52 protein-coding genes (1 of these 52 running past the window's edge) are annotated in these 56,837 nt (G+C 67.2%); 21 read left to right on the top strand and 31 right to left on the bottom strand.

All coding sequences use genetic code 11. The annotated features are described in order from the left end of the window. On the bottom strand, positions 1–48 hold the 5' end (the start) of the coding sequence (locus EPO51_RS16490) for a flavin monoamine oxidase family protein (RefSeq protein ID WP_293352511.1). It extends 1,572 nt beyond the left edge of the window; 48 of the gene's 1,620 nt are visible here — the first part of the coding sequence; it begins with the start codon at positions 46–48; its stop codon lies beyond the left edge, outside the window. Positions 49–460: 412 nt separating this feature from the next. Between EPO51_RS16490 and EPO51_RS16485 the strand changes: the two genes are divergently transcribed. Further along, positions 461–2,986, top strand: coding sequence for a TonB-dependent receptor plug domain-containing protein (locus EPO51_RS16485; protein WP_293352509.1), 2,526 nt, complete (start codon positions 461–463; stop codon positions 2,984–2,986). Between the two features lie 242 nt (positions 2,987–3,228). On the opposite strand, the gene EPO51_RS16480 is transcribed toward EPO51_RS16485, so the two are convergent. The 3 genes from EPO51_RS16480 to EPO51_RS16470 form a co-directional block, all read right to left on the bottom strand. Further along, positions 3,229–4,533: a nucleotide sugar dehydrogenase gene (locus tag EPO51_RS16480; RefSeq protein ID WP_293352508.1), complete on the bottom strand. Its 1,305-nt coding sequence runs from the start codon at positions 4,531–4,533 to the stop codon at positions 3,229–3,231. Beyond that, the gene (locus tag EPO51_RS16475; RefSeq protein WP_293352506.1) at positions 4,527–5,717 is read right to left on the bottom strand and encodes an AGE family epimerase/isomerase; all 1,191 of its coding nucleotides are present in this window, start codon (positions 5,715–5,717) and stop codon (positions 4,527–4,529) included. Before EPO51_RS16475 ends, EPO51_RS16480 begins: the two co-directional genes overlap by 7 nt. A 154-nt stretch (positions 5,718–5,871) precedes the next feature. After that, entirely contained in the window at positions 5,872–6,027 is a 156-nt protein-coding gene (locus tag EPO51_RS16470; RefSeq protein WP_293352504.1) for a hypothetical protein, read from the bottom strand. Positions 6,028–6,180: 153 nt separating this feature from the next. Here EPO51_RS16470 and EPO51_RS16465 point away from each other — a divergent pair, with 153 nt between their 5' ends. From EPO51_RS16465 to EPO51_RS16450, 4 genes are all read left to right on the top strand, one after another. Further along, positions 6,181–6,864 carry a sugar transferase gene (locus EPO51_RS16465; protein ID WP_293352502.1) on the top strand — a complete coding sequence of 228 codons (684 nt, stop codon included), beginning with the start codon at positions 6,181–6,183 and terminating at the stop codon, positions 6,862–6,864. Positions 6,865–7,014: 150 nt separating this feature from the next. Beyond that, positions 7,015–7,254: a hypothetical protein gene (locus EPO51_RS16460; protein WP_293352500.1), complete on the top strand. Its 240-nt coding sequence runs from the start codon at positions 7,015–7,017 to the stop codon at positions 7,252–7,254. A 1-nt stretch (position 7,255) separates the two neighbouring features. Continuing rightward, on the top strand, positions 7,256–7,945 hold the full coding sequence (locus EPO51_RS16455; RefSeq protein WP_293352498.1) for a sugar transferase: 690 nt from the start codon (positions 7,256–7,258) through the stop codon (positions 7,943–7,945). Positions 7,946–8,020: 75 nt separating this feature from the next. Beyond that, positions 8,021–9,496, top strand: a complete 1,476-nt coding sequence (locus EPO51_RS16450) for an exopolysaccharide biosynthesis polyprenyl glycosylphosphotransferase (RefSeq protein WP_293352496.1) — start codon at positions 8,021–8,023, stop codon at positions 9,494–9,496. 41 nt (positions 9,497–9,537) lie between these two features. Here EPO51_RS16450 and EPO51_RS16445 read toward each other — a convergent pair whose 3' ends face one another. Then, positions 9,538–10,740 carry a glycosyltransferase family 4 protein gene (locus EPO51_RS16445; protein WP_293352494.1) on the bottom strand — a complete coding sequence of 401 codons (1,203 nt, stop codon included), beginning with the start codon at positions 10,738–10,740 and terminating at the stop codon, positions 9,538–9,540. 524 nt (positions 10,741–11,264) lie between these two features. Here EPO51_RS16445 and EPO51_RS16440 point away from each other — a divergent pair. Further along, the gene (locus EPO51_RS16440) at positions 11,265–11,408 is read left to right on the top strand and encodes a hypothetical protein (protein WP_293352492.1); all 144 of its coding nucleotides are present in this window, start codon (positions 11,265–11,267) and stop codon (positions 11,406–11,408) included. 83 nt (positions 11,409–11,491) lie between these two features. Here the strand turns inward: EPO51_RS16440 and EPO51_RS16435 are convergent, their stop codons facing one another. Then, positions 11,492–11,752 (bottom strand): XrtV sorting system accessory protein, encoded by a 261-nt coding sequence (locus tag EPO51_RS16435; RefSeq protein WP_293352490.1) that lies wholly within the window; start codon positions 11,750–11,752, stop codon positions 11,492–11,494. A 224-nt stretch (positions 11,753–11,976) separates the two neighbouring features. Here EPO51_RS16435 and EPO51_RS16430 point away from each other — a divergent pair, with 224 nt between their 5' ends. Together EPO51_RS16430 and EPO51_RS16425 are read left to right on the top strand one after the other, a co-directional pair. Beyond that, positions 11,977–13,014 (top strand): alpha/beta fold hydrolase, encoded by a 1,038-nt coding sequence (locus tag EPO51_RS16430; RefSeq protein WP_293352488.1) that lies wholly within the window; start codon positions 11,977–11,979, stop codon positions 13,012–13,014. Between the two features lie 239 nt (positions 13,015–13,253). Further along, positions 13,254–13,835 (top strand): hypothetical protein, encoded by a 582-nt coding sequence (locus EPO51_RS16425; protein WP_293352486.1) that lies wholly within the window; start codon positions 13,254–13,256, stop codon positions 13,833–13,835. A 104-nt stretch (positions 13,836–13,939) separates the two neighbouring features. Here EPO51_RS16425 and EPO51_RS16420 read toward each other — a convergent pair whose 3' ends face one another. Then, a complete protein-coding gene (locus EPO51_RS16420; protein ID WP_293352484.1) occupies positions 13,940–16,618 on the bottom strand; it encodes a TonB-dependent receptor domain-containing protein in 2,679 nt (892 codons plus the stop codon). 88 nt (positions 16,619–16,706) lie between these two features. Further along, positions 16,707–18,263 carry a hypothetical protein gene (locus EPO51_RS16415; protein WP_293352482.1) on the bottom strand — a complete coding sequence of 519 codons (1,557 nt, stop codon included), beginning with the start codon at positions 18,261–18,263 and terminating at the stop codon, positions 16,707–16,709. 263 nt (positions 18,264–18,526) lie between these two features. On the opposite strand from EPO51_RS16415, the gene EPO51_RS16410 reads away from it, so the two are divergent. The 9 genes from EPO51_RS16410 to EPO51_RS16370 all read left to right on the top strand — a co-directional run bounded on the left by EPO51_RS16410 (position 18,527) and on the right by EPO51_RS16370 (position 26,537). Continuing rightward, a complete protein-coding gene (locus tag EPO51_RS16410) occupies positions 18,527–19,126 on the top strand; it encodes a lytic transglycosylase domain-containing protein (protein WP_293352480.1) in 600 nt (199 codons plus the stop codon). Between the two features lie 5 nt (positions 19,127–19,131). Further along, entirely contained in the window at positions 19,132–19,434 is a 303-nt protein-coding gene (locus EPO51_RS16405; RefSeq protein ID WP_363200836.1) for a TrbC/VirB2 family protein, read from the top strand. 3 nt (positions 19,435–19,437) lie between these two features. Further along, a complete protein-coding gene (locus tag EPO51_RS16400; RefSeq protein WP_293352476.1) occupies positions 19,438–19,722 on the top strand; it encodes a VirB3 family type IV secretion system protein in 285 nt (94 codons plus the stop codon). After that, a complete protein-coding gene (locus tag EPO51_RS16395) occupies positions 19,719–22,118 on the top strand; it encodes a VirB4 family type IV secretion/conjugal transfer ATPase (RefSeq protein ID WP_293352474.1) in 2,400 nt (799 codons plus the stop codon). The genes EPO51_RS16400 and EPO51_RS16395 overlap by 4 nt, the downstream gene beginning before the upstream one ends. After that, on the top strand, positions 22,115–23,296 hold the full coding sequence (locus EPO51_RS16390; RefSeq protein WP_293352472.1) for a TrbL/VirB6 family protein: 1,182 nt from the start codon (positions 22,115–22,117) through the stop codon (positions 23,294–23,296). The genes EPO51_RS16395 and EPO51_RS16390 overlap by 4 nt, the downstream gene beginning before the upstream one ends. Then, positions 23,293–24,051: a TrbG/VirB9 family P-type conjugative transfer protein gene (locus tag EPO51_RS16385; RefSeq protein ID WP_293352470.1), complete on the top strand. Its 759-nt coding sequence runs from the start codon at positions 23,293–23,295 to the stop codon at positions 24,049–24,051. Before EPO51_RS16390 ends, EPO51_RS16385 begins: the two co-directional genes overlap by 4 nt. After that, complete coding sequence (virB10, locus tag EPO51_RS16380; RefSeq protein WP_293352468.1) at positions 24,048–25,142, top strand: type IV secretion system protein VirB10; 1,095 nt, start codon at positions 24,048–24,050, stop codon at positions 25,140–25,142. The genes EPO51_RS16385 and virB10 overlap by 4 nt, the downstream gene beginning before the upstream one ends. Continuing rightward, positions 25,139–26,119 carry a P-type DNA transfer ATPase VirB11 gene (gene virB11, locus EPO51_RS16375; protein WP_293352466.1) on the top strand — a complete coding sequence of 327 codons (981 nt, stop codon included), beginning with the start codon at positions 25,139–25,141 and terminating at the stop codon, positions 26,117–26,119. Before virB10 ends, virB11 begins: the two co-directional genes overlap by 4 nt. A gap of 79 nt (positions 26,120–26,198) precedes the next feature. Next, positions 26,199–26,537, top strand: a complete 339-nt coding sequence (locus EPO51_RS16370) for a PilZ domain-containing protein (RefSeq protein WP_293352464.1) — start codon at positions 26,199–26,201, stop codon at positions 26,535–26,537. 16 nt (positions 26,538–26,553) lie between these two features. On the opposite strand, the gene EPO51_RS16365 is transcribed toward EPO51_RS16370, so the two are convergent. Both EPO51_RS16365 and EPO51_RS16360 read right to left on the bottom strand, forming a co-directional pair. After that, a complete protein-coding gene (locus EPO51_RS16365; protein ID WP_293352462.1) occupies positions 26,554–27,816 on the bottom strand; it encodes a rhamnosyltransferase WsaF family glycosyltransferase in 1,263 nt (420 codons plus the stop codon). Positions 27,817–27,988: 172 nt separating this feature from the next. After that, positions 27,989–29,281, bottom strand: coding sequence for an oligosaccharide flippase family protein (locus tag EPO51_RS16360; RefSeq protein ID WP_293352460.1), 1,293 nt, complete (start codon positions 29,279–29,281; stop codon positions 27,989–27,991). Between the two features lie 240 nt (positions 29,282–29,521). On the opposite strand from EPO51_RS16360, the gene EPO51_RS16355 reads away from it, so the two are divergent. Next, entirely contained in the window at positions 29,522–29,908 is a 387-nt protein-coding gene (locus EPO51_RS16355; protein WP_293352458.1) for a hypothetical protein, read from the top strand. Positions 29,909–29,929: 21 nt separating this feature from the next. Here EPO51_RS16355 and epsI read toward each other — a convergent pair whose 3' ends face one another. From epsI to EPO51_RS16320, 7 genes are read right to left on the bottom strand one after another with little or no spacing between them, the layout of a single operon-like run. After that, positions 29,930–30,640 (bottom strand): exosortase-associated protein EpsI, V-type, encoded by a 711-nt coding sequence (epsI, locus tag EPO51_RS16350; RefSeq protein WP_293352456.1) that lies wholly within the window; start codon positions 30,638–30,640, stop codon positions 29,930–29,932. Then, the gene (gene xrtV, locus EPO51_RS16345) at positions 30,637–31,515 is read right to left on the bottom strand and encodes an exosortase V (RefSeq protein ID WP_293352454.1); all 879 of its coding nucleotides are present in this window, start codon (positions 31,513–31,515) and stop codon (positions 30,637–30,639) included. The genes epsI and xrtV overlap by 4 nt, the downstream gene beginning before the upstream one ends. Before the next feature lies 1 nt (position 31,516). Further along, the gene (locus EPO51_RS16340) at positions 31,517–32,227 is read right to left on the bottom strand and encodes a CpsD/CapB family tyrosine-protein kinase (RefSeq protein WP_293352452.1); all 711 of its coding nucleotides are present in this window, start codon (positions 32,225–32,227) and stop codon (positions 31,517–31,519) included. Next, positions 32,224–33,576 carry a GumC family protein gene (locus tag EPO51_RS16335; RefSeq protein WP_293352450.1) on the bottom strand — a complete coding sequence of 451 codons (1,353 nt, stop codon included), beginning with the start codon at positions 33,574–33,576 and terminating at the stop codon, positions 32,224–32,226. Before EPO51_RS16335 ends, EPO51_RS16340 begins: the two co-directional genes overlap by 4 nt. Before the next feature lie 18 nt (positions 33,577–33,594). Beyond that, positions 33,595–34,455 (bottom strand): SLBB domain-containing protein, encoded by an 861-nt coding sequence (locus EPO51_RS16330; protein WP_293352448.1) that lies wholly within the window; start codon positions 34,453–34,455, stop codon positions 33,595–33,597. A 43-nt stretch (positions 34,456–34,498) separates the two neighbouring features. After that, on the bottom strand, positions 34,499–35,737 hold the full coding sequence (locus EPO51_RS16325) for an outer membrane beta-barrel protein (RefSeq protein ID WP_293352446.1): 1,239 nt from the start codon (positions 35,735–35,737) through the stop codon (positions 34,499–34,501). 55 nt (positions 35,738–35,792) lie between these two features. Continuing rightward, positions 35,793–36,659: a hypothetical protein gene (locus EPO51_RS16320; protein WP_293352444.1), complete on the bottom strand. Its 867-nt coding sequence runs from the start codon at positions 36,657–36,659 to the stop codon at positions 35,793–35,795. On the opposite strand from EPO51_RS16320, the gene welK reads away from it, so the two are divergent. Further along, positions 36,544–37,956 (top strand): beta-1,4-glucuronosyltransferase WelK, encoded by a 1,413-nt coding sequence (gene welK, locus EPO51_RS16315; protein ID WP_363200918.1) that lies wholly within the window; start codon positions 36,544–36,546, stop codon positions 37,954–37,956. The two genes, EPO51_RS16320 and welK, sit on opposite strands and share 116 nt — an antisense overlap. A gap of 17 nt (positions 37,957–37,973) precedes the next feature. Here welK and EPO51_RS16310 read toward each other — a convergent pair whose 3' ends face one another. After that, a complete protein-coding gene (locus tag EPO51_RS16310; RefSeq protein WP_293352440.1) occupies positions 37,974–39,086 on the bottom strand; it encodes a right-handed parallel beta-helix repeat-containing protein in 1,113 nt (370 codons plus the stop codon). A 101-nt stretch (positions 39,087–39,187) separates the two neighbouring features. Here EPO51_RS16310 and EPO51_RS16305 point away from each other — a divergent pair, with 101 nt between their 5' ends. Further along, positions 39,188–40,990 (top strand): O-antigen ligase family protein, encoded by a 1,803-nt coding sequence (locus EPO51_RS16305; RefSeq protein WP_293352438.1) that lies wholly within the window; start codon positions 39,188–39,190, stop codon positions 40,988–40,990. A gap of 21 nt (positions 40,991–41,011) precedes the next feature. On the opposite strand, the gene EPO51_RS16300 is transcribed toward EPO51_RS16305, so the two are convergent. The 12 genes from EPO51_RS16300 to EPO51_RS16245 all read right to left on the bottom strand — a co-directional run bounded on the left by EPO51_RS16300 (position 41,012) and on the right by EPO51_RS16245 (position 53,359). Then, the gene (locus EPO51_RS16300) at positions 41,012–41,758 is read right to left on the bottom strand and encodes a polysaccharide deacetylase family protein (protein WP_293352436.1); all 747 of its coding nucleotides are present in this window, start codon (positions 41,756–41,758) and stop codon (positions 41,012–41,014) included. A gap of 79 nt (positions 41,759–41,837) precedes the next feature. After that, positions 41,838–43,031: a glycosyltransferase family 4 protein gene (locus EPO51_RS16295; RefSeq protein WP_293352434.1), complete on the bottom strand. Its 1,194-nt coding sequence runs from the start codon at positions 43,029–43,031 to the stop codon at positions 41,838–41,840. Between the two features lie 191 nt (positions 43,032–43,222). Further along, complete coding sequence (locus EPO51_RS16290; protein WP_293352432.1) at positions 43,223–44,251, bottom strand: GNAT family N-acetyltransferase; 1,029 nt, start codon at positions 44,249–44,251, stop codon at positions 43,223–43,225. A gap of 77 nt (positions 44,252–44,328) precedes the next feature. Further along, on the bottom strand, positions 44,329–44,961 hold the full coding sequence (locus EPO51_RS16285) for a class I SAM-dependent methyltransferase (RefSeq protein WP_293352430.1): 633 nt from the start codon (positions 44,959–44,961) through the stop codon (positions 44,329–44,331). Between the two features lie 266 nt (positions 44,962–45,227). Then, positions 45,228–45,656 carry a VOC family protein gene (locus EPO51_RS16280; protein WP_293352428.1) on the bottom strand — a complete coding sequence of 143 codons (429 nt, stop codon included), beginning with the start codon at positions 45,654–45,656 and terminating at the stop codon, positions 45,228–45,230. Next, positions 45,653–46,672, bottom strand: a complete 1,020-nt coding sequence (locus EPO51_RS16275) for a hypothetical protein (RefSeq protein WP_293352426.1) — start codon at positions 46,670–46,672, stop codon at positions 45,653–45,655. Before EPO51_RS16275 ends, EPO51_RS16280 begins: the two co-directional genes overlap by 4 nt. Positions 46,673–46,677: 5 nt before the next feature. Beyond that, positions 46,678–48,237 carry an MBOAT family O-acyltransferase gene (locus EPO51_RS16270; RefSeq protein WP_293352424.1) on the bottom strand — a complete coding sequence of 520 codons (1,560 nt, stop codon included), beginning with the start codon at positions 48,235–48,237 and terminating at the stop codon, positions 46,678–46,680. Between the two features lie 62 nt (positions 48,238–48,299). Continuing rightward, positions 48,300–49,247 carry a class I SAM-dependent methyltransferase gene (locus EPO51_RS16265; RefSeq protein ID WP_293352423.1) on the bottom strand — a complete coding sequence of 316 codons (948 nt, stop codon included), beginning with the start codon at positions 49,245–49,247 and terminating at the stop codon, positions 48,300–48,302. Continuing rightward, positions 49,244–51,169, bottom strand: a complete 1,926-nt coding sequence (locus EPO51_RS16260; RefSeq protein WP_293352422.1) for an HAD-IIIC family phosphatase — start codon at positions 51,167–51,169, stop codon at positions 49,244–49,246. Before EPO51_RS16260 ends, EPO51_RS16265 begins: the two co-directional genes overlap by 4 nt. A 33-nt stretch (positions 51,170–51,202) precedes the next feature. After that, the gene (locus tag EPO51_RS16255; RefSeq protein WP_293352420.1) at positions 51,203–51,445 is read right to left on the bottom strand and encodes an acyl carrier protein; all 243 of its coding nucleotides are present in this window, start codon (positions 51,443–51,445) and stop codon (positions 51,203–51,205) included. Between the two features lie 103 nt (positions 51,446–51,548). Continuing rightward, positions 51,549–52,469 (bottom strand): glycosyltransferase family 2 protein, encoded by a 921-nt coding sequence (locus EPO51_RS16250; RefSeq protein ID WP_293352418.1) that lies wholly within the window; start codon positions 52,467–52,469, stop codon positions 51,549–51,551. Further along, positions 52,466–53,359, bottom strand: a complete 894-nt coding sequence (locus EPO51_RS16245) for a glycosyltransferase family 2 protein (protein WP_293352416.1) — start codon at positions 53,357–53,359, stop codon at positions 52,466–52,468. The genes EPO51_RS16250 and EPO51_RS16245 overlap by 4 nt, the downstream gene beginning before the upstream one ends. A 316-nt stretch (positions 53,360–53,675) precedes the next feature. Here EPO51_RS16245 and EPO51_RS16240 point away from each other — a divergent pair, with 316 nt between their 5' ends. Next, positions 53,676–55,046 carry an nSTAND1 domain-containing NTPase gene (locus EPO51_RS16240; RefSeq protein WP_293352414.1) on the top strand — a complete coding sequence of 457 codons (1,371 nt, stop codon included), beginning with the start codon at positions 53,676–53,678 and terminating at the stop codon, positions 55,044–55,046. Positions 55,047–55,127: 81 nt separating this feature from the next. On the opposite strand, the gene EPO51_RS16235 is transcribed toward EPO51_RS16240, so the two are convergent. After that, positions 55,128–56,837: right-handed parallel beta-helix repeat-containing protein (locus EPO51_RS16235; protein ID WP_293352412.1), on the bottom strand; the 1,710-nt coding region annotated here is incomplete at its 5' end.

Raw genomic sequence — 56,837 nt, 5'->3', positions numbered from 1 at the left:
CCTATGCAGGAAACCCCGACGACTTAGGCCCACCGCCCGCTCCATCATTCATGCCCCCGCCGCCTCGGACGGGTGGCGACAGACGGCTGGGCTAAAGCCCGGCTGGCAAGGTGGACGACCAGACATTAGGCAGTTTACCGGCGTGCTGGCCGGAGAATCGGCAGCTCGCGCGCAACAATTGATCAATTGACTCCTGCGTCAGTTTTATGAATTCAGAATTCGACCTAATCGTCGATTTTACATGATTGTCAAATTCAGTAATCGTGCCGCGCAAAGACGCGCGGGAGCAAATATTTTCATCATGAAACAAATACCCATGTAACGCGTCTTCCACCTCTTATTGACTCGGCCGACCACGCACGTGGTGCTGACCCTGCATAGCGGCGCCGATGCTTTGGAAGACCGCTTCGAGGGGAATAGCGCCGAGAAGGGCCCACATCGAAAACGAGGGGGTCTAAGAATGAAAAGATTGTTTGCGGGCGTGAGCGCCCTGGTTCTGGGCGTCGCCATGGCGGGCGCTGTCCAGGCCGCCGAAGCGGACGGCGCGGCCGACACGGCCGAGTTGGACGCCGTCATCGTGACCGGCACGCGTACGACGGGCCTGCGCGCGGTCGACAGTCCCGCGCCGATCACGGTGCTGGATTCCACGGCCCTGTCGCGGGTCGGCCAGTCCGACCTTATCCAGGCGATCGCGCAGAACGTGCCGTCGTTCAACGCCCAGGCGTTCGGCGGCGACACCGCCAACCTGACGCTGTCGGCCAAGCTGCGCGGGCTGTCGCCCAACCACGCGCTGGTCCTGATCAACGGCAAGCGCCGCCACGGCACCGCCAACCTGGCGGTCCTGGGCGGGCCGTTCCAAGGCGGGGCCGCGGCCGACCTGAACTTCGTCAGCCTGGGTTCGGTAAGCCACATCGAAGTGCTGCAGGAGGGCGCCGCCGCGCAGTACGGCTCCGACGCCATCGCCGGCGTCATCAACATCATCCTGAAGGACGCCAGCGAAGGCGGGTCAGCCACGGCCAGCGCCGGCAAATATATGAGCGGCGGCGGCGAGACGGCGGACCTGACGCTCAACGTCGGCTTCCAACCGGTGCCGAACTCCTACCTGAATTTGACCTACCAGACGCGCTATCACGACTACAGTTTCCGTGGGGACGTCGACCCGCGTGTCACCAACACGCTCGCCAACCTAAATTCGTCGTCGCGCCTGTCGCGCTACCCGCAGCTCGCGAACCATCCGGACTTTCCGTACATGAACCGCATCACCGGCGATGCGGAGTACCGGCTGAACATCGGCGCGTACAACTTCGGCATCGAGCTCGGCGAGCTCGAGCTCTACAGCTTCGGCACCTACGGCGACAAATACGCCTCGGCCTACGAGAACTACCGCGTCCCGAACCTGGTGGTCGGCAAGGACGGCACGGTGCCCCGCCCGTTCGGGTTCAGCCCGCGCGAAGTGATCTACGAAACCGACTATTCCGCCACGCTCGGGCTGAAGGGCCAGATGGCCGGCGGCTGGAATTTCGACCTCGCCTCCACCTACGGCAAGGACGACGTGTCCATCCATGTGAAGGACTCGATCAATCGATCCCTCTACATCGACACCTCGACCGCCACGACGCCCGGCCAGTCGCCGACCGACTTCTACGCCGGCGCCTTCATTTTCACCCAGTGGACCACCCAGGCCGACTTCTCCAAAGAGTACGACGTGGGCATGGCGGGGCCGATGAACGTGGCCTTCGGCGCCGAGTACCGGAAGGAGACCTACGAGATCAAACCGGGCGACGCGGGCTCTCGCTACAAGGAAGGCTCGCAGTCCTATCCGGGCTTCCAGTTCACCGACGCCGGCAAGCACGACCGCAAGAGCTACGCGGTTTACGGCAACGTGGCGCTGAGCCCCACGGAGCCTCTGAAGCTCGACCTCGCGGCCCGCTATGAGCATTTCAGCGACTTCGGCGACACCTTCATCGTCAAGGCCACCGGCCGCTACGACTTCAACGAACAGCTCGCCATCCGCGGCACGGCCAGCACCGGCTTCCGCGCCCCGACCCTGGCGGAAAGCTATTACTCCGCCACCAACGTCTCCCCGACCTCGGCCTTCGTGCAACTGCCGCCCAACTCGGCGGGCGCCGCCCTGGTCGGCGTGAATGGACTGGATCCCGAGAAGTCGCGCAACTTCAGCGTCGGCTTCGTCGCCCATCCGGGCCACGGGATCACCGCCACGCTCGACATCTACCAGATCAGCATCCGTGACCGGGTGGTGGGCTCCGGTTCGCTGTTCGGCTCGGGCGGTGACAACAACATTCCTGCCGTCCTCGCGGCCATCAAGGCCAATGGCAACGTGCTGGACCCGACGGTCACCCAGACCGGGATCAACATCTTTACCAACGGCCTGAACACCCGCACGCGCGGCGCCGAACTCGTGCTGACCACCAGCACGGATTTCGCCGACTGGGGCAGCGTCCAGTGGTCGTTGACGGGCAACTACACCGATACTGAAGTCACCAAGATCGCTGCGCCGCCGCCGCAGCTCGTCGGCAACATGGGCCCGGCGTCGCTCTTCGATCTGACCTCGATCGGCAACCTGGAGACCACCTCGCCCAAGTACCGCTTCGTGCTTGGCGCGTTCTGGACCTGGGACAAGCTGTCGGTGAACCTGAAGGAGACCCTCTACGGGCCGGCTTCGCGCTACGACAGCCGCACGGGCTGCTCGCTGACCACCGGAGCGACCTCGCCGACGTGCTTCAAGAACAAGATCGACGCCACGTTCATCACGGACCTCGAGATCAGCTACCGCATCATCGAGCCCGTGAAGCTGACGATCGGCGCCAACAACCTGTTCAACAAGTACCCGGACAAGCTGAATTCGGACTACCGCAACACCTTCCTCAGCGGGAACGCCAACGGCTATGTGACCCAGTACCCGACGTTCTCGTCCTTCGGGATCAACGGCGGCTACTACTACGGGAAGATCACCTACACCTTCTAAGATCGACCTGACCGGAGAAGGCCGCGGGTTCGCTCCCGCGGCCTTTTTTACGCGCGCTGTCCGGCGCAAACAAAAAGCCGCGCCTTTGTGGGGCGCGGCGAGTTCAGGGAGGAAACGCCCCGAAGGGCAAGGCCACCGTGGCCCGCCCCGCGCGGCGTTGGAACGGTCTAGCTGTCCGAAACGGCGGTTCGGTGACAGGCGCCGCAGAAAGGGGCGCCCTGCTCGCGAAATAAGCGTCAGCCTTAGAGGCGAAGGTCGGACTCGCCCTTCGCCAGCATGGCCTTCACGTCGAAGACGACCGCGTCCTGGCGCCCGAAGGCGCGGATCCGCCGGGCGCCCAGCTCGGCGAACTGGCGGTGCGCCACCGCCACGATGATTCCGTCGTAGGCGCCGGCGGCGGGCTCCGCCACCAAGGCGAGCCCGTACTCACGGCGCGCCTCGCCGGCGTCGATCCAGGGGTCGCAGACATCCACGGCGACACCGTAGTCCGCCAGCTCGCGCACGATGTCGATCACGCGCGTGTTGCGCAGGTCCGGGGTGTTCTCCTTGAACGCCAGGCCCATCACCAGCACCCGCGCACCCTTCACGGCCACGCCGCGCCGGATCATCTCCTTGACCAGCTCGCGGGCGACATAGCCTCCCATGGCGTCGTTGATGCGCCGCCCGGCCAGGATCACTTCGGGACGATAGCCCAGGCTCTCGGCCTTGTGGGTCAGGTAGTAGGGATCGACCCCGATGCAGTGACCGCCCACCAGGCCGGGCCGGAAGTTCAGGAAATTCCACTTGGTCGCCGCCGCCGCCAGCACTTCCTGGGTGTCGATGCCCAGGCGGTGGAAGATCAGGGCGAACTCGTTGACCAGGGCGATGTTCAGGTCGCGCTGCGTGTTCTCGATCACCTTCGCGGCCTCGGCCACGCGGATCGAGCTGGCCCGGTGCGTGCCGGCGCGCACCACCGAGGCGTACAGCGCATCCACGAAATCAGCCGCCTCCGGCGTCGATCCGGCGGTCACCTTGACGATGTCGGCGAGCCGGTGGTTCGGATCGCCCGGATTTGCCCGCTCGGGGCTGTAGCCGGCGAAGAAGTCGCGGTTGAACGCCAGGCCCGAGACCTCGGCCACGACCGGCACGCAATCCTCTTCCGTCGCGCCCGGATAGACGGTGGATTCGTAGATCACCACCCCGCCCTTGCCGATCGCCGCCCCGACCGTGCGGCTGGCCGCCATCAGGGCCGAAAGGTCGGGCCGCTTGTGCTCGTCGATCGGCGTCGGCACTGTGACGATGAAGACGTTGCAGTCCGCCAGCGCCGCCGGATCGGCGCTGAAGGTCAACCGCGCGGCGGCCTTGAGCTCGGCGGGCGTCACTTCCAGCGTGCGGTCCTCGCCCCGCGTCAGTTCGGCGATCCGCTCGGCGCCGATGTCGAAACCCACGACGTCGTGCCGGGCGGCGAAGGCCACGGCCAGCGGCAGGCCGACATAGCCCAGGCCGATCACGGCGATCCTGGCCGGCGTGCGGGTGAAGGGGTTCTGCATGGCGCGGGTGACTAGCACGGTTCGCCGGCGTACCGCGCCAGTTCGCGGATCGCCAGGAACAGGTGGTAGAACGAGGTGGCCGGCGACGGCTCCTCGACGAAGCTGCCGTCGGCGCGCATCCGCTCGCGCCACACCCCGCGGGCCGGCGTGTCCAGATAGGCCGCCAGGCCGTTCGCGGCCTGCAGCGCCGCGGCCTCGTCGCCCAGGGTCAGGGCGGCCTTCAGGTGCTCGGTCTGCGGCCAGAGGCGCGCGGCCCCGTCGCGGACCGCCAGATCCTGGGTCAATGCGTCGACCACCACGTTCCGCCGCGGATCGAACCCGCGCCGTCCGACCGTGAACAGCCGCACGGCCGCCGCCCGCGCGTCGGCCCGGCCACGCGCCGCGCCCCATCGGTCGAGCAGCCACGCCCACTCGAACTGGTGCCCGGGCTCGATCAGCCCTTGCTCGCCCGGCAACCGGCGCCAATCGCGGTCGAAGAACTCCGAGAGCGCGCCGGTGGCCGGATCGATGAGCCGGGTCAGGGCGAGCCGCCCCAGTTCGTCGGCCATCGCCGCCCAGCCGGCGTCATCGTCGACCGCCTCCCACGCCAGGGCCGCCTCGAACAGGTGCATCGAGGCGTTGGCCTGGAACGGCCATTCGCCCGCCTCGCGGAAGCCGCCCGCGTCGTGCCGGAACGCCTCCAGGCGGCCGCGCACCTCACGCGCCAGGTCGACGCGCCCCAAGGCCGCCATCGCCAGCAGGATGAAGGCGTGCTCGTAGAGGTAGGCCGTCCGATCGTCCCGTGCCCCGTCCCGCCCCAGGATCGCGACGAACAGGCCGTCCTCGCGCCGCATCTGGTCCAGGAACCGGTCGAATCCCCGCTGCGCCGCCGCCAGCCACGGCCCGGGGATCCCCTCCGCCGCCGCCGTGGCATAGACGAAGGCCTGCCGGGCCTGCACGCGGGACCGGCGGCGCGGATCATGGGGCGCGCCCGTCCAGGTCAGGGCTTCCCGGAACCCTCCGTCCTCCGGATCGACACCGGCCTCGGCCCAGAGCGGCAGCGCTGCTTCGCGCAGCCAGCCGTCGTACCAGGCCGCCGCCGCGGACAGGTCGGCGAATTCGGGGCCGCCAAGGCGGGGGTCACGGCGGGAGGGCAGTTCAGGTCTCCATCGCGACCGCCCGGGCCGCGAGGCCTCACCTATCGCCTTCGAGGACGATCGCAAGCGCCTTTGACGCTCATCGTGGGTAAGCTTGTGGCGTGCGGCCGGCGCCGGGGATGCTTCGCCTCGATTGCCCTCAGGGCCTCGGACGGTTAAAACCCTTTAAGTATAGGGTCTGAGTATGTTTTTTCGCGCAGGCGGTCGGGAGGGACCGTCCCTAGGCGAGAAGCGCGCGCAGGCCCAGGCCGATGCAGGTCCACAGCGCCAGCGACGCGCAAGCGCCGATGGCGAGGCCCATACCGACCGGAAGGCGGCGGGCCGCGGGCGCTTCGGCAACGTGGGTGACCAGTTCGACGGACACGTCGGACGGCATAATTCTACTCCGACACCGCCCAATTCCCGGGCTGTGTCACATTAAATGCCGACGAGCGTGAAGAGTTCGTTTGGGAAGAAGGCTAACAGGAAGCAACCATGACGTCGGGAGGGACGTCCGGTTGGAGTGTGCGGGACTGGGGTGTTGCTCTAGATGACGGATGTCGTCGCCAGGACGTTGGGTGTCGCCCCGCCGGCTGAAGAGCCTGTGGTCCGTACGCTATCGGCGCCCGAGGCGACCGGTGTCGCCGACAGCTTCGGCAAGCGCGCCGTCGACATCGCGGGCGCCTTCTTCGCCCTCTTGCTCTTCCTGCCGCTGCTGCTCTGCATCGCACTGGCCGTGCGGATGGAATCCGACGGCCCGGTGATCTTCAGGCAGCGGCGCACTGGCCACTGCGGCCGCATCTTCACGATCTACAAGTTCCGCACGATGACGGTGACCGAGGACACGGGGAACGTCCGCCACGCGACCCGCGACGACAAGCGCGTCACCGCCATCGGCGCCGTCCTGCGCAAGCTCAGCCTCGATGAGCTGCCCCAGTTCCTCAATGTGCTGAAGGGCGACATGTCGCTGGTCGGGCCGCGGCCGCACGCGCTGGGCCACGACGACTACTATGGCGAACTGATCCCCGCCTATGTCGACCGCTTCCGCGCTAAGCCGGGCCTGACGGGCCTGGCCCAGGTGAACGGCCTGCGGGGCGAAATCCAGGACCTGCGGTGCATGCGCGACCGGATCGCCGCCGACAACCTCTACATCGACAGCTGGTCCCTGGGCCTCGACATCGCGATCCTGGCGAAGACCGCCCTGATCATCTTCCGCGATCCCCAGGCGTACTGAACGCCCGGCGCTGGCGACGATTTGTAAACCCTGGCTGCAACCGGACGGCCACCGTCTCCGAATATAGTGAAGATTACGCAGTTGCGGGACGGGACCCGTGGCGCGGCTCTTGCTGCGGACCGCGCGTAATCTGCGGGGCGGTCGGGGAAGATGTCCGGATTTGAGACGCGATTTCGAGCGGAAGACGACGCGGACCAAATCCGCGCCGCCTTCTACGGCTTCATCGGCGCGCATATCGGCGACGTCGACGGCGACGCCCATATCTCGACCGAGATCGACACCCAGGGGCCGAAGCTTCGCGTCCGCCTCTGGAGCGCCGAGGCGATGGACGCCTTCCTCCGCGGGCTCTATCCGACCGGCCGGCCGGACCGCAGGGCCTGCTATGAATAGCATGGCCGAGTTCCGGGCTCCCCACGCCGAGACAGCGAAGTGGACGTCGACGCCCGGCGGCCCGCCGCCGACCGCCAGACCGATCGTGGCCTCCACCTGCGCCGACAGCCGCCGCAAGCGCGCCTTCGACATCGTGATGGCGTTCGGCGCCCTGATGGTCTTCCTGCCGCTCCTGCTGACGATCGCCGTGCTGGTGCGCCTGGAGAGCCGCGGCCCGGCGCTCTTCCGCCAGCGCCGGACCGGCCTGCACGGCAAGGTCTTCACGGTCTTCAAGTTCCGCACCATGACCGTGGCCGAGGATGGCGAAACGGTCCGCCAAGCCACCCAGGGCGACGCCCGGGTCACCGCCCTGGGAGCGATCCTGCGGAAGCTCAGCCTGGACGAGCTGCCTCAGTTGCTGAACGTCCTGCGCGGCGACATGTCCCTCATCGGGCCACGACCGCACGCCGTCGCCCATGACGAGGCTTGGGCGAAGCAGGTCACCGGCTACGAGCGCCGCTTCCGCGCCCGCCCCGGCCTGACCGGCTACGCCGCCGTGTGCGGCTTCCGCGGCGAGGTGAAGGAACTGCAGGCCATCATCGACCGCGTCCAGTCCGACAACGAATACATCGACACCTGGACCTTCGGCCTCGACATGAAGATCATCTGGCGGACCCTCCCGCTGGTCTTCGGCGACACCCGCGCCTATTGACCACCGGTCTCCCGGATTAACCGATCGCTCAGGGCCATCCGCTAGGGTCCCCGCCGACAGGGTTTGGGGACCAGTATGGCCGACGACACCGGAGCCTTCCGCGCGATCACGGACGGCAAAGCCACGCCGGCGCAGCATCGCCGCGGTCCGCTCCGCCCAGAGCGGCTGCAGAGCGTGCGCACCCGCGTTTCGGGCGCCGGCCTGGCCCGTCTCTTCCAGGCGGGCGACGCGGCCGCCCTGCTGATCGTTTCGTTCCTGGCCAGCCGGCTGATGGACTTCCCGAAGGTGATGTGGCTGGGCGCTCCGCTGCTGGCCGTATTGCTGCTGGTTTCCACCGGCGCCTACGCCATGAGCTCACGAGAGCGCTCGCGCCGACGCTTCGGCCGGCTGCTGATCGCGGCGGCGGCGGCGGGCGGCGGGGCCGGCACGGTCTGCGGCGTCCTGGACCCCACCTTTCCGGTGATCGGCTGCGCCCTGTGGGTGGCCACGGCGGCCGCGGCGCTGTGCGCGACCCACCTCGCCTGGGGCTTCGTGCTGAAGACCCTGCGCAAGCGCGGGCAGTTGACCCCCAACCTGATCATCGTCGGCGGCACGCCGGCGGCCCAGCGCCTGATCAAGCGCGCGATGAAGACCCGCGACGTCAACATCCTGGGCATCTTCGACGACCGCCGTGAGCGGGTCGGCCCCGAGGTCTGCGGCGTGCCCGTGCTGGGCAAGACCGCCGACATGATCGACCACCGCATCCTGCCCTACGTCGACCGGATCGTGGTCACGGTGCCGCCCAAGGCGAGCGCCAGGATCGCGCAACTCCTGGAACGCCTGGCGCCCATCCCCAACCCGATCTCCCTGCTGCTCGACGACACCGACGACGAGACCGAGAGCCAGGCCATCGGCCGCATCGCCGACTTCGACCTCATGCACATCTCGGGCGCGACGGAGAAGTCAGGCTATCTGCAGGCGAAGCGCGCCATGGACCTCGTCCTGTCGGTGCTGGGGTTGATCGCGCTGGCGCCCCTGATGACCGCCGTGGCCATCGCCATCCGCCTGGACAGTCCCGGTCCGATCTTCTTCCGCCAGCGCCGCCACGGCTACATGAACGAGGAGATCGTGGTCTGGAAGTTCCGCTCGATGCGGGTCGAGACCTCGGACTTCGCCGCCGCGCGCCAGGTCACCGCCGACGACGACCGCGTCACGAGGGTGGGCCGGTTCATCCGCAAGACCAGCCTCGACGAGCTGCCGCAGATTTTCAACATCATCACCGGCGAGATGTCGATCGTGGGCCCTAGGCCGCACGCCATCGGCATGCTGAGCGGCGGGGCCGAGGCCTCCAAGCTGGTGGAGACCTACGCCCACCGCCATCGCATCAAGCCGGGCCTGACCGGCTGGGCCGCGGTGAACGGCTCGCGCGGCCCGGTGGACACCGCCGAGGACGTTCGTCGCCGCGTGGCGCTGGATCTCGAATATGTCGAGCGCCGCTCGCTTTGGCTCGACATCGCCATCATCCTGCGCACCGCCCCCTGCCTGCTCGGCGACAGCGGAGGCGTGCGTTAGCACCCGCGCAAGCCCCCTCGCCCCAAGCGGTTCAGTTCAGCTCACCGCGCGCCGGCGATCTCGCCGGTCCCCGTGCGCCTCTGCGAGGACATGGGCTCGTCATCGTCGGCCGATCGACGCCAGTGAAAGGTAGTCCCGCAGGCGGCGACGGCCCGGCGACGCGCGGCGGCGACCAGGGCGGCAGGTCTTTGCACGCCCAGTTTTTCCTCGACCATCTCGCGGACCCCGACCGCCCAGGCCGCCCAGTTCAGCTCTTCGCGGCTAGCCGCCAGCGCCGCATATGACATCCGCACATAACGGCGGCGATCGCTGAGCAGGGCGATGAGTTCGTCGGCGAACGCCGCAGCAGAAGCCCCTTCTTCCAACAGCACGCCGGTCTGGCCCGCATGGACGATCGAAGGAACCCCGCCCGTCCGGTAGCTCACCGTCGGCAGGGCATAGGACGCAGCCTCGGCGAAAACGATGCCCAAGGCCTCGAACTGGGTTGGAAGGAAGAAGACGTGCGCGGTGGCGAACAGCCCCTTCATGCGCTCGTCGTCGGCCGGCACGTTCTTGTCCAGGAAGCCGTGATAGGTCACGCCCTCGACTTCCGCCGCGCTCGGAGGACAGCTGCCCACGACGTCGACATGCACCGAGTAGCCGCGCCGCCGCATCTCAGAGACGGTCTCCAGGACGATGTCACCGCCCTTGCGGGACCAGTCCGCGCCCACGAAGAGCAGCCGCCATTCCTTCTCGGAGCGACTCTCCGGCCGGATGGCCTCATCGGCCACGAGGTTCGCGCCCCACGCGATCTCGACCACGCGGTCCTGCGAACCCCCATGGTCTCGCACGGCCGAACGGCTAGCCCATTCCGAGGGAAACAGGGCCGCCCGGGCGTTTTGGATACAGAAGCTCTCGAGCGCGGCCGCGGCCTTCTTCAGCCACGGCGCCAGGGCCTTGTGACGCGGATAGTAGTTCGCCATCGAGGCCAGCGTCGCGTCGGACACAAAGATGGTCGGCCCCCGCTTGGTCAATTCGGCGCAGATGGGGGTGATTGCGACCGCGAACGTGATGTCGCAGTCGCTGGCCGAGACTTCCGCGATCGTGCGCCTGGCGCCCCACGCCGCTACAGCGGGCCACCAATAGATGTCGATTGCGCCCCGGGTCACGCGACGGACGACGCGGCGCGTGATGTCGAACCACGGCGCCCACGGTCGCCGGATCACGAGCTTCACGTCGAACTCCTCCCGGAGGGCGGTCAGCATATGCAGCGGTGTTCCCGACCAGGTCAGCACGTTGGTAGGGTCGCCGGCGCAAACGAACGCGAGACTGAGCCGGCTCCCGGCTGGAACAACGGGCTCGTCCAACGCTACTTCCGCCACGCCGAAATCACTCCCCGGCAACCAAGCTGTCATCGCTATCCCCTAGCTCGACCGCGTACTTGCGCCCTGCATTCGCAGAACTACGCCGTTGCGGCCGGCTAGCTCCTGACCGGCCGGATCGACGTGCGCCGAACGAACACCCATTTCGTCAACCCCTCGGGCAAGGCGAATGTTCCCCAACCGACATAAGCAAGATGCACGCCAGCCGCGTAGATGATCAACCGGCGCGACCGCCTTCGCGTGACGCGAGCCCCAGCCGCACTCCTCGCTTGCAAATACGCGGCCGGTGCGCCTATCGGACGCGCAGCGGGCAAAATTGTGGTCGTCTGGCCGCACGGCGCGAGATGGCCCAGCGTCCGCCGACGCAATCCGCATCAGATCATTGCCGTCCGCCGCAGGCGCAAGCTATGTACGGGCGCATGCCGTACCGAAACGAGAACTCATTCTGGGAAACCCGCGCAGGCATGTGGATATTCCTGGCGCTCATCGGCCTCGCGGCCGGCGCGTTTGGCGGCCTGCTCGCCCTTGGATCACAGGTGATCGGCGACTAGCCGGCGCATTCCACCCAGGCGACAGGCCCCAGGCACCTTGGCGTGCGCAATGACCTCAGCTCCAGCGGATGTCGGCGCAAGCCTCAGCGCTTGGGGAACTTGATGTTCAGGCCGAACGGCTTCAGCACCAAGGCGACGTACACCAGCACGGCCAGGACGATCAGGAACGAGACCAGCCCCTGACCTTCATTGCCGAACCAGTTCGCCACCGCGCAGCCCACCGCAGGCGGCAGATAGTGAAGGATCGTGTCCTGCGGCTCGCCCGGCTGGACCGATCTGTGCAGAAACAGCACAACCAGCCCTCCGAAGATCGCCACGGTGATCCAATCGTAGACCGTCTCCACCCGCGTACTCCGTTCTCGCCTACGCTTACCTATCAGGAAGGACGCAACGTGCAATCGCGAGCTGCCCACCTTCCACCGATCCTTTCGCAAGCAAGACCCATGCCGCCCCCGGCGATCCGTGATGTAGTGGTCCGCGTCGCAGGCGACGCGAGGCGAGTGTGAGCATCCGAGGGGGCGAGTCGCGGACGCCTAGGCGGCGGACGGCTGCACCGATCCTGGCGCTGATGTCCGTCGCCCTGGCGGGTTGCAGCCTCCCGGGCAAGCTGGCCGCCGCCGCGGCTGACGCCCGGCCGGGTCAGCTGGTGGCCCTTCCGGACGGGCGGCGTCTCAACCTCGTCTGCACAGGAAGAGGCTCCCCGACGGTCATACTGGAAGCGGGCTTCGGAGCCACGGCGGGCGCCTGGTACAAGGTCAAGCCGGCCCTGGCCCGCACCACCCGCGTCTGCGCCTACGACCGCGCTGGAGCCGGCTTCAGCGATCCTGGACCGCTGCCCCGCGACGGCGCGGCCATCGTGCGAGATCTCGACCAGGCGCTGACGGCGGCGAGGATCGGAGGCCCCTATGTGGTGGTGGGGCATTCGGCGGGAGGACTCTATGCGCGCCTGTTCGCCGCCCGCCGCCAGGGACAGGTCGCGGGCCTTGTCCTGCTCGACCCGACCCTCGAGCGACGCGCGCCGCAGCCGGTCGGCGACGGCCTCGACGGCATCCGCCGTCGCGTGCAGCGTTGCCTGGCGGCGTCGGAAGCCCAGCCCCAGCCGCCATTGACCGATCCGCAGTGGGAGGGCTGCGTTTCGGTCAAGGAGGGTCTCCAGGCGATCAAGATGGCTCAAGCGCCGGACGCCTGGCGCAACCAGCTCTCGGAACTCGACAACATCTTCGGGCGCACCTCGGACCAGGTGATGCGGATCGGCGGAGTTCTGCGGAGCGTCCCGATATATGTCATCACCGCGTCGCAAACCGCCGCCGCCGCCCCGAGCTACGGCTTCGACAAGCCCCGATCGGTCGTCGAGCTGCGGCATGAGGCGATCGCCCGCACCTCCGAGTTCGGCTCTCAGCAGACCGTCGTGTCCTCACACATGGTGATGTTCGACCGGCCGGAGGTCGTCGTCATGGCGGTCGAGGAGATGATCCGGGCCCATCGCGCCGGCCGCCCGCCCTACCCGCTCCTTTCGAACGAAACCGATCAACCCGTTGGCGACGACCTCGTCCCGGCGCCCGATACGACCCTCGACCCGCCCCCGTCGGCGTTCTGGAAGCCCTAGCGGTCGCGGGCGAGTCGCCCCGGCTGGGCCCTGCGAACGCCACGCCGCACCAGGATTTCGCGAAGATTTGCGACCCTCGCGCGACAGTGCAGTCCAAGGCCAAGCTTTTCGCCCATGTCACTGAGTCCTCGCGTCACTTTCATCGAACTGTCGCGGCCGGACCACATACTCACGCCGAACCGCAACTGGGGGACGACGCCGGGACTTCCTGCGAATCGTCTGCGTAGGAGACCCGCTGGATGCGCTACGGCGTCGTCCGATCGTCACCGGACCTTCCGCCGCCGAGCGTCCAGCGTCGCCTGGTGATGACCGCCGGTTGCGACCTCGTCCTGGAGGAAGGCGACCCGAATGTGGCGTCCCACCGGAGTCTGCTGGCCCTGCTCTTCGGCCTGGGGCGTGGAGACGAGGTCATTGTCCATGGTCTGGAGTGCCTCGACGCGACCACAGGCGAGCTGGCCCGCCTGATCCGCCGGTTCTTCGAGGCGGGCGTCACCCTCAGGATCGTCGGCGGCTCGCAGATCGAGACGCTGGCGCCCACCGGCGCGATCCCGCGCGCCCTGGCTCTGCTGGCCGACCACGAGACGCGTCGCCCCCACCGGGCTACGGGCCGTCGACGGACGAGGAATACCGACGCGCCCCTCACCCAGCATCAATTGAGGTTCGCCCGCGACATGCATCGCCGAGGGCACTCGATGCGGGCCATCGGCCTGCTGTTCCGGCTGTCGCCGAACGAAATCGCGAAGCTGTTGCGGGCGAGCCCGTCGCCCGACATCGAGTCGGACGCGTTGGAACCGCCGCTCGGAGCACCGCCGCGAGCCTGAAGCTCGTCCCCGCCCCATGGTTCCGTGATCAGCCCCGCCCACGCAGCCCGCGGGACGGTGCTCTGGGAGCGGAGGAGGAACTACCATCCTCCCCCGCCAGGAGTTTAGAACGTGGTGCTCGCGGACAGCGTGAAGACCCGGCCGACCTTGTAGGTGTTCACATCGACCCGGTTGCCGTCGGTCGCCTGGAATTCCTTGTACTTCCGGCCGGTGAGGTTGCGGGCTTCGAACTTCAATTCGATGTCCCGCCCAGCCACCTCGACGCCCTGGCGCAGGACCAGATCGATGCGGAAGCCGGGGTGTTCGAAGATGTCGGGCTGTCCAGTGTTCGCCAGGCCCCGGCTCGTCACCCGCTTGCTGGCGTAGTTGATCATCAGCGTCTGCTGCGAGAGACGGCTGCTGTCCTCGAGCCCGATCTGGAGGTTCGCCACATGCTCGGACTGACCGGTCAGCGACGCACCGTCGCGGAAGAAGTCGGTGGCCAGGGTCGAGCTGGAGTTGAACACGGCGACCGGATCGTCCGCCGAGACCTTCAGCTCGGACTTCGAGTAGGTGTAGTTGCCCGCCACCAGCAGGCGCCGGCTCGCCCACAGGTCGCCCTGCAGCCAATCGGCTGCCTCGAAGTACTTCTGCGCTTCCAGCTCGATCCCGTAGAGGTCGGCCTTCGGCGCGTTGGCGAAGCTGGTGGTGAAGGTTTCGCCCGACACGTAGGATTCGATCGGGTGATCGATCTGCTTGTAGAATCCCGCGACCGAGAAGCGCTGGTCCGCCCCGAAGTACCACTCGTAGCGAGCCTCGGCGTTGGTCAGTTCGCTGTCGATGAGCAGGGGGTTACCCCGGTACATGCGGTTGCTGTCCGGGTCGAAGTAGAACTGGAAGATCAGCTCGCGGAACTGCGGCCGGGCCAGCGTCTTGGACAGGTTGGCGCGGAGCTGCATGTCGGGCCGTACCTGCCAGGTCAGGGTCGCGGCAGGCAGCCAGTAGTCGTTGTCGAGGTTGGTGGCTGCGGTAGAGGCGCCCGGCGTGTTGAACACCTCGATCGGCGAAACCTCTTCCTTGGCCGTTTCGTAGCGGACGCCCACGTCGAACTTCAGCGTCTCGGCGAGCGTGCCGTTCAGCTTCGCATAGGCGGCGTGGTTGACCAGGGTTCCCAGGAAGGCCGGGCTGCCCTCGTTCGAATCCACCAGGGTGATGCCGAAGTTGTTGATGACGGAGGGCTGCAGGAGCAGGTCGGGGCGGAACATGTCCACGCCGCCCGGGAAGGTGTTCGGCGCCTGAAACTGGAAGTCCCGGCGCGAACTCTCACGGCGGGTATCGGCGTAGGCATAGCCCACCGTGGCGGTCAGATCGGACGAGAACTTGTAGGAAACATCAGCGCCGCCGGACCAAAGGCGTTCATTCAGGTCCGAGAAGCTGATCGTCGCGTCGCCGTTGTTCCCGTTGTTCAGCCGGTTGACGAAGTACTGGCCGTAGGGGTCGGACGCCACGTTGGTGCGGACGTACTCGAACGACAGCTCGAACGGAGCCTTGCGCTTGGTTTCGGCGTAGCTGGCGCGCAGATCGATGTCGAGATTCTCGGTGGGCCTGAACTCGCCGACGAGTTGGGTGTCGATCAACTGCCGCTCGTACCAGGCGGTGTCCTGCTGCATGTAGTCGACCTCGGTGCCGTGGCGATTGCCGAGGCCGAGCCGGGCGTGCTTGATCGTGTCGTGGACATAGAGGTTGGTCCAACGGATCTTGTGCTGGTTCGCGTCGCCGAACTCGTAGGCCAAGCCAAGCAGGCCGTTGACGACGATCCGCTCATCGGTGGTTACGCGATTGAAGTCGGACTCCAGGTCCGCGAGGTCGCCCTGCAGCGAGGTCTGGTTCACGGCGTCGCGCGTCTGCCACTTGCGGCTATAGCCGGCGGCGCCGATCAGGCCGAGGTTGCCTGACTCCAGGTCAAACGACCGGGCGCCGGAGGCGTTGACCGAGAAGTTCGCGGGAAGATTGTTGTCCTTCTGGAGGACAGCGTTGCGGCTGGTGATCAACTGGCTCGCGATCTTGGCGGTGTCGACGCTGCCGGAGCTGATCCGCTGGCCGCTGGCCAGGAAGGCGGCGAGCGCCGGTGGCTTGTCGCGGTCGCCGTTGTCGTAGCCGCTCCAGTCGGTCTTGCTGCCGTAATAGGTGTAGCCGAGCTGGTTGGTGGTCTCGGTGTCGCCCGAAATGGACGCGCCGATCGTGAAGAAGCCGTCCTGGGGGATCGACCGGGTGGTGAGGTTGATAACCCCACCGCCGAACTCGCCGGGGAAGTTGGGCGAGTAGCTTTTCTGCACCAGGGCCGACGAGACGATGCTGCTGGGGAAGAGGTCGAGCGGGACGACGCGCTTCAGGGGCTCGGGGCTGGGAAGCGGTGAGCCGTTGAGCAGCGCCAGCGAATAGCGGTCGCCGAGACCGCGGACATAGACGTAGCCGCTGCCGACCAGGCTCAGACCGGTCAGGCGCGTCAGCGCGCCGGCGATATTGCCCTCGCCGCTCCGCTTGATCTCTTCATTCGATAGAACCGACAGCACCTGCGAGGTGGACCGGACGACGTTGGTCCGCGTGCCGGTGACCACGATTTCGGAGACCCCGGGGATGGAGACCTCGGGATCTTCCTGGGAGGCCGCTGCGGGCGATGCCGAAGCAGAGGCCGACGCGGCGGTGTCCGGCGGGGAAGCGGGCTGGCCGGCGCCGTGGGCCAATGTCGGCGCGGTCAGCGCGGTGGAAAGCAGCAACAAGGTCGTGAGCCGCCGCGTGATCATTTTCCGATCCCCCGAAGTAAGCAAATCTGGTGAAAAAGGGGGGCCGCCGTCACCGGCCGCCCCCCATCCGACGAAGTCTGGCGGCTGATCAGGTGGTCGGCAGCGAGGTGCAGGCGCCGGAGTTGCCGGAGCCGAAGTTCGCCGCGGTGCTGTTGCAAGTCCAACCCGCGTACCAGGTGTCGGCGCTGTCCTTGACCGCGCCGATGTAGGTCACTGCGGTGAAGAAGGCGCTGAGGGGGGTCACGTTGAAGGCGACGAGGCCCGTTTCGTTGGACCCATTGATGAAGCCGCCGGAGAAGGTCGGGGTGAACGTGTCGCGGTTGTTCGTCCCGGCGTTGAAGAAGCCGGCGACCTGGGTGGCGTTGTAGCTGCCCGTGCCCAGGAACTTGGTGGCGTTGCAGTTCAGGCCCACCGAATGCGCCGTCAGCGTCGCGGGCGTGGCGCCCGAGCCGTTCATGCGGATGCACTCGTTGTTTGGCGAGGCGATGACGCTGTTCACCAGCGTCACGTCCGAGTTGCCGCGGTAGAGGGCCGACGCCTGGTCGTTGGCCTCGTTGTTGCTGCTCACTGCGGGCTGGATCATCGTGAAGTTCGACATCTGCAGCTTGGTGCGCGGCGTGTCGGTCTCGAAGCCGTTGGAGTCGATCTCGTTCAGCGCATCGCCGGCGCCGGAACGCTGGATCAGCAGGGCGAACTGCACGTTCATCCGCGCCCCAGTGTCGACGTCGATGCTGTCGTCGTCGGCGCCGACCGCGATGTAGTGTTTCATGTTCGGCGAGCCGCCGAACCATTCCGACCCGTCGTCCGAACTGTTGTAGCTCATGATGTGGTCGATCACGGTGCCGGAGCCGACGCCTTCGCCCGTGAGCGACTGAAGCTCGACGTTCGCGCCGAGGACGAAGCCTGAATAGCGGATCTGCACGAACGACATCCGGCCGCTGTTGTCGGCGTCGTTGGCGCCGCCGAAGCGCGCGGGATCGGCCGCCCCTTCGGTCTGGCGCTCGCAGGTGCCGGCAGCCACCGAGCCGGTGGTGCAGTCGGTGACGCGTCCGCGACCCATGAGCACCACGCCGCCCCACTGGCCCTGCGACGTCTCGGTGTTGAGGCCGAGGACATTATCGCGGCTCGTGAAGATGATCGGCTGCGTCGCCGTGCCAACCGCGCTGATCTTGTTGCCGCGGTTCACCGCCAGCCACGACTGGCCCGTGCCGCCGAAGAGGATCACGCCCGGATCGATGGTCAGGGTGACGTTGGTGTCCGAAGAGCTGGCGGTGAAACCGCCGTCCGTCCCCACGTCGACGCGACCCGCCATCTGATAGAGCAGGCCGGAAACCTTGGTCAGGCGGATCGAGGTGTTGATGCGCGCCGGCAGGGTGCAGACGCGGTACGTGCCGGTCGGGCCGGTGATCGTGCCGTCGTCCTTCAGGCCCTGCGGATCGGCGATCGTGGGACAACCGGAGGCCGGCGTGACCGTGCCCCCGCCGTTGTTGCCACCGTTGTTGCCGCCGGTGTTACCGCCTGTGCCGTTGTTGATGGTGACGTTGCCGCCCGTCCCCGGCGACGAAATATCGTCCGCTCCGCAACCGGCCAGCGCCAGCGCGCTCAGCGAGCAAAGGAGAAGGAGCTTGAGCTTGTCGCCGTTCATTTGAATCTCCGCGAGATGCATGTGCATGCACGCGGGGCTCCACTTCAGAACCCTTACCGGAGCCTGTCCCCCGCCTGCCCGGGCCGTTCTTAGGCTGCTGGCGTGACACTGCCCCGACACACATGTGACGAGCTCATTGCAAAGCTGGCGATCGGCCGCCGCGGTTGTCATGGAACTGTGTCTGGACGGTCGCCGCGACAATGTGGTCTGGCCGCCACGGGCCCGCATGGGCTATCAAAGGGCTCTATTTTTGGGGGCGGCTCATGGCTCGCGGGGCGTTCGGTCGGTCGGTGTTCGCCACGGCGCTGGGCCTCGGCCTGGCCGGCGCCTCGGCCGCCTCGGCTCAGGTCCTGTCGATTGGCGACGACGGCGCAGTGACCACCTATTCCGGCCCCGCCGTCCATACGGACGAGAGCGTCGCCTTGATCGCGCCGCCCGCACCCGCCCAGCTTACCCGCATCCCGTCGGAGGAGATGGGGCGGCTGATCCAGGAATCCTCCGCCCGCCACGCCGTGCCGGCGCCCATCGTCGAGGCCGTGGCCTGGCAGGAGTCACGTTTCAATCACGCGGCAGTTTCGTCAAAGGGCGCGCGCGGTGTCATGCAACTGTTACCAACAACCGCTAGCGACCTTGGCGTGGACCCTTCGGACCTTAGAGGCAACATCGACGGCGGCGCGGCCTATCTCGCCCAGCAGCTCCGGCGCTTCGGCGACGTGAAGTTGGCGCTGGCCGCCTATAATGCCGGCCCGAAGGCGGTCGAACGCTACGGCGGCGTCCCGCCCTACGCCGAAACCCAATCCTATGTCCGCGCCATCATGGCGCGCCTGGCGGCCACGGCCGCCGTGGGCGCCGGCGCTCCGTGAGGCCCATGAAAAAGCTCGCTCCTCTCACCGCCCTCGCGGCTTTCGCCGCCGCTCCGGCGCAGGCCCAGGTCCAGGGCGACCCCGCCGGTTCGTCGCCGCTGCTGGCCGCGCTGAACTGGGTGCAGGGCACCCTGCTCGGCAACCTGGCCACCACCGCCGCCGTGATCGCCGTGGCGCTGATCGGCTACCTGATGCTGACCGGCCGGTTCGACTGGCGGCGCGGCATCGTCGTGCTCGTCGGCATCTTCATCATCTTCGGCGCAGTCACCATCGTCGCGGGCATCCGCTCGCTCGCGGGGGGCGTCTAGGCCATGAGCCGGCTCGCGTCCGATCCCGTGTTCGCGGCGCTGACGCGGCCCCAGATGATCGGTGGCGTCACCTATCCCTACGCGGTGCTGAACCTCATCGTCACGGCCGAGGTGTTCCTGATCACGCGTTCCTTCTGGTCCCTGCTGATCGCGGTGGTGCTGCACGCGGTGGGCTACGTCGGGTCGTTGCGTGAGCCGCGGTTCTTCGACCTCTGGGTCACGCGGCTGTCCACCTGCCCGCGCGTCCGCAACTTCGCCTTCTGGCGCGGGAACTCGTACCGGCCATGAGTGGGACCTACCTCACCACCGGCGCGGCCAAGGTGCTGGCGCCGCGGGAAGTGGCGGTGGGCTCGCGCCTGCCCTACCTGGGCCACGCCGACGACGTCACGCTTCGCACCCGCGACGGCCTGCTGGTCCAGACCCTGCACCTGGCCGGATTTCCGTTCGAAACGGCGCCGGACGAGGAGTTGAACTACCGCAAGGCGATCCGCGAGACCGTGTTGCGCGGCGCGGCCAGCTCGCGCCTGGCGGTCTATCACCACGTGGTGCGTCGGCGCGTGACGCCGTCGTTCCCGACCGCGCCGGAAGAGCCGTTCTGCGCCACGCTGGATGCGCGCTGGCGCGACCAGCTGGCTAGCCGCCGCCTCTACGTGAACGACATCTTCCTGACCCTGGTCATGCGGCCCACCCAGGGCGCCGGCGGCTTCCTCGAGCGCCTGATGAAGGGGTCGCGGAATCGCGACGTCGACGCCGCCCGGGACCTGCGCGACCTGCATGCGGTCCGCGAAGCGTTCTCCGCGGCCCTCGCGCCCTACGGAGCCCGCACCCTGGGCCTCTACACCGCCGGCGGCGGCGCCCAGCGCTCCGAGCCCGCCGAGTTCCTCAGCCTGATCCTGAACGGCGAGCTGCGCCCCGTTCTCGCGCCGACGGGCGACCTCTCCAACGCCATCGCCGCGCGCCGCCTGAGCTTCGGCCTCGACGCCATGGAGTTCGGCGGCGGGCCGGACGGTCCCAGCTTCGGCGCCATGGTCTCGATGAAGGACTATCCGGCCCGCACGGCGCCCGGTCTGCTGGACGGCGTGCTGCGACTGCCGATGGAGATGGTCCTCACCGAGAGCTTCGCCTTCGTCGACCGGCAGGTTGCGCTGGACCGCATGGGCCTGGCGCTGCGCCGGCTCAAGGCCGCCGAGGACGACGCCTTCAGCCTGCGCGGCGAACTGGCCCAGGCGCGCGACGACGTGGGCGCCGGGCGCGCGGCCTACGGCGAACACCACCTGACCATCCTGGCCAAGGCCGAGACCCTGGACGAACTGGACTCCGGCGTCGCCGACATCCAGTCGTCCCTGGCCGAGGCGGGCGCGGTGGCGGTGCGCGAGGACGTCAACCTGGAGCCGGCCTTCTGGGCCCAGTTCCCGGCCAATTTCAAATACATCTCGCGGAAGGCGATGATCTCGGCCGGCAATTTCGCGGGCCTCGCCAGCTTCCACAACCACCCCACGGGCCAAGCCGACGGCAACCACTGGGGCCCGGCCATCGCCGTGCTCGAGACCACCGCCTTCGGCCCCTACCACTTCAATTTCCACAACGGCGACCTGGGCAACTTCACGGTCATCGGCCCGTCGGGATCGGGCAAGACCGTGCTGCTGACCTTCCTGCTGGCCCAGGCCGAGCGGCTGAAGCCGCGCATCGCCTATTTCGACAAGGACCGCGGCGCCGAGCCCTTCATCCGCGCCATCGGCGGCCGCTATGACGTGATCTCGCCGGGCGAGCCGACGGGCTTCAATCCGCTGGCCATGGCCGACACGCCCGCCAACCGCGCCTTCCTCGGCGAATGGGTGGCCCAGTTGCTGACCACCGAGGGCGACACCCTGGACAGCGAAGACCGCGCCATGATCGCCGACGCGATCGACGCCAACTTCGCCCAGCCCGCCGGACACCGCCGCCTGCGCTACCTGCGCGAGCTGTTCCGCGGCGCGCGGCGTCCCAGCGCCGGCGACCTGGCCTCGCGCCTGTCGGCCTGGTGCGAGGGCGGCGACCACGCCTGGCTGTTCGACAACGCCGACGATCTCCTGGACATCGAGACCCGCATCCTGGGCTTCGACATGACCAAGGTGCTGGACGCGCCGACCATTCGGGTCCCGGCGATGATGTACCTGTTCCACCGCCTCGAGCAGCGCCTCGACGGCACGCCGGCGATGTTCATCGTCGATGAGGGCTGGAAGGTCCTGGACGACCCCGTCTTCGTGCGCCGCATCAAGGACTGGGAAAAGACCATCCGGAAGCGGAATGGCCTGGTGGGCTTCTGCACCCAGTCGGCCTCAGACGCCCTGGACAGCCGGATCGCCTCGGCGATCATCGAGCAGGCGGCGACGCAGATTTTCTTCCCGAACGCCCGGGCCAAGGCGTCCGACTACGTCGATGGCTTCGGCCTGACCGAGCACGAGTTCGAGTTGGTGCGCAGCCTGCCGGACACCTCGCGCTGCTTCCTGATCAAGCGGGGCGACCACAGCGTGGTGGCCCGGCTCGACCTGACGGGCCTCTCGGGCGAACTGGCCGTCCTGGCCGGCACCGAGCGCGCCGTGCGCCGCCTCGACGTGCTGCGCCAGCAGGTGGGCGACGAGCCCGCCGCCTGGCTGCCGACCTTCATGGAAGATCGCGACCGCAAGGGCCGGAGCGCGGCATGAGCAACGCCTGCGCCGCCCTGGTCGACGACGGACTGATCCGCGGCGTCCTCGCCACCGTGGAGTGCCAGACCCGCGCCTACGCCCAGGGCGGCTATCTGGCGCTCACGACGGGCTCGTCGGTGTTCCAGACCGCCCTGACCGCGCTGCTGGTCATCTATGTGGCCCTCATCGGCTACCGGATGCTGTTCGCCCAGGGCTCTGTGCGCCTGTCCGATGCGCCGGCGATCGCGCTCAAGGTCGGGCTGATCATGGCGCTGGTCACCAGCTGGTCCACGTTCCAGACCCTGGTCTTCGACACCGCCGCCCGCGCGCCCGTCGAGATCGCCGGCCTCGTCGCCGGCCCCATGCAGGGGGCCGACCAAGCCGGCCTCGCCGCCAGCCCCATCGACGGGCTGCAGGCGGCCTACACCGAGTTCAGCGTCACGGCCGCCGCCTACGGCAAGCTCGCCGGGCCGGACGCCAAGGGCTACTCCAGCCCGCAGGCCGCCGCCGCCGAGGCGACCGCCGCGGCCTCGGGCGCGATCTTCCTCACCAGCGCCGGCGTGATCTCGGCCGCCACCCTGTCGATCGGCGTCCTGACGGCCGTCGGCCCACTGTTCATCGTCCTGGCGCTGATCCCGATGACACGCGGCCTGTTCGTGGGCTGGCTCCGGGCCCTCGTCGCCTCGGCCCTGGTCCCCATGGTGGCCTGGCTGTTGGTGGTGCTGATGCTCATCGTACTGGACCCCTGGGTCGCCATTCTGACCGAGCAGCGCATGGGTCAGCGGCTCGAGCCGCAGACCGCCATGAGCGCCGCGGCGCTAGTCTTCGTCTTCGCCGCCGGTCAGGCCGCCCTGGTCATCGGCGCCTGCGTCATGGCGTTCGGCTTCAAGCTGCCCTCCCCGACGGTCGACCGCGGCGTGCGGGCCGGCGAGTCCGGCCGGATCGCTCAGGCGGCGGGCGCCGGCCTCGCGCCGCTGCCCTCGCGCGCCGAGCGCCTGGCCATGGACCTGCAGCGGGATCAGGCCCAGGCCACCGCCGCGCGCACCCGCTCCGCCTCGACGGCGGCGGCCGCCTCCGCCGCGGCCTCGGCCCGCACCAGCCGCCACGTGTCCGTCGGCCTCGACGAGACCCGCCGCCTCGGGGACGCCTACCGTCGTCCCGCCTTCACCGCGCGCCGCGCGGGAGCCGCCCGATGATCCGCCTATCAACCCTCGCCGTCACCCTGGCCCTTGTCGCGGGGCCGGCCCTGGCCGTCGTTCCCCAGCCGGGGCCCGGCGACCCGCGCATCCATGTCGTCGCCTACGACCCTGAAGAGGTCGTCGAGCTGAGGGTGGCCCTGGGCTACCAGCTCTCGGTCGAGTTCGATCCTGCCGAGCGGATCGAGAACGTCGCCATCGGCGATTCCCTCGGCTGGCAGGTCACGCCGAACCGGCGCGCGAACCTGCTGTTCCTGAAGCCGATGTCGCAACGGCCGCCCACCAACATGACGGTGGTGACCAACCTGCGGCGCTACAACTTCGAGCTCAGCCTGCGCCCGCGCGCCGTGGCCCGGAGCACGCCCTTCACCGTGCGCTTCCTCTACGCGCCGCCGGTGATGGCCTACGTCGCCCCGCCCCCGCCGCCCAAGCCGCCGGTGGAAGCGAATGTCGCCTATTCCTACCAGGGCTCACCCAGGACCCTGCCGGTGAAGGTCTTCGACGACGGCCAGGACACCTATTTCTCGTTCCGCCAGGGCGAGGACCTGCCGGCGATCTTCGCCCTCAACGCCGACGGCGGCGAGGCGGTGGTCAACACCCGTGAGCGCGACGGCTATGTGGTCGCCGACCGCGTCGCGCGCGGCTTCGTGCTGCGTCGAGGCGACGAGATCACTCGCATCTACAACGACGGCTTCCGCGTCGAGGAAGCCAGCGCGCTCCCGCAGCGCAAGAAGGATCCGTGGTGGCGGCGATGAAACGCAACGACCAGACCCCGTCCGACCTCAGCCCGGTCTTCGCGCGCGCCGCCTCGGCGCGCCCGCAGGTGCAGGCGCCAGATTCACCCTGGACCATGTGGGTGGGCGTGGCCGGCGCCGCCGTTCTGGGCGTCATGGTGTTCAACGGCTTGGCCAGCGGCCGGGACGCACGCGCCCAGACCGCGCCGCCGCCCGCGCCGAAGGCCGCACCCGCGCCGCCTCCCGTCCCCGCGCCTGCGCCCGCCCCCGCTCCGGCGGCGGCCCCGCCGGCCCCGGTGGTCATGCAATCCGTCGCCCCGCCTGCCGACCCCGAGCAGGCGCACTGGCGCGCGCCCACGGTCGTCGTCGACTTCGGCGCCGCCAGCGCCGCGGCCGAAGGCGTCCAGCTCGCCCAGGCGAACACCTCCCCCAACCAGGCCGTGGCCGGTCCTGCGCCGGCCAACGACGTGCGCCAGTCAGCCGATGAGCGGTTCGCAGCCGGCGTCACGCGCGGCCTGGGCGACACCGCCCGCGCCACCCAGATGCGCGACCTGGGCCGCACCGTGCCGCAGGGCTCGGTGATCCCGGCCACCCTGGAGACGGCGATCAATTCCGACCTCCCGGGCGCCGTCCGCGCGGTGGTCAGCCGCGATGTCCGCAGCTTCGACGGCAGCCGGGTGCTGATCCCGCGCGGCTCGCGGCTGGTCGGCCAGTACAAGAGCGCCGCCGCCGTGGGCCAGACCCGGGCCTTCGTGGTCTGGTCGCGGATCATTACGCCCACCGGCGTCACCATCGACGTGGGTTCGCCGGCGACCGACGAGCTCGGCCGCGGTGGCCTGTCGGGCGAGGTGGACACCCATTTCGTGCGCCGCTTCGGCTCCTCGATCCTGCTGACCGTCATCAGCGCCGGCGGCCAGGCGCTGGCCAACAGCGCCAGCAGCGGCGACAGCACGACGCTGGTGATCGGCGGCGCCGGCGGCCAGGGCTCGAACCCCGCCGCCATCGCCCTGCAGAAGCAGATCGACATGCCCGACACCATCAAGGTGGCCCAGGGCTCTCCGGTTCAGGTCTCGGTGGCCCGCGACCTGGACTTCTCATCCGTGGTGCGATGACCGCGAACGTCTATCTTTCCGCCTATCTGGCGCCCCTCTCTCCCTGGCTCTCGCGGCCGGACGTCACCGACGTCCTGATCAACCGGCCGGGCGAAGTGTGGGTCGAGACCACCGGCGGCGCCATGTGCCGCGAACCGGCCGACGAACTCGACGAGATGGCGTTGCAGCGCCTGGCCCGCCAGATCGCCGCCGCCAGCCACCAGGGCGTCAACCGCGAGCAGCCGCTGCTGTCGGCCACCCTGCCCGACGGCGCCCGCGTGCAGGTCGTGGCGCCCCCGGCCACCCGCGGCGGCCTGGCCATGGCGGTGCGCAAGCACCTGATCTCGGACATGAGCGTCGGCGATCTGGCCCGCGACGGCCTGTTCGACGCGGCCCACCGCACCGACGCCGCAAAGACCCGGGAGGCCGACGCCGAGCTGGAGGCCGTGCTGGAGAGCGGCGACCTCCACACCTTCCTCAAGATGGCGGTGAAGCGCCGCAAGACCATCGTCATCTCCGGCGGCACCGGCAGCGGCAAGACCACCCTCCTGAACGCCCTCGTCAAGGAGATCGACCGCGAGGAACGCCTGGTGGTGATCGAGGACGCGCCGGAAGTCCGGCTGGACCACGCCAACAGTGTCGGCCTCGTGGCCGTGCGGGGCGAACTGGGCGAGGCCAAGGTCGACGCCGACGCCCTGCTGGCCGCGTCCCTGCGCCTCCGGCCCGATCGGATCCTGCTGGGCGAACTTCGGGGCAAGGAGGCCTTCGCCTTCCTGCGCGCGGTGAACAGCGGCCATCCCGGCTCGCTCACCACGATCCACGCCGACAGCCCCGCGGGCGCGCTGGACCAGATCGCCCTGCTGGCCCTCACCTCCGGCGTCGATCTGGGTTGGGAGAAGGTGCAGACCTACGTCAGCCGCGTCATCGACGTGGTGGTGCAACTCGACCGTGTGGACGGCGCGCGGCGGGTGAGTGAAGTGCTGTTCCGGCCGCGCTAGACTACGCCGCGTCCACGCGCCGCACGGTAACCGTCACAAGCGAAGGACTTCTAAAGCGTTTTTCTGGTTAGGTAATCGGATGACTAACGCCCGATCCTTCCTCGACCGGCGCGCCGAACCGCGGGTATCTATCAATACGCGCGGCCGGATCATGCATGGCGACAAGCTGGGCATATGGGCCGACTGCGTCATCAAGGACCTGAGCGAGAGCGGCGCGAAGATTGAACTCTCGCATCTTCACAAGGTCCCGCCGCGCTTCATTCTGATCAATTTCCAGGCTGGGATGGCGTTCGAGGTCGTGCTGAAGTGGCGACGCGGCGACCTGGCCGGCATGGCCTTCGAAGTGAAGCACCCGTTGGATCAGGACGTCCCACCGCGCCTCGAGCCCGTCCGTCAGGCTTGGCTCGCCCTCCGCTAGCGAGGCGCCCGAGCCGTCAGCGGTCCCAGACCACCTTCAGGTCCGAAGCCAACTCCGACAGGAACGGCCATTCGGCGGGGTCCAGATATCCGGGCATCCGGGATTTGCCCTGCCAGCCGATATCCGGCTCGGCCTCGAACCGCTCGCATGCCTGGGCCAGCGCGTGGGCGATGGTCGCCGCGTCGATGTCGGGTATCGAGATGAAGTTGTCGTGGAGGGGCCCCAGGTCCTTGTTGGCGTACCGATTGGTGATCGTCAGCGCGCCGAAGTGGGCCATCTCGAGCGGCGGGTAGCTGGGATGCGGCGACGCCATCAGGGACAGGCCGACGGCGGTGGTCCGCAACGTGTTGGCATAGTCCTCGAGCGGCAGCTTCCCCAGCGAGCGAAGGGCCCGACCGGCCCCGATCGGCACAGGCTTGTGCGTCAGGCCCGCCGACGCGACGTCCCAATCCGCGAACTGAGGATATCGCGCCGCCCACAGCCTCAGGCCCTTCTCCACCGCAGGGAAGCAGTTCCGCGGGATCTGGGGGCGGCCGTAGACCAGGATGCGCTTGGTCTTGGCGATCGGTCCGGCCTCCAGCGCCGGACGCAGGCCCCGCGGGATCTTGGGCTCGAAGACGTAGCTGTGCTCGAGTTGATGGCCTTGCGCCTCGAAAAACGCGTGGAGCTGCGAGCTGTTGAACAGGCCCCAGCACGGCCGCCCCGGATCGAAGGCCAAACGCGCCAGCATGTGCGTAGACGAGAGCCTGTAGAACAGCGGCTCGTAGTCCTGGATCACGTACAGGAACGGTCGAGGAGCCCCGCCGAAGTGCGCCGCCTGCTGGTCGATGAGCGAACGGACGTTGAGCGCAATATACCAGTTATAGGCGATGAAAATGTCCCGCGAACGCACCTGTATGGTGGGAACTTCGGTGGTTCGGCGCGCGATCTCGACGGAGGCCGGATCCAGGCCGATCCCCGCCGCCCGACGATCGATGAAGCTGCGGTCCAGACGACGCTCGAAATCGTCGGTGATGATCCGTGCCTGGGCGCCGGTCCTCACACAGAGGTCCAGGAAGATGTCGATGGCCGTCGTCACGCCCCCGAACGCGCCAGCCGGGTCCACGCTCGGGATCACCAGCGAGAGGCGCGGGCGCGCATCGGCGTCTGGCGCCAAGGCGTAGTCGTGCAGGACGATGTCCTCGAGCGCCGGCGCGGCGAACAGGTCGCGGACATCGACCACAGCGTTGCGCAGCCCTGTCGGCATGTTGCGCTTTATGAATTCCCGCAGCTGCGGCATCCGTCTTCCTTCTTGAGCGTCCCCCGACGCGAACCCCCGGGTACTGGAGCTGGCCAGACATCGTGCGGGCGCGCGGCGCGGTACTTCGCACATTCACCCCGCGCAAGTGGCATGTCCCTTACGCCCCCCGTGCCCTTCCCGGCGAGGCTTCCTGCAGCGTGACTCGGTCAGCCTAGGCCACGGCCCAACTCCGCGCCAGAAGGAGGACGGCGGCCGAGGCCAGGAGCACGCGCGCGAATGAGACCACGATCAGCCGGCCATCGATCAGTTTGAGCCCACTGGCCGCATGGTACGATACGGCCAAGGACAGGGTCGCGCCGAACGCGAACGCCAGGGGGACGGCCAGGATCGAGAAGCCGAGGCTCACCAGGACCAACGCTGTGGGGAACGCAGCCGCCCGCATGATGGTGATCATTGGGAAACGCGCAGTAAGGCCGTTTGCCATCAGAAGTGTCGTGAGCCAGCTCTGTTCGAGTTGGATCATCTGCGCGATCGCTGCGGCGAACACCAGCGTTCCCAGGCCTACGAAGGCGGGCCCATAGAGAAGTCCCACCAGCGTCGGCCCAGCCAAGGTGATCGCAGCCAGAAACACGAGCGACCCACCGATGAAGAGCGCCGTAATTTGATTGATGTGCCGGCGCGAGAGGCCGGGTCCCCCGTCCCGTGGCGCCAGTCTCGGCAGCATGATGTTCATCGTCATGGAACCGGCCAGGCCCGTGACGCCTGCGCCGATCGCCGAGGCGGCCGCGTAGAACGCGAGCTGGGTCTTGCTGAAGGAGGCCGCGATCACCAGGCGGTCGCCCTGCGCCGAGGCCAGCAGCAGCGCGGCGTTCATGTAGATTGGCAACGAGAAGCGGCTGACCAGCCCCACCAGCTTGCCCCGGGGAATGAAGCTGTACTTCCCGTTCGCAAGCATGTGCGACAGCACGATCTGGGTAATCGCGTTGAGGTAAGCGCCCACAAGCACGGCCCAATAGCTCTTGGTCCATAAGGCGACCAAAGTCGTGGCCAGCAGCTCGACGGTGTAGATCGTCGCCTGAATCCCGGCCTCGCGTCCGAAGCGATGTTCGCGCTGCTGGAGCTTGTAGCTGAGGTTGACGAACCCGCGGATGGTGACGATGCCGCCCGTCAGCGCGATCGGCAGCCAGAGCTCAGGCGCGTCGAAGGCCCGGGACACCGGATACGACAGCAGCACGATGGCGAGGCCCACGACGGCCGACCCACCGACACGAAAGGCATGGGCCGTCCGCATCAGGTCGCTGCGATGTCCAAAGCGGCTTTGCACCACGAACCGGTCGATGCCTGCGTCGGCGAAGAGATCCAATGCCCCGGTGATCGAGATCAGAATGAGCGCCAGACCGTAATCGTGCGGCCCGAGGATCCGCGCGAGGAATACGCCGCGTAAGAAGGTGTTGGCGTAGATAAAGGCGTGAGATGAACCCACGACGAAGATGTTCTTGAGCATGCCGCCGCTCATCAGCGTCCGAACGGCCTGGGACAAAGATCTCAACGGCGTTTTCCCGGCTTCGGACCGCCCGCATCGATGGCGGAAGCGGCTGCGCCATAACTATGCCGGCGCGATCCAAACAAACCTCAAACATGGCCGGCCACGCACCGCTTTGGCGACAAGAGACGCCTGAACTGTTCGTTGCGCCGGGGCGAATGCCGGCTACCATGGGAGCCGGCGGACGCGAAGGCCCTACCTATGTTGCGGACCAGTTTAGTCTTTGTCTCGACCGCCCTGTTGCTGGCGGGCTGCGGCCGCGGGCTGACCCAGGTGGAGGAAGCGGCGGAAGACGCTCGAATCAGCACCGAGCGGATGATCGATAACGCCGAAGCCCGCAGCAATGCCAAGCAGGCGGAGATTTTCGCCATGGCCGCGAAGATGCGGCGCGAAGAGACGGAGAGCCGCGAAGGCCCCCGGTACGAGGCCCGCAAGGACGGCGCCGGCGACAACTGGATGATCTACGACAACAGGACCGGGGCACCTGCTACGATCGGGAACGAGGTCATGATGGGCCTGACCCGCGCGCAGGTTAGCGCCAAACTGTCTCACATGGCGAGCGACGGCGACCAAGTCTTCCGCAAGTAGAGGTTCTGGGCTGGCGGGCCATCAGGCCTTGGTCTGCGCCGCTAGCGCGTCCGCACGTTCCGTGCCGATGAGGACCTTGCGGTGCTTCGCTGGCGTCGCGGCGACCAGGGCGGTCACGAAGGTCTCGAGTTCTGTCCACGCGTCCGCCGGGCCCGTCGCGATAGTCGAGAACCTCGACAGCAGGCCGTCAGGAATGATCCCCTGCATCGCGATGCGGAATCGATCCTCGCGTTGCTGGCCGCCCGATGAAGGCAGGTATTCGCCCATGCGGGTCCAGTAGACGATGCTCTCGCGCCGGCTCTCGCTGTCGGCCAGAAGACGGCGTGCCGGGATCACGACCCCTTTCGCGAGATCCAGATTTGTCGGTTCGTTGCGCAGAAGCTCGAAACCGAAGGCCGGATAGCAGATTTCCGGCCGGTGCAGTTGGAGTTCGTCGGTCTGCCGTCCGCCGTAGGCGAGCAGCATGAACACCGAGGCTCCCGCCTCGTCGTTCGTATAGATGCGCGAGACCAACTGATTGTAGAGCCGCGCCGACAGGGTCTCCGGACCGTTGATCGCCATCGGGTCGCCGACGTCCTCGGATCGCCAAGGACCGAACTTCGCCGGCACGATGTTCGCCAGCGTCTCGTTCTTGGCCAGCAACGACACGTTGCGGCGCGGTTTGAGCGCCGCGCCGACACCGGCGGCCGCGACACAGGCGCCGCCGATCAGGAGGTCACGTCGAGCAATCACGATGCGGGCCGCCAGGACTTGGGAAGGGTGCGAGCGAGCAGGCTGTCCAGGGCGAAGACAAGCAGCAGGTCGATCGCGAACAGGAAGACGCCGGCGGCTTGGTGCGCGAAACCCTGCGCAACCTCGTCGCCGAAGAAGTAGGTCAGCAGGATCAGGATAATGATGCGGCCGATGTTGCCGACGATGGCGATTGGCACCACGAACAGCGTCAGGAGGCCCGCGTAACGCAGCGACGAACCTCGCAGAAGGTAGATGTAGAACAGGCTGATCGCCGAAAGACCGATGAGCGAGTTCATGCCGGAGCAGGCGTCTTCCACCAGGAGCTGGTACTGCGCCACCCGGATCGTGACGCCTTCGCGGGCGATGGGCAGGCCGACGAGGTACATCGCCTCCGTCGAGAAATACGAGACGAACTGCTTCAGCGGCGCGGTGATCTTGTCCAGCAGCCAGCCCGGCGGCGGGATCAGGAACGCCATGTAGAACAGCGGGAACCAGTTCTTCAGCAGCGCCGGCAGGCCGAACACCGAGTAGAGCATGGTCAGGCCGACGATATAGAGGCCCGCTGTCTCCAGACTGATGAAATCGAAGGCCCGGCCGAAGATGAAGAGCGGTAGCGCGACCAGGAGACCCAAGGCCAACAGCCAGGGCGAAGCAGGTCGGGCGTTCTCCTTGAATGAAGCCGCCTGCCGCCAGATCAGCCAGGCTCCCGTCGCCAGGATGATCGGACCATGCGCCCCCTCCTCCCGCGACCAGACCTGCTTGCCAAGCGTCGAGATCGTCGAGATCCCGAGCACGACGAAGCCCAGCAGCAACGGCCAGCGCGCCAGCCACGCCTTGAGCGCTTCCGAAGGCGGATTTGCGACGGCTTCCGTCATCTCAGTCCGCGTTCAAGAGGGTGCCGACCACCTTCACGTGGTCGTCGATCAACTGTTCGGCCAGGGTCTTCACGTCGGACACCAGGCTCCGGTTGCGGCGGGCCACCAGCAGGCTATAGCCGACCACATTGCTGATGCGGCGGCAGTCGGAGGATGTGTTCGCCGGCGGCGTGTCGACGATCGTCGCGTCGTATTCGCGCAGGCAATACTTCATCACCTCGTCGAACCACTCCCGCGCCAACAGTTCCTGGGTGTCGACCAACTCTTCGCCAGCGAACATGACCGAGAGGTTTGGATACACATCCTCCTCGATAAAGTCGCTAATGGCGGAACCTGGCGCGCGAAGGCATGCGCCTAGGCCGCCAGTTGGGCTGGCCGGCCGGATGAATTCCTGGATGCGTGGCGCGCGAAGGTCGGCGTCCACCAGCAGCACCTTCAGGCCGCTCTGGGCCAGGGCCACGGCTAGGTTCGCGGACACGAACGTGCACCCGACGCCCAGGCTTGCACCGCAGATCGCCAGCGCGCGTCGGCCCGCGTTGACATGCTGCGCCAGCACGTGAGTCCGGAGCACGCGGATGGATTCCGCGCCGGAGCTCAGCGGCGCCGAAAGCGTCACCAGGTTCGGAGAGAATTGCACTTCCGATTTCGCCAGGCTCGCACCATCGGGCGCGGCTCCACCGGGTCGTTCGGCCGTGCGTGTCGCACTCGTCACGTGGGCGCTCCGGTCCATCGGGGAAAGAGATTGCGAATGGCCCGACGGAGCTTACGCGCGGGATTCTTACCGCTGGGTTCCTCAATCACGGCGATGCAGTGGATGTCGCTCGACAGCTTGAGATCATCGACGCTGCGTACGCGACGATTCAGAAGTTCCAGGAGGAGCGCGAGGGCCATGCCCATCCCGAAGCCGAGGCCAACAGCGCCACCCAGGATCAGCGGCTTGTTCGGGAAGATGGGGCTCGACGGCGTCACCACGATACCCAGCGGCGTCACGCCAGAGTCGGAAACCGAAGCCTCGATCGTATACTGCGCAGCCTTGGCGGCCGCGGAGCGGTATTGGTCGCGACGAAGGTCCACCTCCGCCTGAAGTTGCCGCAGCCGCTCGACCTGGTCACGCTGGCCGATGACGCGCGCCTTCTGCTCCGCGAGCGCACGCGAGATCGCTGCGGCGCCTGCCGCGCCGCTGGTCACGGCGTTCTCATTCGCAGCCTCCTGGGCCGCGACCTTGGCGACCATGTCGCGCCGGATGCGCGCGGCCTGCATCTCAGGGTGGTTCGGGCCGAGCCGCTTTGCCGCGTCGGCGATCTGGGCGTCGATCTGGGCGAGTTGCATCGCCGCGCTCACGCCACCAGAAGCGGCGCTCGCCCCCGGCCCGAGCCCAACGGTCGCCTGCCCCGCGAGCGCGGCTAGGCGTTCGCTGTCAAGGTCGGACTCTCGCCCCTGCATGATGATGCCGGTGGCCTTTTCATACTGTGCCTTGGTGTTCTCGGCCGTCTCGGCAAGCTTCCGAGCTTCTTCGGCCTGGGCGTTGAAGAACTTCGCGTTGGCCGATGCATCTTTCAGGCGCTGCGCAAGGCTCGCCTGAAGGAAGGCGGTGCGCAGTGTCTCGGCGCCAACAGCGGCGATCTGCGGCGACGGCGCCCGGAAGGTGATGGCGAGCGTTGAGCCCGCGCCCTCGATGCTCGCCTTAGTGCTGCTCTCGACTTCCTGCGAGAGCCAGCGGCGAAAGTCGCGGGTGTCCGACGGGTCGCGCCGTGAATAGGCGCTTATGCGGGAGGGGTCAGTCAGCCATCCCAGAGCATCGACCACCGGACCCGTCACCGCATAATCCTTGGTGAGTTCGATCTGCGATTCGAAATACGCCGCACCCTCTCTCGCGCTGACGACCTCGCCGGTGACCGGGTCGGGTCGCAGCGCCATGTTCAGGACGACACGGGAAACCGCCTCGTATCGCGGTTGGACGATCGACACGACGATATACGCGCCGACGAAAGAGCATATGACGGCGATCAGTACGATCAGCCGTCGCGCCCAGAATATTCTAAGGAACTGAAGGATGTTCATGGGATCGGGCCCGGGTCCTTAGAACAGCCGCTCGCCGACGGTGAGAATGTCGGAGGGCTCCACGATGGTTTCGTCCAGCTTGACGCTCTTCACCGTCTCACCCTTCCGGTTAATCTTTACCTTCTTGTCGCTGCCGGACTCGGTGAGGCCGCCCGCGCGGGCCAGAGCCATACGGAGCGTCAGGCCCTCCGTCACGGGATAGGAGCCCGGATTCTTGACCTGGCCGGTAATGTAGAACAGCGCTGTCTGCGCCGCAGGGACATAGATCTTGTCGCCATTGTTGACATAGGGATCCTGTTCACCGCTTCCGGTGGCAAGATCGGCCATCTTGTACTGCTTCGAGGCGCCGGTCTCCGGGGTGAGAATGACATAGTCGACGCCGGCCTCGCTCTTGCCCCCCGCGCGGGCGAGGATTTCCGAGAGGCGATAGCGCCGATCCAGCGCCATCAGACCCGGCGCGCCCACGGCGCCCAGGATCGTCACGTAGCGGCTGGCCACGCCCACGACATCGATCCGCACGACCGGGTTCGAGAAGTATCCGCCTTTCTCCAGGGCCGCCCGGACCTCATCGGCGAGTTGCCCCGGAGTCCGGTTGGTCGCGGGGACCGCGCCGAGGAACGGCAGAAGCACGGCGCCGTCGCTGCCGATCCGCGCGCGGCCATTGAAGTCGGAGCGTCCGACAACCGCCACCTCGATGGTATCCCCGATGCCCAGGGTGTACTGCCGGTCGCCGGCGAGGTCGGTCGAAAACAGGGACGCGGCTGGCGGAGTCGCGGCGGGCGGAATTGCGGCCGTCGGAGCGGCGGCAGGCGCGGCCGGCACGGGCTGCGCGAAAGCAGCCAGCGGCGCGGCCAATACGAACACCAGGGCCAGCATCATCCGGGTTATAGAGAAGCGCATCTCATGGTCTCCGCAGGCAAACTCAGAAAGACTTCTTCGCTGTGACGCCCACTTGGTAGGCCGTATAGTCGAACACGTCGGGGTTTGACGTCCGTTTGGTTTGGTTGACGTTCAGAGAGACTGTAGCGGTCCTGCCCAACTGCATCGAGACCTGGGCAAACAGCGCTCGCGTCCGTTCGTCCGTCGGAACATCGAGAAGCACCTGGGTTCTTCCCTTGTAGTCTGTCTTGGCCCATCTGGCGCCGAACGAGGACTGGATACGAGATGACAAAGAGTAGCGCGCGCTGAGGCCCACCGACTCGTCCAGGATGTAGTCGTAGCCTTCGACGATCGAAGGCGCCGCACCTCGTGAGTAAATAAGATTAAGGCCCATGCGGGAGTTGAGCCGGTAATCCAATGCGCCGGTGCCCGACAGATTCGATGAGCTGCCGATCAGGGGATCGCTGCTGTCAACCGTCTGATATGTGATGCTGGCGTTGCCGCTGAGGCGGTTTCCGATCTCGCGCGAATACTGCAGCCCGATATTGTATGCGTTGAACCCGGGTTGGTTCCGGACCAGCGGGTTGGCGCTCTCGCCGTAGCTCGATCTTGTATAGCCGCCGATGACCTGCACCGTTCCCAATCGCCGGTTGCCATAGCCAAAGCCGCCGTTGAGAGACACAGAGTCGGAATCGACGAGGTTGAAGTCGGCGCTGTTGCTGGTGTCGCTCGCGCTGACACCCAGGAACCCGGTCAGGCCGGTACCGACGAAGCACGAGGTCTGGGCAGCGACGCTTCGGGTTGTTTGACGATTGCGGGTAACCCGCAGCGGCAGGTCCTCAAGGTCGCTTTGCCGAACCGCGTAACCACCGGTCAAACTAAGGCCGCACGGCCCCAGCCGCGCCATGCCGCCACCAGAGACGTCTACCCGCCCGCTTTCGAGTTGCTTGTTATATTTATGGAAGTCATATCCCCCCGCCGCGCTCAGAAACACCAGATTCCGACCGAGCGGCCGGTTGACGGTCACTAAGACACTGGGGGAGTAGGTGACTTCACTCTTGTGGAGATCCCGCGCGACGGCGATCTGGTCTTGCCCCCTCGCCGCATTGCTATCGTAGAGGATCGCTCCGATCACATCGACGGTGAACGGTTTTTGCGCGCCGCCAGCCGACGGCATGCCGCCCCCCGCCTGCGCATGAGCCGACCCAGCGCACAGCACAACGCCCCCTGCGCCGACGGCAAGCGCCACCCAACAACTGCGCCGCCGTTCGTTAAGCGTCATGACCCTGCCTTGCCTCACCGCTTGATCCGTTCCCGTCCGGACAGCGCCAACATACCTATTTCTTAGGCGCGGCGGCCGGCGCGGCGGCCTTTTTCGGCTGCTGCGGCTCATACGCCTTGGCGTATTTGATCTCCTTCTTGGATGCAGCCACCACCGAGCTGAACTGCCGCTGAATGGCTTCGCGCGTCCGCTGGTTCTTCAGCAGCGCGGTCGCATGGCGAACGGCCTGATCGCCGGTGAGCGGCACGACGCGGGTCTCACGAATGCGATTCGCGACCAGGACGTTGCCGTTCGGGACGACGAACACCTCACCAGGGGGAAGCTTGATGATCTGGGCGGTGAACCGCGGATCCAGGCCCAGGGCGTCGATCTCGCCTTCGGCGCGACGCGACGGGATGTTCCGGCTGGCCAGCAGCGCGGCGACATCCTCGAGCGTTGTCAGGGGCCGCATGGCTTCGGCAAGGCTGGGGTCGGTCGGCCGCGGGAAGCTGAGCTGATCCACCACCCACACCTTGCGGGCGGCGTACATGTCGGGATGCTCGGCGATGAACTTGTCGGCCTCGACCTTGCTCGGCTCAGGCGTCAGCTTGGCGATCTGCGCCTGCCAGGAGCGGACCAGCAGGGCCTCGTGCATCGCCTTTTCTTGCTGCGCGAATTCCGGCGTCTTGGCCACCCCGGCCTTCTCCGCCGCCTGAGCCAGCGCCTTGCGCGACAGGATGTTGTTCAGCGCCTGCTGCTCGGCCTGTTTGCGGACCTGCGCGTTCGGGGCCTGGAAGGCGCCCATCTCGTTGCGAAGCTCGGTGGCGGTGATCTCCTTGCCGTCGAACGTGGCGACGACCTGGCCCTTGGGCTCCTTGTCACCGCAGGCTGCGAGCAGCAGGCAAACCGAAACGGCCAAGGACAGGCCACGGAATGAGCGCATTTTGTATTGCCCCTTGTTGGTCTACCGAGCGTCAACGGGGTCGCGGGACCAAGCCGGCGCGCCAGCCCCTTCCCTCCCAAATCACCGCAGTGTCTCGCTCCGGTACAATATCGCTTGTGAACAATGTGTGAGCAAGGGTCGGCGGACGCCGCCTGCGGAGCGCCCATCGCGTCCGCCAGGCTCGCATGGTTTGTTTGCGAATAGCGTGCCAAAAGCCCGCCGAAATGTCCGGGAGCAGCAAGCCTTGAGTTCCACAAGCGAAGGTCGTGATCCCAGGCCGTCGTCGCGGCCGCTTCGCCTGTGCCTGGCGGGATCCGGGGGCGGCCATGTGCGCCAGATCCTCGATCTGGAGCCTGCGTGGTCGGCCTACGACTACTTCTTCGTCACCGAGGACACTGCGCTGGGGCACAGCCTCTCGGCCCAGCACCGCACGCACTTCGTCCCGCACTACGCGGCGGGCCAGGCGCGCATGCATGGCGTGTTCACGATGCTGCGCGGCGCGGTGCAGAACTTCTTCCGCTCGGCCGCGATCATGCTCAAGGAACGGCCCGACGTGGTGGTCAGCACCGGCGCCGGGGCAGTGTTCTTCGCGGTCCTGTGGGGCCGGCTGCTGGGCGCGCACGTGGTGGTGGTCGAGTCCTTCGCGAGGTTCGACGGCCCGTCGCTCTTCGGGCGGCTGGCCGCGCCGCTGGCGCATGACGTGGTGGTCCAGTCGAAGGCCCTGGCGTCCTACTATCCCAAGGCCAAGGTGTTCGATCCCCTGCGCCTGCTGGACGGGCCGCGCCCCGACAAGCAGCAACTGCTGTTCGCGACGGTGGGCGCCACCCTGCCCTTCGACCGCCTGGTGAGTTCGGTCGCCGAGCTGAAGGCGGCCGGCGAGATTCCCCACGACCTCGTGGTGCAGACCGGCGTCGGCGGGTTGAAACCCGACGGCCTGGGCGCAGTCGAGACCATGCCGTTCCAGGACATTCAGGATCTGCTCGTCAAAGCTGACGTGGTCGTGTGCCACGGCGGTACAGGATCGCTGATCACCGCCCTGCGCCAGGGTTGCCACGTCATCGCCATGCCCCGGCTGTCCAGCCTGGGCGAGCACTACGACGACCACCAATCGGAGATCACCGAGGCCTTCGCCGCGCGCGGGCTGGTCCAGCTGGCCCGGAACGCCGACGAACTCCGCACGGCCCTGGCGGCGACGCAGACACGGGAGCCGCGACGCGCGACGACGGAACCCGCCGAATTGATCGCGTTCCTGAAATCAGTGTTCGAAACGCGGGCGGCGAAGACTGGGCGCGGCTGACCCGCGCGCGGAACGGCTCAGTTTTCCTGGGGCAAGGGCGGCAATTCCAGCGCAGAAACGTCGCCAACCTTGCCTAGCTTCAGCCGCTTGTTGTCCTTGAACTTGGCGCTCTTGTTGTCCTTGTCGACATAGTCCGTACTGCGGTTGTTCGAGATCACGGCGTTCACTGCGCCCTCCGCCATGATCCAAGAACTCTGGTCCACATAGCCCTGGACGATGTTGTTGGTGATACTGAGGTTCCGGCCCTTGCCGATCGCTATGCCATTCCACATCGCGCCGACGACCTTGTTGCCCGAGATCGTTACGTCCACGTACGCCAGATCGGCCTCATTTCCCATGAAGATGCCCTGGGTAATGTCACCCTTGCCGCGAACGATCACGTTGTCGGTGATCATGATGTCGTGAACCTCGGCCTTCTGGTTCACCGTGAAGAACTGGATCGCGTCCGGGTGATCCCCCGGGGCGGTGTGGAAATCGGTGAAGTGATTGCCCGTAATCGTGATGTTCGACGTACCGGTGGTCTGGACGCCATCCCCTCGGATATCCCTGAATCGGCTTCCCGAGATCGTGACGTAGTTGCTGTCCACGTTGCGAACGGCCGTACCCAGGTCATGGAAGTCCGTGTCGTTGACGATGACGTTGGTGCTGTTGCGGAATAACAGGCCGCCATTCTGAGCGCCGGGCGGGCCATGGACGTCCAGGCTGCTGAGGCGAACGCCGCTGCAGGCATTCACATTCAGAGCGGTCTGAGTGCGCTGGTTAATGGTGACCTCGATATCCTCGAAGGACAGCCCGCTGCAGTCGGCGAGTTCAATGCCCGCCATGGTGACTCTGTTCTTCGGATCGGCCGACTTGATGGTCACGCCGGAACCACCGTATTTCGCGCCGCGCAAGCCAAGGGCGCTGTATTGACCCGGCGCCAGCAGGTAGGTGTCGCCGCCACGCGCGGTCATCAGGGCCGTGAACAGTTCCTGGGTTGTCTTGACGGTCACGGTCTTCGCCTTCGGCGCTTCGGCGACCTCCTGAGCCGCGGGCGCCGGCTTGGTTTGCGCGTCGTTGCATGCGATCAGTAAGGGGCCTCCGACGGCCGCCGCGATCACGACGACAAACTTGGATCGAACTTTCAGCATGGCTCTCGGTATCCAGCGCGCTTCAGCAGGGATCGACGCGTCTCTTGGACCGCCTGGGTTGCTGAACCCCTCGTCAATGACTGGAGCGTAGCATCCAGGCCATGCTCCAGAAAGTGGTTGGGTTCCTCCGAGCCCTGGACAGCAACGCCGACATTAGGCCGGAGACGCCCCGCGCGTGGCTTCTGTGGGGCGCTGCGCTGGTCATTCGCTGGCTGACGTGGGTCGTGCTGTGGCCCTGGCGCAAGCTCACCGAGCCGCGCTTCGCGATCATGCGCCCCTACATCAATCCGCGCCATCCGGCCCGGATCATCGCCAGGATCGTCTTCCCGATCGCGCTCGGCATAATCTGCGTTGCCTATGGCTTCATGTTCGGGCTGACGGCGCCCTATCTACTGGTGCCGTTCGCGGTGCCGATCGTTATCCTGGTCTTGCTCGCGATCTGGGCGCTGCCTGAGACCCACAACGCGCCCACCACGTCGATGGAAGCCTTCTATGCGGGAGTCCTCATCAGCCTTCTGGTGTGGCCCAACTATCTGGCGCTCTCGCTGCCCGGCCTGCCCTGGATCACGGCCCTGCGGCTCACCAGCTTCCCGCTCGCTCTTCTGTTCTTGATATCCCTCTCGTCGTCTTCGGTCTTCCGCGGCGAACTGGCCGAAACGCTAAGGGCGCCGCCCGGCTTCTGGTTCGCCGCCTCATCGTTTCTGGCGATCCAATTTATAACTATCCCGCTTTCAAAAGACCCGGCGGCCTCCCTGAACACTGCGGCCTTGGCGCAAGTCAACTGGACGACCATGTTCCTTGTTGGCATGTGGGTCGCGCGGAAACCTGGGAGGGTCGAACGCTACGCCACGCTTTTCATCATGTTGAGTTTGCCAATGGCGATTGTCGCCATATTTGAGAACATGATGAAGCATCCCCTGTGGCTGAACCACGTACCGCCTTTTCTCAAAATCGACGATGCTCTGGCCGCAAAGTACATGCAAGTAATTCTTCGCGGAGATATGTATAGAGCAAAATCCATTTACGCCAGCCCCCTATCATTTGCAGAGTGTCTTGCGCTATTCACGCCATTTTGCATTCATTTCGCGATGCAAAAATACAGTGTATGGTTTCGAGTATTATGCGCATTGCTCATCCCAACCTTCTTTCTCTGCATCCGAATGACGGACGCGCGGCTCGGTATTTTGGGAATGATGGCGTCCTTTCTGGCATATTACTTGCTCTGGGCGCTCCTTCAACTCGGTAGGAACGCGCGAAGCCTGATGGCCGCCGCCGTCGTCTATGCCTATCCTGCTGCTTTCGGCTTCGCGATCATGGCGGTGATGTTCGTTCACAAGGTGCGCGTCCTCGTGCTTGGCGGCGGCGAAGCGGCCAGTAGCAACGATGCGCGCCAGGAGCAGATCAACCTGGGCGTGCCGAAGATCTTCGGGCAGCCTTGGGGCCATGGCGCGGGCACGGCCGCCGAAACGCTGGGATTTTCCCCCGGCGGCTTCACGACGATCGACAACTACTACCTTTCGATCGGGCTGGACTACGGGGTCCTGGGCTTCCTCGCCTTCTATGGCATGTTCGTACTCGCGATCGCCGCCGCGGTCCGGACGATCCTGAAGAGCCCCGCGGCGCTCGACACCCGCGAAAAGACACTGCTGTTGCCGCTGGCCGTCTCCGCGACGGTCTTCGTGATCATCCGGGGCGTGCTGAGCCAGGACGACAACCACGCCCTCGCCTTCTCGATGCTGGGTTTCCTGGTGGGCATGGTCTACCGCGTCAGAAAGACCGCCAAGGAACAGCAGGACCTGCTGGATGCGGAGCGCGCGGCGCTGGCGGCCGCGCCCCGGAACAGGGCGACTCCCCGGATGCGTGCGCTGACGATGCGCTCGGCGACCACGGAACCCGGGCGCTAAGCCTTCAGAGGCGGGCGACGATCAGCGCCGGAACCATGCGGAGAGGCGCGGGCCGCCATCCGCCAGCAGATCGCCGACAGCGCCTGGAGCCAGGTTGCGCGCCGCGAGCCCATCCAGGATCAACTCGACCATCCTGACCCGGTCGAAGGTCGGCAGGGCTTCTCCCTCGGGCTTCTCGAGGCCGTCGTGCATCAGCACGATGTCGCCGCCCTTCACCGGTCCCAGCACCTTGCCAGCCGCGGTCTCGGGCGCCTGTTCGGCCCAATCTTCGGCATAGGGGCCCCAGGAGACCACCTCCAGGCCCTCGAAACGGGCCATCATGTAGGTGGACAGGCTCTGCGACCCGAACGGCGGGCGGAAGAACCGGACGGGTCCCGTCAGGCTCTCCAGCCACGCGCGCGCCGCGCGGACCCGCCTGCGGGCCTCGCCAAGCCGCATCCGCGTCAGTCGATCATGACGATCGAAATGCAGGCCGATCTCATGCCCTTCCTCGGCGATGCGACGCAGAAGCTCGGGGCGGTCCGCCGCCTTGTCGGTCAGGACGAAGAACGTCGCCCTCACGCCCCGCGTGCGCAACAAGTCGAGAAGCCTGGGCGTGACGACCGGATCCGGGCCGTCATCGAAGGTAAGGGCGACCTTGTTGCTGGGTCCCTTGGCGCCGTGGATCGAGCCCACCGGGGCCAGGATCGGATCGATCATGCCCTTGAGGCGCCGCCGTGACGCAGGCCCGAGCGACTTGCGGGCCACATCTGACATCAGCGTAAGCATGGGGTTCCCGCTCCGTGGTCACAGGCGATCCGCTGCGGCTCTCGCATGAAATACGCCGCTCCGTCCTCTGCGCGAGGCCTCACCGCTGAGTCGCCGCCTTCGGCGGGTCGGTCGATTCCCTGCCCAGCCGAGCTTCGATCTCGCCGCGCACCGCGGCCGCCCAAGCCGCCCAGTTCAGCCGCTCTCGGCTCAGGCTGTGGGCCGCATAGGCCATCTGCACGTAGCGTCGTCGATCGCTCAGCAGGTCGATCAGGGCGTCCGCAAAGGCCGCCGGGGGCGCACCCTCGTCCAGGAGGACCCCCGTCTCGCCATCGATCACCATCGAAGGCACGCCGCCGGTCCGGTAGCTGACGGCGGGCAGAGCGAACGAGGCGGCTTCCGCGAAGACGATGCCCAGCGCGTCGAACTGGGTCGGGAGGAAGAAGACGTGGGCGCCCGCGAAAAGCGACTTTATCCGCTCGTCGTCGGCCGGCACGTTCTTGTCGAGAAAGCCATGGAACGTGACGCCTTCGACCTGCGTCGGCTGCGGCGGCCGGCTGCCGACGACGTCGAGATGGACGCGATGCCCACGCCGCCGCATCTCGGCGACGGTCTCCAGCGCGATGTCACCGCCCTTGCCCGCCCAGTTGGCTCCGACGAAGAGCAGTCGCCATTCTCCAGTCGGACGGCTCTCGGGCGGAACGATCTGCTCGGCGACGAGGTTCGCGCCCCAGGGAATCTGCACGACCCTGTCCGGCGCCCCGCCGTGATCGTTCACGGCCGAGCGGCTCGCCCAGTCCGACGGGAACAGGGAGAAGCTCGCCTTCTGTATGCAGGCGCTCTCGAGCGCTGACGCCTTCTTCTTCAGCCAGGGCGCCAGCGCCTTGTGGCGCGGATTGTAGTCCACCATGGAGGCCAGCGTGGCGTCCGACACGAAGATGGTCGGAGCATGCTTCACCAACTCGGCGCAGATTGGTGTGATCGCCACGGCGACGACGGCGTCGCAGCCGCTGGTGGTGATGTCGGCGATCGTCTTAGAGGCGGCTAGCGTCGTCCAGAGCGGCCACCAATAGATGTCGATGGCGCCACGGCTCAGCCGGCGAACCCCTCTGCGCACCAAATCGAACCAGGGCGCCCAGGGCTTACGGATCACCGGCGCGACGTCGAACTCCCGCGCCAGCGCGTCGAGCATGTGCAGCGGTGTGCCCGACCAGGTGAGGACGTCCTTGGGGTCGCCGGCGCACACGAATGCGAGGCGAAGACGTCCGCCGGCCTGCTCAGATGACCGCCTCAAGAAAGCACCCCTACCCCTGTTCGGACGCGCGACACCCGGTCGACGCGATCATCTCATTCGTTCGGCTCGCGCGCGTCCCGAATGTCCCGCGTGCTCGGTTCTATACTTCAATGGCGATATAGGCACGTCGTCGCTAACCACGTTCTGCAACGGATGCCGCCACCGACAATGTTTGGCAATGAGACGCCTGGTCACCGGCTTCGCAATTTATCGGCCAGAATTTCCAGGGGCCGCCGGATCGGCGTCCGGCGCAGCCAGCGCACCAGCGCCTTGCGCGAGCCCTTCAGCTTGGCCGCCCAGGGGCTGGTCACGACGATCCCCTCGATCAGTGGCGTCGAAGCGTTGGAGACGCGCGCCTTGTAGAAGGCGTCCCCCTTGCCCAGGTCGATCGAGGTCATCCCCCTCTCGACGGCGGCGTCGCCGATCGCCAGCAGCAACAGCGTGCCGGGGGAATACACCGAAAGGCTCGTGTCGTAGGTCGGGAACCAATAGTGCAGCGTCCCGAAGCATCGCATCCCGAAATGGGCTGCGATCGTGCGTCCGCCGGCGCGCAGAACCGACAGGACGCCGGCGAATTCCGGATCGCTGCGGTCTCGGATCCCCTCTAGCACCTGTCGCACCCACGGCGTCTGCATGATGTCCTTCAGCCCCGTGCGGGCGTACTGTTCGGACTTCCACTGCAGGCACTGACGAAAGGCCTCGGGATCGCGGCAATCGAACTCCAGTTCGACCGGACCGACCTCCCGGGCAAGTTTGCGGCGGCGATTGTCCGCATCTCCCCGCAGCTTGCCGGAGCCGGCGATAGCCCAGCCACCGAGGTCGATCTGGGGGGATTCCGCCGTCTTGCGAACCCAGGCGGTCAGGGCCGTCTGCGAGGCGGGCGCATGGTCGAACTCCCATCCGGCCAGGCCCGCGCGCCGGACGAGTTCACGGATGTCGTACACCCCCGGCTCCCGGGCGATGATGCCGTGATAGTCCGACAAGCCGCTGCCGATCGGCCGCCCGACGCCCATGCCCAGCCGCTCGTTGTGAAAGGGGAAGAACGCCTCGCCGTCGTTGACGACAGCGACCGATGCATCGTCCCGCGCCGCGCCGACGATCTGCGTGAATTCCGGCCGAAAGTATGGGCTGCGAAGATCTGGATTGGACTGCTGGAGTTCACGCCAACGCTCGACGAGTCTCTCCGGTATCTGCGATGCCGGAATGACCGAGATTTGCATCGTTTACTGAGCCCCCCGTTTGCTCCAGCTCGAACCGAAGCAAACGGCATGCCGCGTGCACTGCTTGCGGCCGTTCGTCAATCGTGTCGCCAAGTCACGACGCTCATACGCCCGAGATCATACGGGACTCGGAACTCGTCGATGACCCGTAGGGCAGGGAACTCGGCGAAGACCGGCGCCTGGACCGGACCGGCGTAGACGATGCGAAGCGCCGACCGGCCGGAGACCCGCCCCAGCACCCGGCGCATGGTGTCGGCGCCGAAGGGGTTGAACATGAAGATCAGCGTCGCGTCGGAATAGTCCTGGGCAGCCGCATCGCCAACGATCACCGATGTCTCGGCGCGGCGGGCGGCGAGGGTTCGAACATTTTCCGCGGCCAGCTCGGCCAGCTCCGGGTCGTACTCCACACCCACGGCCTTGCGGATCGGCTTGCGGGCGAAGTGGCAGAGGACGCGGCCCTTGCCGCAACCGAGATCGTAGAAGACGTCGGCCCCTCCGAGTGGGATCCGGGCGTCGATGATCTCCAGCGCCGCATAGTGCACCGGTTCATAAGGGCTTCGTTCGAGGTCGGGCGCCGCATTGAATGTCGCGACCTCCGTGTCGATCCCGAAGCGCCGGTCCCCTTCCCGCTCGCGATGATGAAGCAATGTGCGCTTGAGCGCCCACAGCGGCTGCTTCAGTGCCTGCACGATTTCCATGCCGCCCCCCATCGCGATGGCGTTCCGGGGGGTCCCGTCCCGCCGCGGGCGGGGTAGATGGATCTACCGCGCCAAGCGCCGTCGCCGGGTCAACGCAGTCCTCTGAGCAGCCGTGAGGGGACCCTGAGGGTGTATCGACTCGGGCGCTGACGTGCCGCCCCGGCGATCCTTCATCCCGCGCGGCACGGCCGCAGGGCGAAAGGTGATCCAGGCCATAACGACGATGCCGCCGATCCAGCACAGAGCCAGGAAGGGCAACGCCAGCTGCTCAACTAAGGCTAACATCTGGGCGGGCCTTCGGTTCCCTTGGCCAGGAGTTGCACGAACTCGATCGTGATACCGCGAGTGTAGACCGGGCTCAGGAAGTTGCAGAGGAAATCGCCGGCGCCCTTCACGTGCTCGGCTTCGAGCAGCTTCATGCCCTCCGCCTCCAGGCCGCGCTGCAAGGCGTCCAGATCCGGAACCTCCAGGGCGATATGGTGCAGGCCGCCGGCGCCCTTGTTGAACTTGGCGAGCGGGCCGCCGTCCGGCACCACGAACTCGATCGGCGACCCCGTCGCGGCCTTGGTGAAGATGCAGAGCGCCGAGAACTGTGGAACGAAGCCGCGATAGTCCTCTTCCAGTCCCATCAGCGTCATCAGCGCCAGCGCTTCCTCTTCGGTCGCCTGCACGATGCCGACGTGATGCAGCGGAGGATTGCGGGTCATTTCGGGGCCTCGCGAGGCGGCAGCTCGGCCGCGATGTATGGGGTGAGCCAGTCCGTCAGGACGTCCGCGCCCTGGCGGGTCATATGCCCGGAGTCGGCGTAGAGGTCCGCGCGGGACGCGAGGAAGCCGGCGTTCCAGACGGGGCCGTAGCGACGGTAGAATGGCTCTTCCTGGATGGTCGTCGGGCCGGACCAGTAGGGCTGGGACAGGAACGCCACCCTGACGCCGTGGCGGCGGGCGGCCGCCACGATGCGCCGGATATTCGCGCGCTCGTCGCCGAATTCCACATCGGCCAGCTCGGGCGGCAGGATCGGCGGCGTGACGCCCTCGCGGAATTCGCGGGCGCCCTCCTCCAGCTCGGCCATGAAGGCCTGCCGCGAGGTGCTTTCAAGCCGGCCATCCTTTGTCCGGAACACGTCGGACACGCCCCGGTCGGGCGTATACTGGGCGGGATCGAAGGTGGGGGAGAGGTCCGACGCCCACGGCGCGACGTCGGCGGCGAACAGGATCATCTGGCGGAACGGGAGATAGGCGAGATCCGAGAAATACTTCGCGTTCCCCAAGTGCCCCGGATCCACGACAAGGCTTCGCGGAGCGACGTACTTGAACGCCGGGTGCCCGAACCGCGCGGGCTTCTCGATCACCCCGATGACGATCAGCTTGGGCTGCTTGGTCTTCAGCAGCTCCTCGACGATCACATAGTTCAGGTTCCGGCCGCCCTCGGGCAAGGCGAAGTTGACCACATTGACAGGCCGGCCCTGCGCGCGGAGCGACGCCTCGAGCCGGATGGGATCGACACCGCGCGCGATCCGCGACGGGCCCACGAAGACCACGTCCACGGGCCGCGGATCGAAGTGGATCCGCTCGTAGATCCAGCGCGCGTTCCTGTGGATGGTGCCGTCCAGCAGCTGCCAGCGCTGGTACGGGTTCTCGGGCAGCAGGCAGGCGACGACGGCCGCCGCCAGGGCGACGCCCAGGATGGCCAGGAAGCTGCGGAGGGGGTGAAGCCGGGCCATGACCGTCAGAAGTTGAAGTAGAGGAAGACGGCCTTCCCCCTTTGGATGAACATGATGCCCAGGAACAGCGCCACCCCGGCGAACGCCAGGCCAGCGGCGTCCGGCTTCCAGGTCCAGCGGATCGGGGGAATGCCCACCGCCTTCCAATCCTTCCAGTTATAGGCGGGATCGTAGGGCGCCATGATCTGCTGCGTGTTGGGCGCCAGGAACACCAGGAAGGCGGCGACGGCGAGGCTGGCCCACAGGCCCCAGTCGTGGGCGGCTAGCACCTCGAGACCCGCCCCGTTCAGCGCCGTCATCCCCTGCCAGACTGAAACTGCGTCGCCGACGGTGGCGGCGCGGAACATGACGTTGCCATAGATCACCGCGACCAGCGTGAGCACGTGGAAGGCGACGACCCGCGCCGGCCCCGGCTCGGCCAGGGTGCGGCCCAGCTTGCGCAGCGCCTTCTTGCGGCGCTTGCGCCACTCGTCCCAGGCCTCGTTGGTGCAGATATAGATGGCGTGCATCAGGCCGAAGAGCACGAAGGTCCATCCCGCGCCATGCCAGATGCCGACCGCCACGAAGGTGACGAACGCCGGCACGCCGACCCCGGCCGCGAACGCCGGCCAGCCCTTCAGGCCCCGCTCGGCCGCCCAACGGTTCAGCGGGACCGACAGGGGCTGGAAGACATAGGCCACGATGAAGCGCTGCAGGGTCATGTGCCAGCGGCGCCAGTAGTCGGCGATGTTGGAGGCCCGAAGCGGCGAATGGAAGTTCAGCGGCAGCTTGACCCCGAGCATCCGGGCCAGGCCGATGGCCATGTCGGAGTAGCCGGAGAAGTCGAAGTAGAGCTGGAAGGTGAAGGTGATCGCCGCCAGCCAGCCGCCCACGAAGGTGAACCCGCCGCCCTGCCCGCCCTCTGCGAACATGGTGTTGGCATAGCCCGCCAGGGTGTCGGCGATCACGGTCTTCTTGAAGAGGCCGATGGCGAAGATCACCAGGCCGATCATCATGTTGCGCCAGTCGATGCGCGCGAACACGCGGCGCTGAAGCTGGGGCACCACTTCCTTGTAGTGGACGATCGGCCCGGCGATGAGCTGGGGGAAGAAGGCCGCGAAAAGCGCGAAGTCCAGGAACTTCATCTTCTTGGCTTCGCCGCGGGCGCTGTCGATCAGATAGGCGATCTTCTGGAAGGTGAAGAACGAGATCGCCAGCGGCAGCACGATCCGCGGCAGCGGACTGTCGGCGTCGAACAGGCCGAATACGTTGTCCGCCACGAAGTTCGCGTACTTGAACCAGCCCAGCAGGGCGAGATCCGCGATCAGGCCGAAGACCAGCCAGACCTTCACCCTGCCGTCTCGCTCGGCCTCCCGCGCACGCTGGATGCGATCACCGACCCAGTAGTTGAAGACGATCGAGCCCAGCAGCAGCGGCAGGTGGATCGGATTCCACACCGCGTAGAACGCCAGCGACGCCAGCGTGAGCAGGGCCTTGGCGACGTTCGTCCAGCGCCCTGTCGCGTAGAACAGGATCAGGACGACGGGCAGGAAGCCGAAGATGAAGAGGAAAGAGTTGAAGAGCACTCAACCGACTCCGGCGTCGGCCGTCGATCGGCGCTGTCCACCCATATCGCCTGGGTCCGTGCTCAAGCCGGCCTGCCGACCACACCGGCCGACACGCTGATCCGGTTGGCGAGGGCCGAGTCGATGGACCGCCCCTGGGTGGCGAACAGCGACAGGGTCTCGATCTTCAGGCCGGCGCCTTCGACCAGGGCCTTCACGTCGTCCGGCGTCTCGAACAGGTAGATGTGGTCGGGCGACGGGCTGTTCAGCGGCACGTTGATGAAGATGCGGCCATCGTCCTTGAGCGCGTCGCGCAGGAAGCTGAGGGCCCGGTCCGGGGTCTCGAGGTGCTCCAGCACCTCGGAGATCACGATCAGGTCGAACTTCGCCTTGGGGCGTTCCGCCGCCAGGATATCGGTCTCGACCAGGGCCACCGGCTTGGTGAGGCCCAGCTTGTCCAGGGCGGCGCGCGTCTCGCGAAGGGACACCGCGCTCACGTCCCAGGCCTGCAGCGTCTGGCACAGCGGCGACTGGGCGGCGAAATAGACCATCAGTCCGTGGCCTGGGCCGACCTCAAGATAGTCGAACGGCGCCTTCGCCCCGCCCAGCACGTCGTCCAGGAACATCGTGAAGGTGGCGACGTGGTTGTACCAGAGCACCTGGGTCAGCAGCAGGCCGTTGACGTAGCGGCCCATGTACGCGTGGTCCGAATAGACCTCGGCGTTGGCCTCGGCGAATGTCGACAGGCGATAGCGGCCTTCGCGGTGGAAGAAGAGCTCCTCGTCGCGCAGCCGGTCGCAGGTCCAGCGGTAGTCGGCGGCGACGGTCTCTTCCTGGCCGGCCATCAGCTTGGCCGAAGCGGCGGCCGCGGCCTCGGTGGCCTTCAGCATCGCCGGCGTCCGCGGCGCGAAGCTCTTGAGGAGGTAGGCGGCATGTTCCGGCCAGACCTTCAGCACGGTCTCGATGATCGCGGTGGTCGCCGGATAGGCCGATACCAGCTCACGCAACGCCTCGGCCTTGGACTCGCTCACGCCATATTCTCCGCAGGGACACCGACCCGATCGTCGACGTGAAGAGGCAAGTTCGGCGCCACGAAGGCCGCCAGGTCCAGTCTGTAGACGACCGCGCCGTCCGCCGCTTCCTCGATCCGCTCGAATCCCAGCTTGTCGTAGTGGCGCGCCACCATCTTGTTCTTCGCCGAGGGGATGTAGCGCCCGATCAAGGCGCCGGCGCCGGCTTCCTTGGCCGAGCGCGCCAGATGCGCCAGCACCGCCTCTTCCACCCGCCGTCCCAGGACGCGACAGCTCATCAGCCAGGTGTCGATCGCCCACGCATCCGCCGCCTTGTCGGCGATGATCACGCTGATGATCCCGTTGTCTCCGAAGGTGTCGGTCAGCCGCACCTGGATCGCATGCCGCGACGGATCCGCCTCGGCCGCGGCGACCTCCGCCTCGGAATAGCGACGGGTCGTCAGGTTGAACTGGTTCGACTTGTTGATTAGCTGGGCGACCCGCGGCCGCGTGACCGGGTCCACGGCGTTGATCGCGCAGACCATGTCCAGGGACGCGAGATAGCTGTCCATGTCGCCCGAGGCCTGTAGCGTCGCGGCGCGCTTGGCGTTGGCCTGATAGTAGCCGGCGCGGTCGCGATCCTCCTTGGAGAAGGCCACGGCCTCGAAATAGCCCGCCGCCGCCAGCATGCGCGGATAGAGCGCCGGATCGTCCGGCAGCTCCGGCACGGCCACCTGCGGGATCTCGCGGCGGACCTGGGCCCGCTCCGCCGGGTTGTCGTCGAGGAACACCAGGGCGTCGATGCCGATATTGAGCGCCTCGGCGATGGCCCGCAGGTTCGCCGCCTTGTCGGTCCAGTTCGCCTGGAAGACGGCGATGTGATCCTCGGTCAGCAGCATGTCCGGGTGCTCCCGGAACGGGCTGCGCGCAGCGTCCTCTTCATTCTTGGAACAGACGGCCAGCACGATGCCACGGTTGCGAAGCTCCAGCGCCAGCCGCTGGATGGCCACGAAGGCCTCCCCCGTGGCCGAGCCCTGGCCGAGCTGGATGCCCGTCAGGCCATCGTCGCCGATAACCCCGCCCCAGAGCGTGTTGTCCAGATCGAGCACCAGGCATTTGCGGGTTTTGCCCAGCACCGCCCCGATCGTGCGCGCCACCACGTCGGCGTAGGCCGGGATCATGTCCGGCGAGAAGCTGAGCTTGGAGGCGTGCCAGTGGCGCGGATCGTCCCAGCTCTCGTAGCCGATGACAGAGGCCAGCCGCGCAATATCGACCAGCACCACGGAGCCTTCGGCCGCCCACTCGGCGAGCCTGCGGTTCAGCGCCTCGACCATGGCGAAGGGCGAGCCCGCCTCGACACGGTCGTAGCTCCCGAACAGGGGCTCGAGCGGGGCGACGACCGTCTGGACCAGGACGGTGGACCGCACCGACCCGCCAAGGCCGTCGGCGATCATCCGGATGCGCTCGAAGGCGGCGTCGACGCGGGCCTTGGCCTCCTCGGCGTCCACCGCCGCGCGGTCCAGGCCCAGCAGGCGTGCGTCGCTGGCGACCAGCGCCATATCCAGGCCCGCCTGGCGCAGCTCGCTGTCCGGATCGGTGGCGTCCTGGACGGCCTGGCTGTAGTCGCTTTCGACGATCTGGGCCGCTGCGCCATGGCGCAGCGCCGAGCCGGCGATCGCAGGGCCGAGCAGGCTCAGGGTGCCGTCGCCCAGCACCCCCAGCTTCACCCGGTCCAGGCCGGCGACGGGGCCGCCGGCGGCGATGGCGGCCGACAGCTTCGCGAGTTTCGACAGTTGGCCTTCGTCCAGCGCCGCGGTGGCGAGGCTGATCACCCTCTGGGCGAAGTCGTCGGCCCGCGCGCCGGCCGCCTCGGCCTGCAACGCGCGGAGCTCATCTCGAAAGGCGGCCGTCGGCGTCGGAAGCCAAGGCAGATCGCGCAGCATTGCAAACCAACCCCAAGGCTAAGCGGGACGATACTAAGCGGTCTTCGTTGCAACCATGTTTACGAGGTCGCCGACGTTCTTGAGAGCTTCGATCTCGGAGTTCTTGAATTTGAACCCGAACTTGCGCTCGACCGCCACGATCAGGCGAACGTGGCTGAGGCTATCCCACTCCTCGACGTCTTCAGCCGAAGTTTCCAAAGAGACTTCGAGATCGTCTTCATCAAATACATCGCGCATGATCTCGGTGATTTCGCGCAGTATTTCATCTCGCGACAAGGACAAAGCCCCCCACATCAAGTCTTGCTGAATCGGATTATGAGTGGGGTGCCATAGCTCCCGCCCATGACCGGTGTCAAGGAAGCCAGGCGGCCCCGCACGTTCAACTCCATGCCGGCGCCCCGCGGCGGTTCATCAGCCCCGCGCCCCAGCCCTGTAGCGCATAGCCCAGCTGCCGCCACGCCCGGCCACGGCCGAACCTGAGAACCAGCAGCGCCAGGGCCGCGACCGCCGCTACCGGCAGCAGCGCCGGGTAGCGGTCGCGGGTCAGGATCAGGCGGTTGCGCTCGCCCAGGTACACCGACAACTTCGAGCGGGTCGTCAGATCGGCGCTATGGCCGGTGCTGGTCCCCTGCTCGTGCAGCACCGCTGCGTCCGGGGCGTAGCCCAGTCTCAGGCCGCGTTCCTTCGCGCGGAGGCACCATTCGACCTCCTCGCAGTACAGGAAGTAGCGCTCGTCCATCAGGCCGGCCACGTCGACGAACCGACGGCCGATGAGCATGGAGGCGCCATTGAGATAGTTCTGGGTCGCCTCGATCTGCACGGGGTCTGGCGCGACATCGGCGGGCGCGCCGTAGCCCATCGACACGGCGCGGGCCAACGGCTTGCGCCACAACCCGCCGTGCGACTGCACTCGCCCGCCCGGCAGGTTCACGGTGTTGCCCACCGCCTCACAGTCGCCCCGCTGCAGCCGCTCGACCATGCGGGCCAGGGCCTCGGGTGCGGGATAGGTGTCGGGGTTGAGAACCCACCAGGCCCCGGCCCCCCGGCTGTTGGCGATGCAGAGGTTCACGCCGCCCGCATATCCCAGATTGCCATCCGCCAACACCGCGCGGATCGGCTGGCCTCCCGGCAGGCTGTTCGGAATCCGCGACGAAAGCGCCTCGAACGCGGCCGGGCCGCCGTTCTCGCAGATCACGACCTCGAAGTCGCGCCAGGCGCTTTTCGCGAGCCCGTCCAGGCACCGCACGACGTCGCCGGGATTGCGGTACGAGACGATGCAGACGGCGACGTGCAGGCTCATCGCCGGCCTCCCGACGCCAGCAGGCCCAGCGCATCCCCCAGGCGCCAGAAGCGCAGTCGGTAGAGCACGCCCAGCGCGCCTAGCCGCTGCGGCCACGAGGTCAGGGCGGGGCTGGCCAGCACCTTGGGCGTGTGCGCCACGGCCGAAACCGGCAGCAGCAGGCTGCGCAGGAACCAGCGCAGCGATCCCATGGGCCGGTCCGCCGTCAGGGCGAAGGTCTCCGCGCTCAGCCGCCGCCACTTCGCGCGCAGCTCTTCCCAGGTCCGGCGCGCCGGATGACCGACGACGGCCAGGGGCTCGTAGACGATCCGGTAGCCGGCCGCGCCGGCCCGCTGGCACCACTCGAGGTCCTCGGACATGCCCACCCGGAAACCGCCCACCTTTTCGAAGACGGCCTTGCGGCAGAACAGGTTGGCCGTGACGCTGAAGCCCATCTCCCTGATGTAGCGCTCGTTGTCGAAGGCGAACACCGCCTCGAAGGCCTCCGCCGGACGAGGCCGGCCGGCCTCTTCGAGCAGGACGGTCATGCGTCCCCCCACCAGGTCGCCGCGCTCCAGCGCGGCCAGTCCGCGGCTCAGCCAGTCGGGTTCCGGCACGCAGTCGCAATCGGTGAAGGCCAGCAGCCCGCCGGAGGCGGCGGCCACGCCCCCGTTGCGCGCCGGGCCCGCGCCGCGTTCCTCGACCACGACCAGCTTCGCGCGCCCGGCGATCGCGGCGGCCACGGCCTCGCGGCCTTCGGGAGAGGCGTTGTCCGCGACCACGATCTCGAAAGGATGGGGATAGGTCTGACGACCCAGGGCCGACAGGCAGAGGCCGAGCGCGGGCAGATCGTGATAGTGGGGAACGATGACGCTGACGCGGGCCGAAATTTCTTCAGGCGCGGTTTGCATTCGATCCTCTGTTCCACGCTCGGCCCGATCCGCCGGACGATGCGCCGCGGGCGACCGATAGTCCAAACTTGTGATAGTTCGCATCTACGATGCCGCGAACCGCCGCTCCAGCCACCAAATGGCCATCCTGGGCTGGCTAGTCGGAAGCCGTTGAGAAGATGCTAAGCAAGATGGGCGATGGTGATCCGAGACCTTGGTCGCTTCGCGCGGGCCCGGCGCAGCCAGATTGTCCGCCCGTCGTTTGCGACGAAGTAAGCTTTAAGTGTCTTAAGCAGACATACTGCGGCGACTCGGTCGCGACCCGGAGAAATAGCCCGTGGGCCTAGGCGTTCCATCGATCTTCAAGCGCAAGAAGCGCAAGGACCAGGCGACCGAGGTGGCCGCGGCCGTCTCCCAGCTCGTGCCGTCCCCGCCCGCACGCGCGCCCGCAGACACCGGCCCGCGCCTGCCGCGTTTCAAGGCCACGGCCTCGGACCAGGTGGACCGCCGCCGTTCGGACCGGTTCCTGGCGCTCCGGATGCGGCTGCGTGGCGCGTTCACGCCTTCGCAGCCGATCGTCGAGGGCAAGATGTTCGCGGGCCGGCAGGACCTGCTGGCGAACATGATCAGCTCCATCGAGGACCGGCGCCTTCACCTGGTGCTCTACGGTGAGCGCGGCATCGGCAAGACGTCCCTGCTCCACGTGCTGGCCGAGGCGGCCCACAGCGCGCGCTACATCGTGGTCTATTCCTCCTGCGGTTCGGCCTCGAACTTCCAGGACACCTTCCACGCCGCCGCTGTCGAGATCCCGCTCCTGTTCCACAGCAGCTTCGGCCCCACGACCGAGGAGGCGGAAGCCGGCTCGTCAATGGCCGACCTTCTGCCGGAGAACTTCTCCCCGCGCCAGTTCGCCGACCTCTGCGCCAAGCTGACCGGCACGCGCGTCCTCATCTTCCTGGACGAGTTCGACCGCGCCGAATCCGCCGCCTTCCGGCGCGACGTCGCCGAGCTGATCAAGTTCCTCTCCGACCGCTCGGTGCGCATGCAGCTGGTGATCGGGGGCGTCGCCGCCGACCTGGCCGAGCTCGTCGACCATATCCCGTCGATCCGCCGCAACATCCTCGCCGTCCGCGTCCCGCAGATGACCGAGGAAGAGGTGCGCGAGATGATCTCGACCGGCGAACGGGCGAGCGGCCTCAAGTTCGATCCCGCGGCCAGCGACCTGGTCGTACGGATCTCGCGCGGCTGGCCCTATATCGCCGTGCTCGTGTGCCACAATGCGGGCCTCTGCGCCCTGGACGCCGAACGTGAGGTCGTCCTCGAAGAGGACGTGTCGGCGGCCCTCGACGCCTCCGCCATCGAACTGCGCGGCCGAATGAGCAAGGCCATGACCCAGCAGGTGGACCGCCTGCTCGGCGAGGACAGCGGCCGGGCGCTCATGGTCATCGCCGGCGCCGCGCTGTCGACCGGCGGCGAGTTCGGCGCGGTCGACATCGAAGCCGTGTCGCCGAAGTCGACCGAGGCCGCCGCCGCCAAGCGCATCGCCGAGCAGCTTGCCGGAGAGCGGATCCTGGTCGAACGGCGCGGCGACCCCAGCCTGGGCCGCTACGGCTTCATCGATGAGGGCCTGCCGCCCTACCTCTGGTTCCTGGGAACGCAGCAGGCGCTGCTCTCGACCCAGCTCAAGGCGCGCGTCAACGCTGGCTGACCGGTCTCGCCAGAAGCTGAATCAAAGAGGCCCCGCACGTCCGGCGTGCGGGGCCTTCTCTATGGGTCGATCCGGTCGATCCTAGACGCCGAACAGCCAACCCGCCTTCAGGGCCGACAGGTTGACGCCCTCCAGGACCATCTGAGCTCCGCCCTGGATCGAGATGACCGTGTCGGCGCCGACCTGGGCCACATCGTACACCGCCCCCTGCAGGAGCTGGACGCGGTCGCCGTCGGCGGCGTTGAAGTCCTTGACCACGTCCGTGCCGGCCTCGGCGAAGAAATGGAAGGTGTCGGCCCCGGCGCCGCCGTAGACGATGTCGCTGCCGCGGTCGCCGGACAGCCAGTCGTCGCCGTCGCCCCCGCTGATGGTGTCGTTGCCCTGGCCGCCGCGCACGATATCGACGCCCGCGCCGCCGCTCGCCGAGTCGTTGCCGATGTTGCCGTAGACGAGGTCGCCGCCGTTGTCGCCGGAGAGCCTGTCGTCGCCCTGGCCGCCGACCACCCAGTCGTCGCCGCCGCCGCCGGACAGATCGTCCTCGCCGACGTTGCCGTTGATGTCGTCGAAGTCCGCGCCGCCGACGATGGTGTCGGACCCGTCTTCGCCGCGCAGGTAGCCGCGGCCCTCGCCGCCCGAAATGCTGTCGTTGCCGGCGCCGCCGTAGAGTTCGTGGTTGGCTCCGGCGCCCGTGAGGGTGTCACCGCCGTCCGAGCCGCGCAGCAGGCTACCCTTGAGGTCCGTGCCGGAGGCGGCTTGAGGAGCTGTGGATCCCGCGACCTTCTGCAGGACGGACTGGGGCACCTCGGAAGTGTCGGTCACAGAGGCTTGGCTCGTGTGGGCGCCCGAGCCGCCGGAGGGGGCCGGCGTGGAGGCGACCGGCGTGGCCGAGGCCGGGTCGGCCGGCGGCGGTGACGGCGCAACGTACGCGGGCGGGGGCGCATGGCCGAGGATCGAGGTGTCGCCAACGGTGGTGGCCGCCAAGGTCGTGTTACCCGAGAGGGTTAGACCGGTGTTTCCCTCCTCCGTGGCGATCTGCGAGGATTGGTTGTTGGCGATGGTGGCGTTCGAGCTCCCCTCGACGCGGATCCAGGAGCCCATGTCGGCGTAAGCCTGGACGATGTTGCCCGTGATGCTGAGGTTCTGGCCCATGCCGATGGCGATGCCGTTGTACATCGACCCGACGATCTTGTTCCCCGAGATGGTGACGTCCACGTAGGGCAGGTCGGCTTCATTGCCCATGAAGATGCCCTGGACGATATCGCCCGATCCCCGCACCACGACATTGTCGCTGATCACGATGTCATGGACCGGAGCGGTCTGGTTCGCGGTGAAGAACTGGATCGCATCCGGGTGATCGCCCGGCGCCGTGTGGAAATCGGTGAGATGATTTCCGGTGATCGTGATGTTCGACGTGCCCGTCGTCTGGATCCCGTCGCTACGCAAGTCCTTGAAGCGGTTGCCCGACACGGTGACGTGGCTGCTGTCGATGTTGCGGACCGCCGTCCCCAGATCATGGAAGTCGGTGTCGTTGACGCTGACATTGGTGCTGTTGCGGAACAGCAGGCCGGCATTCTGGGCGCCGGCAGGACCATGCATGTCCAGTCCATCCAGATGGATGTTGCTGGATTCGTTGACGTTGAACGCGGTCTGGGTGCGCGCGTTGATGGTGATTTCCAGGTTGCTGAAGGTCAGCCCCGAGCAGTTCGACAGCTCGACACCCGCCACCGTCGCCGGATTGGCCGCGTCAGCCGAGGTGATCGTCACGCCCGAGCCAGAAAAGCTCACGCCCTG

This window comes from Phenylobacterium sp. (assembly GCF_004297125.1).
In the GTDB taxonomy this organism is placed as follows: Bacteria; Pseudomonadota; Alphaproteobacteria; order Caulobacterales; family Caulobacteraceae; genus Phenylobacterium.
The sequence above is the reverse complement of the archived record's forward strand: the minus strand, read 5'-3'. Positions and strand labels throughout refer to the sequence as shown.

Excerpts from the sequence above, each read along its gene's own strand:
- EPO51_RS16360 (WP_293352460.1), bottom strand. The coding sequence starts at position 29,281 with ATGCTCAAGAACATCTTCGTCGTGGGTTCATCTCACGCCTTTATCTAC.
- EPO51_RS16430 (WP_293352488.1), top strand. The coding sequence starts at position 11,977 with ATGTCCGTCGCCCTGGCGGGTTGCAGCCTCCCGGGCAAGCTGGCCGCC.
- EPO51_RS16470 (WP_293352504.1), bottom strand. The coding sequence starts at position 6,027 with ATGCCGTCCGACGTGTCCGTCGAACTGGTCACCCACGTTGCCGAAGCG.
- EPO51_RS16310 (WP_293352440.1), bottom strand. The coding sequence starts at position 39,086 with ATGCTGAAAGTTCGATCCAAGTTTGTCGTCGTGATCGCGGCGGCCGTC.
- EPO51_RS16455 (WP_293352498.1), top strand. The coding sequence starts at position 7,256 with ATGGCCGAGTTCCGGGCTCCCCACGCCGAGACAGCGAAGTGGACGTCG.
- EPO51_RS16485 (WP_293352509.1), top strand. The coding sequence starts at position 461 with ATGAAAAGATTGTTTGCGGGCGTGAGCGCCCTGGTTCTGGGCGTCGCC.
- EPO51_RS16325 (WP_293352446.1), bottom strand. The coding sequence starts at position 35,737 with ATGACGCTTAACGAACGGCGGCGCAGTTGTTGGGTGGCGCTTGCCGTC.
- EPO51_RS16425 (WP_293352486.1), top strand. The coding sequence starts at position 13,254 with ATGCGCTACGGCGTCGTCCGATCGTCACCGGACCTTCCGCCGCCGAGC.
- EPO51_RS16445 (WP_293352494.1), bottom strand. The coding sequence starts at position 10,740 with ATGCTGACCGCCCTCCGGGAGGAGTTCGACGTGAAGCTCGTGATCCGG.
- EPO51_RS16400 (WP_293352476.1), top strand. The coding sequence starts at position 19,438 with ATGAGCCGGCTCGCGTCCGATCCCGTGTTCGCGGCGCTGACGCGGCCC.
- EPO51_RS16285 (WP_293352430.1), bottom strand. The coding sequence starts at position 44,961 with ATGGGGGGCGGCATGGAAATCGTGCAGGCACTGAAGCAGCCGCTGTGG.
- EPO51_RS16395 (WP_293352474.1), top strand. The coding sequence starts at position 19,719 with ATGAGTGGGACCTACCTCACCACCGGCGCGGCCAAGGTGCTGGCGCCG.
- EPO51_RS16390 (WP_293352472.1), top strand. The coding sequence starts at position 22,115 with ATGAGCAACGCCTGCGCCGCCCTGGTCGACGACGGACTGATCCGCGGC.
- xrtV (WP_293352454.1), bottom strand. The coding sequence starts at position 31,515 with ATGACGGAAGCCGTCGCAAATCCGCCTTCGGAAGCGCTCAAGGCGTGG.
- EPO51_RS16460 (WP_293352500.1), top strand. The coding sequence starts at position 7,015 with ATGTCCGGATTTGAGACGCGATTTCGAGCGGAAGACGACGCGGACCAA.
- EPO51_RS16245 (WP_293352416.1), bottom strand. The coding sequence starts at position 53,359 with ATGCAAACCGCGCCTGAAGAAATTTCGGCCCGCGTCAGCGTCATCGTT.
- EPO51_RS16405 (WP_363200836.1), top strand. The coding sequence starts at position 19,132 with ATGAAAAAGCTCGCTCCTCTCACCGCCCTCGCGGCTTTCGCCGCCGCT.
- EPO51_RS16290 (WP_293352432.1), bottom strand. The coding sequence starts at position 44,251 with ATGCAAATCTCGGTCATTCCGGCATCGCAGATACCGGAGAGACTCGTC.
- EPO51_RS16420 (WP_293352484.1), bottom strand. The coding sequence starts at position 16,618 with ATGATCACGCGGCGGCTCACGACCTTGTTGCTGCTTTCCACCGCGCTG.
- EPO51_RS16450 (WP_293352496.1), top strand. The coding sequence starts at position 8,021 with ATGGCCGACGACACCGGAGCCTTCCGCGCGATCACGGACGGCAAAGCC.
- EPO51_RS16280 (WP_293352428.1), bottom strand. The coding sequence starts at position 45,656 with ATGACCCGCAATCCTCCGCTGCATCACGTCGGCATCGTGCAGGCGACC.
- EPO51_RS16260 (WP_293352422.1), bottom strand. The coding sequence starts at position 51,169 with ATGCTGCGCGATCTGCCTTGGCTTCCGACGCCGACGGCCGCCTTTCGA.
- EPO51_RS16355 (WP_293352458.1), top strand. The coding sequence starts at position 29,522 with ATGTTGCGGACCAGTTTAGTCTTTGTCTCGACCGCCCTGTTGCTGGCG.
- EPO51_RS16300 (WP_293352436.1), bottom strand. The coding sequence starts at position 41,758 with ATGCTTACGCTGATGTCAGATGTGGCCCGCAAGTCGCTCGGGCCTGCG.
- EPO51_RS16440 (WP_293352492.1), top strand. The coding sequence starts at position 11,265 with ATGTACGGGCGCATGCCGTACCGAAACGAGAACTCATTCTGGGAAACC.
- EPO51_RS16335 (WP_293352450.1), bottom strand. The coding sequence starts at position 33,576 with ATGAACATCCTTCAGTTCCTTAGAATATTCTGGGCGCGACGGCTGATC.
- EPO51_RS16365 (WP_293352462.1), bottom strand. The coding sequence starts at position 27,816 with ATGCCGCAGCTGCGGGAATTCATAAAGCGCAACATGCCGACAGGGCTG.
- EPO51_RS16320 (WP_293352444.1), bottom strand. The coding sequence starts at position 36,659 with ATGCGCTCATTCCGTGGCCTGTCCTTGGCCGTTTCGGTTTGCCTGCTG.
- EPO51_RS16305 (WP_293352438.1), top strand. The coding sequence starts at position 39,188 with ATGCTCCAGAAAGTGGTTGGGTTCCTCCGAGCCCTGGACAGCAACGCC.
- EPO51_RS16465 (WP_293352502.1), top strand. The coding sequence starts at position 6,181 with ATGACGGATGTCGTCGCCAGGACGTTGGGTGTCGCCCCGCCGGCTGAA.
- EPO51_RS16250 (WP_293352418.1), bottom strand. The coding sequence starts at position 52,469 with ATGAGCCTGCACGTCGCCGTCTGCATCGTCTCGTACCGCAATCCCGGC.
- EPO51_RS16370 (WP_293352464.1), top strand. The coding sequence starts at position 26,199 with ATGACTAACGCCCGATCCTTCCTCGACCGGCGCGCCGAACCGCGGGTA.
- EPO51_RS16275 (WP_293352426.1), bottom strand. The coding sequence starts at position 46,672 with ATGGCCCGGCTTCACCCCCTCCGCAGCTTCCTGGCCATCCTGGGCGTC.
- virB10 (WP_293352468.1), top strand. The coding sequence starts at position 24,048 with ATGAAACGCAACGACCAGACCCCGTCCGACCTCAGCCCGGTCTTCGCG.
- EPO51_RS16415 (WP_293352482.1), bottom strand. The coding sequence starts at position 18,263 with ATGAACGGCGACAAGCTCAAGCTCCTTCTCCTTTGCTCGCTGAGCGCG.
- virB11 (WP_293352466.1), top strand. The coding sequence starts at position 25,139 with ATGACCGCGAACGTCTATCTTTCCGCCTATCTGGCGCCCCTCTCTCCC.
- EPO51_RS16410 (WP_293352480.1), top strand. The coding sequence starts at position 18,527 with ATGGCTCGCGGGGCGTTCGGTCGGTCGGTGTTCGCCACGGCGCTGGGC.
- EPO51_RS16385 (WP_293352470.1), top strand. The coding sequence starts at position 23,293 with ATGATCCGCCTATCAACCCTCGCCGTCACCCTGGCCCTTGTCGCGGGG.
- EPO51_RS16330 (WP_293352448.1), bottom strand. The coding sequence starts at position 34,455 with ATGATGCTGGCCCTGGTGTTCGTATTGGCCGCGCCGCTGGCTGCTTTC.